At 60.6% G+C, this 57671-nt stretch carries 53 protein-coding genes and 1 pseudogene (1 of these 54 only partly in view); 25 read left to right on the top strand and 29 right to left on the bottom strand.

The features are described from left to right. On the top strand, positions 1 to 381 hold the final stretch of the coding sequence (locus WA367_RS17170) for a glutathione S-transferase family protein (RefSeq protein WP_336057997.1). The gene continues 417 nt to the left of window position 1, outside the view; 381 of the gene's 798 nt are visible here — the last part of the coding sequence; its start codon lies off the left edge, out of view; it ends in the stop codon at positions 379 to 381. Positions 382 to 393: 12 nt separating this feature from the next. Here WA367_RS17170 and WA367_RS17165 read toward each other — a convergent pair whose 3' ends face one another. From WA367_RS17165 to WA367_RS17150, 4 genes are all read right to left on the bottom strand, one after another. Beyond that, a complete protein-coding gene (locus WA367_RS17165) occupies positions 394 to 1380 on the bottom strand; it encodes a zinc-binding alcohol dehydrogenase family protein (protein WP_442935603.1) in 987 nt (328 codons plus the stop codon). 20 nt (positions 1381 to 1400) lie between these two features. Continuing rightward, positions 1401 to 2177: an ATP-binding cassette domain-containing protein gene (locus WA367_RS17160; protein WP_336057995.1), complete on the bottom strand. Its 777-nt coding sequence runs from the start codon at positions 2175 to 2177 to the stop codon at positions 1401 to 1403. Positions 2178 to 2248: 71 nt separating this feature from the next. Next, on the bottom strand, positions 2249 to 3187 hold the full coding sequence (locus tag WA367_RS17155) for an ABC transporter substrate-binding protein (RefSeq protein ID WP_336057994.1): 939 nt from the start codon (positions 3185 to 3187) through the stop codon (positions 2249 to 2251). A 48-nt stretch (positions 3188 to 3235) separates the two neighbouring features. Then, entirely contained in the window at positions 3236 to 4264 is a 1029-nt protein-coding gene (locus WA367_RS17150; protein ID WP_336057993.1) for an ABC transporter permease, read from the bottom strand. Between the two features lie 139 nt (positions 4265 to 4403). On the opposite strand from WA367_RS17150, the gene WA367_RS17145 reads away from it, so the two are divergent. Beyond that, positions 4404 to 5306, top strand: coding sequence for a GntR family transcriptional regulator (locus tag WA367_RS17145; RefSeq protein WP_336057992.1), 903 nt, complete (start codon positions 4404 to 4406; stop codon positions 5304 to 5306). Here WA367_RS17145 and WA367_RS17140 read toward each other — a convergent pair. The 11 genes from WA367_RS17140 to WA367_RS17090 all read right to left on the bottom strand — a co-directional run bounded on the left by WA367_RS17140 (position 5303) and on the right by WA367_RS17090 (position 19187). After that, the gene (locus WA367_RS17140) at positions 5303 to 6274 is read right to left on the bottom strand and encodes an aldo/keto reductase (RefSeq protein WP_336057991.1); all 972 of its coding nucleotides are present in this window, start codon (positions 6272 to 6274) and stop codon (positions 5303 to 5305) included. The two genes, WA367_RS17145 and WA367_RS17140, sit on opposite strands and share 4 nt — an antisense overlap. Beyond that, the gene (locus WA367_RS17135) at positions 6271 to 7377 is read right to left on the bottom strand and encodes a mannitol dehydrogenase family protein (RefSeq protein WP_336057990.1); all 1107 of its coding nucleotides are present in this window, start codon (positions 7375 to 7377) and stop codon (positions 6271 to 6273) included. Before WA367_RS17135 ends, WA367_RS17140 begins: the two co-directional genes overlap by 4 nt. An 89-nt stretch (positions 7378 to 7466) precedes the next feature. Beyond that, a complete protein-coding gene (locus WA367_RS17130; RefSeq protein ID WP_336057989.1) occupies positions 7467 to 9074 on the bottom strand; it encodes an FGGY-family carbohydrate kinase in 1608 nt (535 codons plus the stop codon). A gap of 29 nt (positions 9075 to 9103) precedes the next feature. After that, a complete protein-coding gene (locus tag WA367_RS17125) occupies positions 9104 to 11485 on the bottom strand; it encodes an aldehyde dehydrogenase family protein (RefSeq protein WP_336057988.1) in 2382 nt (793 codons plus the stop codon). Positions 11486 to 11495: 10 nt separating this feature from the next. After that, entirely contained in the window at positions 11496 to 12455 is a 960-nt protein-coding gene (deoC, locus tag WA367_RS17120) for a deoxyribose-phosphate aldolase (protein WP_336057987.1), read from the bottom strand. Positions 12456 to 12465: 10 nt separating this feature from the next. After that, complete coding sequence (rbsK, locus tag WA367_RS17115) at positions 12466 to 13419, bottom strand: ribokinase (protein ID WP_336057986.1); 954 nt, start codon at positions 13417 to 13419, stop codon at positions 12466 to 12468. Between the two features lie 3 nt (positions 13420 to 13422). Next, on the bottom strand, positions 13423 to 14529 hold the full coding sequence (locus WA367_RS17110) for an aldose 1-epimerase family protein (RefSeq protein WP_336057985.1): 1107 nt from the start codon (positions 14527 to 14529) through the stop codon (positions 13423 to 13425). Beyond that, positions 14526 to 15536, bottom strand: a complete 1011-nt coding sequence (locus WA367_RS17105; RefSeq protein WP_336057984.1) for an ABC transporter permease — start codon at positions 15534 to 15536, stop codon at positions 14526 to 14528. Before WA367_RS17105 ends, WA367_RS17110 begins: the two co-directional genes overlap by 4 nt. A gap of 14 nt (positions 15537 to 15550) precedes the next feature. Continuing rightward, positions 15551 to 16528 (bottom strand): ABC transporter permease, encoded by a 978-nt coding sequence (locus WA367_RS17100; RefSeq protein ID WP_336057983.1) that lies wholly within the window; start codon positions 16526 to 16528, stop codon positions 15551 to 15553. A gap of 9 nt (positions 16529 to 16537) precedes the next feature. Next, on the bottom strand, positions 16538 to 18034 hold the full coding sequence (locus WA367_RS17095; protein ID WP_336057982.1) for a sugar ABC transporter ATP-binding protein: 1497 nt from the start codon (positions 18032 to 18034) through the stop codon (positions 16538 to 16540). Between the two features lie 106 nt (positions 18035 to 18140). Next, entirely contained in the window at positions 18141 to 19187 is a 1047-nt protein-coding gene (locus tag WA367_RS17090) for an autoinducer 2 ABC transporter substrate-binding protein (RefSeq protein ID WP_336057981.1), read from the bottom strand. Positions 19188 to 19412: 225 nt separating this feature from the next. Between WA367_RS17090 and WA367_RS17085 the strand changes: the two genes are divergently transcribed. The 3 genes from WA367_RS17085 (at position 19413) to WA367_RS17075 (ending at position 22218) form a co-directional block, all read left to right on the top strand. After that, positions 19413 to 20150: a DeoR/GlpR family DNA-binding transcription regulator gene (locus WA367_RS17085; RefSeq protein ID WP_336057980.1), complete on the top strand. Its 738-nt coding sequence runs from the start codon at positions 19413 to 19415 to the stop codon at positions 20148 to 20150. A gap of 73 nt (positions 20151 to 20223) precedes the next feature. Continuing rightward, the gene (locus tag WA367_RS17080) at positions 20224 to 21012 is read left to right on the top strand and encodes a heparan-alpha-glucosaminide N-acetyltransferase (protein ID WP_336057979.1); all 789 of its coding nucleotides are present in this window, start codon (positions 20224 to 20226) and stop codon (positions 21010 to 21012) included. Between the two features lie 69 nt (positions 21013 to 21081). Beyond that, a complete protein-coding gene (locus WA367_RS17075; RefSeq protein ID WP_336057978.1) occupies positions 21082 to 22218 on the top strand; it encodes a mechanosensitive ion channel family protein in 1137 nt (378 codons plus the stop codon). A gap of 6 nt (positions 22219 to 22224) precedes the next feature. Here WA367_RS17075 and WA367_RS17070 read toward each other — a convergent pair whose 3' ends face one another. The 4 genes from WA367_RS17070 to WA367_RS17055 all read right to left on the bottom strand — a co-directional run bounded on the left by WA367_RS17070 (position 22225) and on the right by WA367_RS17055 (position 25762). Then, the gene (locus WA367_RS17070) at positions 22225 to 23061 is read right to left on the bottom strand and encodes a lytic transglycosylase domain-containing protein (RefSeq protein WP_336057977.1); all 837 of its coding nucleotides are present in this window, start codon (positions 23059 to 23061) and stop codon (positions 22225 to 22227) included. Positions 23062 to 23165: 104 nt separating this feature from the next. Then, complete coding sequence (locus WA367_RS17065) at positions 23166 to 24368, bottom strand: phospholipase D-like domain-containing protein (RefSeq protein ID WP_336057976.1); 1203 nt, start codon at positions 24366 to 24368, stop codon at positions 23166 to 23168. A gap of 47 nt (positions 24369 to 24415) precedes the next feature. After that, entirely contained in the window at positions 24416 to 25009 is a 594-nt protein-coding gene (locus WA367_RS17060) for a class I SAM-dependent methyltransferase (protein WP_336057975.1), read from the bottom strand. Positions 25010 to 25018: 9 nt separating this feature from the next. Further along, positions 25019 to 25762, bottom strand: coding sequence for an SDR family NAD(P)-dependent oxidoreductase (locus WA367_RS17055; protein ID WP_336057974.1), 744 nt, complete (start codon positions 25760 to 25762; stop codon positions 25019 to 25021). A 75-nt stretch (positions 25763 to 25837) separates the two neighbouring features. Here WA367_RS17055 and WA367_RS17050 point away from each other — a divergent pair, with 75 nt between their 5' ends. Continuing rightward, positions 25838 to 26467 carry a TetR/AcrR family transcriptional regulator gene (locus WA367_RS17050; protein ID WP_336057973.1) on the top strand — a complete coding sequence of 210 codons (630 nt, stop codon included), beginning with the start codon at positions 25838 to 25840 and terminating at the stop codon, positions 26465 to 26467. 23 nt (positions 26468 to 26490) lie between these two features. On the opposite strand, the gene kduD is transcribed toward WA367_RS17050, so the two are convergent. The 5 genes from kduD to WA367_RS17025 form a co-directional block, all read right to left on the bottom strand. After that, positions 26491 to 27237 (bottom strand): 2-dehydro-3-deoxy-D-gluconate 5-dehydrogenase KduD, encoded by a 747-nt coding sequence (gene kduD, locus WA367_RS17045; protein WP_336058167.1) that lies wholly within the window; start codon positions 27235 to 27237, stop codon positions 26491 to 26493. Positions 27238 to 27332: 95 nt separating this feature from the next. Further along, the gene (locus WA367_RS17040; protein WP_336057972.1) at positions 27333 to 28331 is read right to left on the bottom strand and encodes a glycosyltransferase; all 999 of its coding nucleotides are present in this window, start codon (positions 28329 to 28331) and stop codon (positions 27333 to 27335) included. After that, entirely contained in the window at positions 28328 to 28885 is a 558-nt protein-coding gene (locus WA367_RS17035) for an SAM-dependent methyltransferase (protein ID WP_336057971.1), read from the bottom strand. The genes WA367_RS17040 and WA367_RS17035 overlap by 4 nt, the downstream gene beginning before the upstream one ends. Beyond that, positions 28882 to 29592 carry a PIG-L deacetylase family protein gene (locus WA367_RS17030; RefSeq protein ID WP_336057970.1) on the bottom strand — a complete coding sequence of 237 codons (711 nt, stop codon included), beginning with the start codon at positions 29590 to 29592 and terminating at the stop codon, positions 28882 to 28884. Before WA367_RS17030 ends, WA367_RS17035 begins: the two co-directional genes overlap by 4 nt. After that, the gene (locus WA367_RS17025; RefSeq protein ID WP_336057969.1) at positions 29585 to 30619 is read right to left on the bottom strand and encodes a hypothetical protein; all 1035 of its coding nucleotides are present in this window, start codon (positions 30617 to 30619) and stop codon (positions 29585 to 29587) included. The genes WA367_RS17030 and WA367_RS17025 overlap by 8 nt, the downstream gene beginning before the upstream one ends. 255 nt (positions 30620 to 30874) lie before the next feature. Between WA367_RS17025 and WA367_RS17020 the strand changes: the two genes are divergently transcribed. After that, positions 30875 to 31876: an NAD(P)H-dependent flavin oxidoreductase gene (locus tag WA367_RS17020; protein WP_336057968.1), complete on the top strand. Its 1002-nt coding sequence runs from the start codon at positions 30875 to 30877 to the stop codon at positions 31874 to 31876. 289 nt (positions 31877 to 32165) lie between these two features. Here WA367_RS17020 and WA367_RS17015 read toward each other — a convergent pair whose 3' ends face one another. Both WA367_RS17015 and WA367_RS17010 read right to left on the bottom strand, forming a co-directional pair. Beyond that, positions 32166 to 34247: a 3-hydroxyacyl-CoA dehydrogenase NAD-binding domain-containing protein gene (locus WA367_RS17015; protein ID WP_336058166.1), complete on the bottom strand. Its 2082-nt coding sequence runs from the start codon at positions 34245 to 34247 to the stop codon at positions 32166 to 32168. Between the two features lie 73 nt (positions 34248 to 34320). After that, a complete protein-coding gene (locus tag WA367_RS17010; protein ID WP_336057967.1) occupies positions 34321 to 35379 on the bottom strand; it encodes a LacI family DNA-binding transcriptional regulator in 1059 nt (352 codons plus the stop codon). Positions 35380 to 35574: 195 nt separating this feature from the next. Here WA367_RS17010 and WA367_RS17005 point away from each other — a divergent pair, with 195 nt between their 5' ends. The 12 genes from WA367_RS17005 (at position 35575) to WA367_RS16950 (ending at position 48591) form a co-directional block, all read left to right on the top strand. Then, positions 35575 to 37116 carry a sugar ABC transporter ATP-binding protein gene (locus WA367_RS17005; protein ID WP_336057966.1) on the top strand — a complete coding sequence of 514 codons (1542 nt, stop codon included), beginning with the start codon at positions 35575 to 35577 and terminating at the stop codon, positions 37114 to 37116. Then, the gene (locus WA367_RS17000; RefSeq protein ID WP_336057965.1) at positions 37097 to 38122 is read left to right on the top strand and encodes an ABC transporter permease; all 1026 of its coding nucleotides are present in this window, start codon (positions 37097 to 37099) and stop codon (positions 38120 to 38122) included. The genes WA367_RS17005 and WA367_RS17000 overlap by 20 nt, the downstream gene beginning before the upstream one ends. Positions 38123 to 38184: 62 nt before the next feature. After that, complete coding sequence (locus WA367_RS16995) at positions 38185 to 39132, top strand: substrate-binding domain-containing protein (protein ID WP_336057964.1); 948 nt, start codon at positions 38185 to 38187, stop codon at positions 39130 to 39132. 175 nt (positions 39133 to 39307) lie between these two features. After that, on the top strand, positions 39308 to 40405 hold the full coding sequence (gene nspC / locus WA367_RS16990) for a carboxynorspermidine decarboxylase (RefSeq protein WP_336057963.1): 1098 nt from the start codon (positions 39308 to 39310) through the stop codon (positions 40403 to 40405). Between the two features lie 43 nt (positions 40406 to 40448). Then, positions 40449 to 41687 carry a saccharopine dehydrogenase family protein gene (locus WA367_RS16985; protein ID WP_336057962.1) on the top strand — a complete coding sequence of 413 codons (1239 nt, stop codon included), beginning with the start codon at positions 40449 to 40451 and terminating at the stop codon, positions 41685 to 41687. 133 nt (positions 41688 to 41820) lie between these two features. Then, a complete protein-coding gene (locus tag WA367_RS16980) occupies positions 41821 to 42723 on the top strand; it encodes a LysR family transcriptional regulator (RefSeq protein ID WP_336057961.1) in 903 nt (300 codons plus the stop codon). Positions 42724 to 42816: 93 nt separating this feature from the next. Further along, positions 42817 to 43665 (top strand): putative hydro-lyase, encoded by an 849-nt coding sequence (locus tag WA367_RS16975; RefSeq protein WP_442935602.1) that lies wholly within the window; start codon positions 42817 to 42819, stop codon positions 43663 to 43665. A gap of 23 nt (positions 43666 to 43688) precedes the next feature. Further along, a complete protein-coding gene (locus WA367_RS16970; RefSeq protein WP_336057960.1) occupies positions 43689 to 44732 on the top strand; it encodes a TRAP transporter substrate-binding protein in 1044 nt (347 codons plus the stop codon). Between the two features lie 32 nt (positions 44733 to 44764). Continuing rightward, positions 44765 to 45307 (top strand): TRAP transporter small permease subunit, encoded by a 543-nt coding sequence (locus tag WA367_RS16965; protein WP_336057959.1) that lies wholly within the window; start codon positions 44765 to 44767, stop codon positions 45305 to 45307. Positions 45308 to 45311: 4 nt separating this feature from the next. Continuing rightward, a complete protein-coding gene (locus WA367_RS16960; RefSeq protein WP_336057958.1) occupies positions 45312 to 46592 on the top strand; it encodes a TRAP transporter large permease in 1281 nt (426 codons plus the stop codon). 23 nt (positions 46593 to 46615) lie between these two features. Then, positions 46616 to 47287, top strand: coding sequence for a DUF2848 domain-containing protein (locus WA367_RS16955; RefSeq protein WP_336057957.1), 672 nt, complete (start codon positions 46616 to 46618; stop codon positions 47285 to 47287). A 35-nt stretch (positions 47288 to 47322) separates the two neighbouring features. Next, positions 47323 to 48591: an amidase family protein gene (locus tag WA367_RS16950; protein WP_336057956.1), complete on the top strand. Its 1269-nt coding sequence runs from the start codon at positions 47323 to 47325 to the stop codon at positions 48589 to 48591. Between the two features lie 3 nt (positions 48592 to 48594). Here WA367_RS16950 and WA367_RS16945 read toward each other — a convergent pair whose 3' ends face one another. Next, positions 48595 to 48843: a hypothetical protein gene (locus WA367_RS16945; RefSeq protein ID WP_336057955.1), complete on the bottom strand. Its 249-nt coding sequence runs from the start codon at positions 48841 to 48843 to the stop codon at positions 48595 to 48597. A gap of 114 nt (positions 48844 to 48957) precedes the next feature. Beyond that, positions 48958 to 49167: a cold-shock protein gene (locus WA367_RS16940; protein WP_336057954.1), complete on the bottom strand. Its 210-nt coding sequence runs from the start codon at positions 49165 to 49167 to the stop codon at positions 48958 to 48960. Between the two features lie 272 nt (positions 49168 to 49439). Between WA367_RS16940 and WA367_RS16935 the strand changes: the two genes are divergently transcribed. Beyond that, positions 49440 to 50756: an NAD(P)H-dependent oxidoreductase gene (locus tag WA367_RS16935; protein WP_336057953.1), complete on the top strand. Its 1317-nt coding sequence runs from the start codon at positions 49440 to 49442 to the stop codon at positions 50754 to 50756. A gap of 7 nt (positions 50757 to 50763) precedes the next feature. On the opposite strand, the gene WA367_RS16930 is transcribed toward WA367_RS16935, so the two are convergent. Beyond that, entirely contained in the window at positions 50764 to 51789 is a 1026-nt protein-coding gene (locus WA367_RS16930) for a LacI family DNA-binding transcriptional regulator (protein WP_336057952.1), read from the bottom strand. A 96-nt stretch (positions 51790 to 51885) separates the two neighbouring features. Here WA367_RS16930 and WA367_RS16925 point away from each other — a divergent pair, with 96 nt between their 5' ends. The 5 genes and pseudogenes from WA367_RS16925 to WA367_RS16905 all read left to right on the top strand — a co-directional run. Beyond that, a complete protein-coding gene (locus WA367_RS16925; RefSeq protein WP_336057951.1) occupies positions 51886 to 52488 on the top strand; it encodes a gluconokinase in 603 nt (200 codons plus the stop codon). Between the two features lie 12 nt (positions 52489 to 52500). Further along, positions 52501 to 53523, top strand: a complete 1023-nt coding sequence (locus WA367_RS16920; RefSeq protein WP_336057950.1) for a TRAP transporter substrate-binding protein — start codon at positions 52501 to 52503, stop codon at positions 53521 to 53523. Between the two features lie 78 nt (positions 53524 to 53601). After that, entirely contained in the window at positions 53602 to 54168 is a 567-nt protein-coding gene (locus WA367_RS16915; protein WP_336057949.1) for a TRAP transporter small permease subunit, read from the top strand. Between the two features lie 15 nt (positions 54169 to 54183). Beyond that, positions 54184 to 55491, top strand: coding sequence for a TRAP transporter large permease (locus WA367_RS16910; RefSeq protein WP_336057948.1), 1308 nt, complete (start codon positions 54184 to 54186; stop codon positions 55489 to 55491). Between the two features lie 784 nt (positions 55492 to 56275). Next, positions 56276 to 57671: pseudogene (locus WA367_RS16905) on the top strand (hypothetical protein); the annotation flags it as partial.

Genomic DNA, 57671 nt, shown 5'->3' with positions numbered 1-57671 from the left:
GATTTCCTGCGCTTCCACAACCCGCATGGCGTTTTTCTCTTCGAGGATTTCGGTCTTGCCGAAACCGTCTTCACGCCGATCTTCATGCGCTTCTGGTTCCTGGAGTATTACGAGGCTTTCGAGCTGCCGCGGCGTGCAGAATTCGACCGCGTGAGCGTCTGGCGCGAGGCCTGTCTCAACCATCCGGCAGCACAACAGGTCGGCCGTGAGGAGATCGTGAAGCTCTACTATGATTATGCGCTCGGTGCGGGAAATGGTGCGCTTCCGGAGGGCCGCAGCCGCTCAAGCTTTGCCTTTGAGCCGCATTGGCGCGAACGGCCGTGGCCGCCGAAGGAGAAGTACGGCAAACCGGCATCAGACGAGGCGCTTGGCCTCGTCTGACATTTCTTGCCGCTACGGCGTGACCAGAACCTTCACAAGATTTTCGCGGTCTTCAACGAGACCGGGAAAATGCTTGGGAAGGTCCGGCAGTGCGATCGTCCGGGAGGCGATGGCATCGGTGGGAATATGGCCGTCGCGAATGGCCTTCATGACGCGTTCGAAATCATCTTTCAGCGCATTGCGCGAACCGATTATGCGTGCTTCACGCTTGTGAAACTCGCTATCGGTGAAGGAAATGTCGTCCTTCACCACGCTCACCAGCACCGTCGAGCCTCCATGCGCGACGAGCGGGAAACCGGCTTCGATCGCCTTGGCATTGCCGGTGGCATCGAACACCACGTCGAAGCCTTCCGCCAGATCGCCCTGCAGGATGTCCTCGCCGGGCTTGTGATGCTTGTCGAAACCGAACAGGGAGCCTGCGAGTTCAAGCCGCGCATCGCTCAGATCCATCAGATGCACCTCGGCGCCTGCGATCCGTGCGAACAGCGCAGTCCCGATGCCGATCGGCCCGGCACCCGTGACGAGCACCACATCGCCCGGTCCCGTGCCGGAGCGTTGAACCGCATGAGCGCCGATGGCCAGAAACTCCACCATGGCAGCCTGCTCGGGCGTCAGGCCCTCGGCGGGATAGAGATTTTCCGCCGGCACGGCGATACGCTGACACATGCCGCCGTCGCGGTGAACGCCGAGCACCTCGATCCGCGTGCAGCAATTGGGCTTGCCGCGGCGGCAGGCGCGGCAGGTGCCACAGGATATATAGGGATTGATGACGACAAGCTGACCCTTGTTCGGACCTGACGCGACATGGCCCGAAAGCTCATGACCGATCAGCCGAGGATATTGCAGAAAGGGGTGCTTGCCTTCGAAGATGTGGTAGTCCGTGCCGCAAATACCGGCAGCCGCGATGTCGACGAGCACCCAGCCCTCGGGCGCCTGGCCGGGAAGGTCTCGCTCATGAATGGACATCCGGCCCGGCTCGTCACACACCACGCATTGCATCATTGCAGCACTTTCTCCCCTCATTGGGCGGTTTCCAGATTGCGCGCGCTCCAGTCTTCGGGAAGCTCGCCCTTGATGATGAGGCTCAGGACATCGTCCTTCGTAACCTCATCGATCGCGTGAGCGCCGACAACGCGGCCCTTGTTCATCACGACCACGCGGTCGCACAGATCAAACACGTCATGCATGTCGTGGCTGACGAGGAAGATGCCGATGCCTTCGGCCTTCAGCTTGTTGATGAGGTCGGCCACCATTGCGGTCTCGGACGGTCCGAGTGCTGCCGTCGGCTCATCCATGATGAGGATCTTCGTGTCGAAATAGATGGCACGCGCAATGGCGATCACCTGGCGCTGTCCCCCCGACAGGCTCGAGACCGGATCATGGAGGTTCTTGAAATTGGGATTGAGCCGCGCCAGCACCTCGCGCGCGGCTTCCAGCATGCGCTGGTCGTCCAGATTGCCGAACCGGGTTTTCAGCTCGCGGCCCAGAAACAGGTTGGACGGCGCGTCCAGATGGTCGGCAAGGGCAAGCGTCTGGTAGATCGTCTCGATTCCGACAGCACGCGCATCATTGGGATCGTTGAACTGCACCGGCTCGCCATTGACGCGGATTTCCCCGCCATTGGGGATCATCGCGCCAGACAGGATGCGCATGAGGCAGGACTTGCCCGCGCCGTTGTGGCCAAGCAGCCCCACGACCTCTCCGGGTTTCAGATCGATGGACACATGATCGACGGCGCGCAGGCCGCCGAAATGTTTTTCGATGTCGATCATCTCGACGAGTGGTGGCTGCGTCATGGCTTGCCGTACTTTCAGATGATGGGGCGTCAGATGGGCGGGACCGGCTGCACACCGGCCCCGCTTCACGATCAGTAGAGAACGTTCTTGGCTTCGTCGCTCTCGATATTCTCGGCGTCGACCATGACAACACCGGTATTGATGAAGTCCTCGACCGTCTCGCCATTCATGATGTCGATCACGGCCTTCACGCCCTTCTCGCCCATGGCAAAGGAGCCCTGAACGGCGATGGCCTCAAGAACACCGTCCTTGACGAACTGCTGAAGGTCGCCATTGCCGTCAAAGCCGAGCGCGACCAGCTCACCGGCCTTGCCGGCCTGCACGATGGCGCGGCCCATGCCGACTGCGGTGGGCTCGTTCGCGCCGAAAATGCCGACCAGATCCGGATTGGCCGAAAGCACGTCCGTCGTCTGGTTCAGCGCATTGGCCATCTGGCTCTGAGAGTAATAGGGCCCGACAATTTCAAGCTTGGAATTGGCCTTCAGATAGTCGGTAAAGCAACCGACGCGGCCGATCTCCGAGCCGACACCGGCTACATAGGACATGACAGCAACCTTACCCTCGGTTCCCGCTTCCTCGATCATGCGCTTGGCAACTTCCTCGCCGGCTGCGCAATTGTCGGTGGACAGGAATGACTGGTAGGTGCCCTTGGCGCTGTCGGCCAGACCGCTGTCCACGATGACGACGGGAATACCGCTTTCGTAGGCACGCTTGACGGCGGGCACGAGAGCCTCCGGGTCGGAAGGTGCAAGAACGATGCCCGACACGCCGCGATTAATGGCGTTCTCGACGAGGTTTACCTGGTCGGCAATGGCGCTTTCGGCAGCCGGACCGTCAAAGGTCATGGTGTGTTCCGACTGCGCCTCGATGGCAGCCGTCGCGCCCTTGTTCACGTTCTGCCAGAAATTGGAGCTCGTGGTTTTCACAATGACCGCAATCTCTCCCGACTGCGCGGCGGCAGCCGAAAATGCGAGTATGGATGCGGCAAGGCAGTATTTCAGCGTCTTCATGGTTTCTCCTCCCAAATGATAGACATGAGTGATGGATGCGCAGGCGCCTCAGGGGCGATTGCGCATCTGGTCGATCCAGACCGCGCCGATGACGACGAAGCCGATCACGATCTGCTGGATGAAGGCGGAGACACCCGCCATGTTGAGGCCGTTGCGCAGGATGCCGATGATGAAGGCACCGATCATGGTGCCCGAAATCGCACCCACGCCCCCCGAAAGCGAAGCGCCGCCGATCACGGCTGCGGCTATGGCGTCAAGCTCGTACATCACGCCTTCGCTGGGCTGCGCAGTCACAAGCCGCGACATCAGAACATTGCCAGCAAGCCCGGCAAGCGCGCCCGACATCGTATAGGCGTAAAGCTTCGTGCGATCGACGCGCACGCCCGAAAGCCGCGCGGCTTCCTCGTTGGAGCCGGTCGCATAAATGTGCCTGCCGATCGCGCGGCGGCGCAAAATGTACGCCGCCCCGATGGCGACCACGAGAAGCAGGATCGCCGGATAGGGGATGCCCGGAAAGACCACGCGCGGGAAGCCGTTCGGCTGCATCTCCACCACGCGAAAGAGCGCGCCATTGCCGAGGCGGCCAAAGGCTTCGCCAAGCTGGGAGATGGGTGCGGCACCGGTCAATTGCAGCGCAAGACCGCGCGCGATCAGCATCATGCCAAGCGTTGCGACAAAGGGCGGAATGCGAAACTTGGTGATGACAACGCCATTGAACGCGCCGCAGGCAGCACCGGCCAAAACGCCCACGCTCATGGCCGGAATAACCGGGATGCCCGCCTTGACCGCAAAGGCCGACATCACGCCCGAAAGCGCCAGCACCGAGCCGACCGACAGATCAATGCCGCCGGTGATGATGACCATGGTCATGCCGATGCCCAGAAGCCCGATCACCGAGGTCTGGAGCAGTATGGTGAGGCCGTTATTGACGGAAAGAAACGCATTGCTTGCGAGCGAAAAGCCCAGCACGAGAAGCAACAATGTCAGAATGGCCGAAAGGCGGTGCAGCGACGAGACGGCAGAAAAGGCACCACCAGTCACCCAGCTGGGTGCCGGCTCGGATACTCCGGACGACATGGCTCCTCCCAAAGGTCTTCCGTCCAATAATTATTAAAAACCGTATCGTGACAGATGACGTATCGTCAAATGTTTTTTATGATTTCAAACCTGCCGCGGTAAGTACACTCGCGAGTCGGTTGGTCAGGAAGGTCGGGAAATGGCGCGCAGCGACAAGCGATACAGGGAAGCCTACAACCATCTGCTCGACTTCTGCGCGGGCCTCAATGTCGGCGACGCGATCCCTTCCGAAAAGGTGCTCTGCGAGGAAATGGCAGTCAGCCGAACCGTGGTCCGGCGCTGCCTCGGCGGATTCGAGGAAAACGGCCTCATCTCCTGGGAGGGACGCGACAAGCGCTTGTTGCGCCTGCCGCAGAAAAGCGACCGGTTGGACGAGCTCGATGGCGGCCTCTCCTCCGACGATCTGGAGCAACGCTTCTTCGACTGGATCCTGCGCTTCGACGTGGCTGCCGACACGCCGCTCTCCGTGGCCGAACTGTCGCGCACCTTCAATGTGCCTCAACACGAGCTGAAGGAATTTCTGGCCGGCCTCAGCCGCTTCGGGCTTGTCACCCGACGCCGTCAGGGCGGCTGGATGCTGCGCGGTTTCACCAAGGATTTCGCCGTCGAGCTTTCCGATTTCCGTTCGGTTCTGGAGCTGAACGCCATCGCCCATCTGGTGGAAGCGCCGGTCGATCACCCTATCTGGGGCCAGCTAAAGCAACTTCGCGCGCAGCATGATGATCTCGCGCGCCGCATCGATCGCGATTTCCACGAATTCTCGAAGCTGGATGAAGCCTTTCATCGCGCCATCAATTCGGTTGTCGCCAACCGCTTCACCCGCGAGTTCCAGAAGGTCATCTCGCTGATATTCCACTACCACTATCTGTGGAACAAGGCCGAAGAGAAGCAACGCAATGCGGCGGCAATCGAGGAGCATCTGGCAATCATTGACGCGCTGGAGGCGCGCGACGAAGGCGCCGCATTGAAGGCCGCGCGCGCGCATTTGCGCACCTCCAAAACGACGCTTCTATCCTCGCTGCGCTATCACGAACTTGGCTAGTTCCTGAAACCGAGCGCCTTCTTCGCATCCTGCGGAACGCTCTCTCCGAGCGCGTTCAGATTGCGCGTCAGCGAGGAAGGTTTGGCCGTTCCAAGGAGCACGGCTGCGGTCGCCGGATGCTCTCGCGCGAAATGCAGGGCGGCTGTCGGCAGCCCAACGCCATGTGACTCGGCAATAGCCTTCAACTCGCCGACGCGTTCGAGCACATCCTGCGGTGCAGGGCCATAATCATATGTGGCCCCTTCCACCGGTCCTGTTGCCAGAATGCCGGAATTGAAGACACCGCCAAGGACAAGGCTCGTGCCTTCCTCAAGGCAGCGCGGTACAAGTGCCTCCTCGCCTGAGCGGTCGAGAAGCGTCAGGCGCCCTGCGAGCAGGATCACGTCGATCGGTCCGTGGTCCATGACATCAAGGCAGACCTGGCACTCGTTCACGCCCAAGCCGAAGGCGCCGATCCGCCCCCTTTCCTTCAGCCTCACCAGCCGCTCATAGCCGGAGCCGAAAAAGGCTTCCATATGGTCTGCATTGGCCGTGCCGTGTGTATATTCACCGATATCATGCACGAAGATGATATCCGCTCGGCTAACGCCCAATCGCTCGAAGCTCTGCTCAAGGCTCTCCTCGATGCCGTCGCCGGAATAGTCGTAGCGAACATCGTTCTGTGCAGGGTTCTGATAACTGTCGGCCTCCGCGATGGGAGCTTTCGCCGGGCTCAAAACCCGCCCCACCTTGGTTGAGAGCTGAAAACCCTCCCGTCCTGCCAGAAAGCGCCCGAGCCGCATTTCCGAAAGCCCACGACCGTAGTGGGGTGCGGTGTCGAAATAGCGAATGCCCGCATCCCATGCCGTGCGCAACACGGCCTGTGCATCCTCGTCTGACACTTCCCGATAGAGATTGCCGATGCTGGCGCAGCCAAAGGCGATCTCGGTCACCTCGACATCACTTCTGCCGATCTTGCGCATCTTCATACGCCCACTCTCCCTGTAACCTTTTCCAACTCCGGCTTGGCCGACACATCCCCTTTGGCGCGCGCCCAGTCGAGAAATGCGGTGATCCGCCGTTCAAGCTTCTCGGCATGGTTTTGCGCAATGTCTTGCAGGCGGTGATCGAGGAAGGGATTGGCGAAACGCTCCAGCGTCGCGGCAATGTAATCCTCAACGCCGTCGCCCTCCCCGGCCGCCTTGAAGGCGGGCAGCACTTCATCGGAATAGACCGCGCGCAGCAGTGCGGAAAAATCCGCGTCCTCCATCACGTCGCGAACAAAGACCGCGCCCTTGCGATCATTCGCAAGCCAGCGCGAGACCATCCAGGTGTGGCCGAGATTGAGGATGAAAAGCTTGCGCCGTTCGATGACGCCGAGATCCTTCACCCGCTGCACATCCGCATGCTGGCATGGCATGACGAGCCCGGGACAATCCTCGATGGCCCAGAGCGCATAGGGTTCGGCGACCGCACCTGCCGGTTCCAGCGGTTCGGAGACGATCCGGTCGACAAGTGAGTTGACCCAGCGCACTTGCGTCGAAAGCCATTCGCGAAATTCCGGCTCCATCTTCGAAGCAATTTCAAGCACGAGGCCGCGCAGCACCGTGCCGTTGTCCTGCACGAGTTCGGTCGGCATGATTTGGATCGGGCGCGCATTGGCCTTGAAACGCGCGTGAAGCAGATGTGTCAGCTTTGCCGGATATGACATAGCGTGGTCGAACCCGGTCGCGATATCGGCAGCCTGTGGCTTGAAACCGGCATCGGCCGTGTTGGAGAGGATGATCTCCGCCTCCTCGACAATGAGGTCACGCACGGCGTCGAAATCGGCAGCAAGAGACATGGCGCGTGCGACACTAGTCACCTGCCGCGTCTCGTCCAGCCGCGCACCATCACGCAGGCCCCGCACCTGGATATCGAAACCAGCGGAAAGAGCTGCAAGACGTCTGGCCCGTGAGGCATCGCCGCTGGTCTGGACGATCGTGATCGGGCCAATGGCCGCGCCACTTTCCAACGCTTCGGAAACGAACAGGTCCACATGCGCCTGCAGAAACCGGCTCGTGCCGAACTGCACGATGGGTGTTTTCACCATCAAACTCCTCCCTCAGTTCTGTACATTATTATTATGTACAAAACCGAGCTGCAAGGGCTGCCGACCGGGTGAACAGTTCCGCTCAAGCGTCAGGCCGCGTTGTCGCGCAGCCTGCGATCCATTTCCTGAAGTGAAACGAATGCCGCGTAACGGCGATCATGGAGCGCGCTTTGCGCCTCGTTCGGTTTGGCGGCTTCGGCGACGCGCGAAAGCGCCTTCATCGCCGTTGCAAGATCAGGCTGCGTGCCTGCTGCTACCGCCGCAGTCATGGCCGAGCCGAGCAGAACGGGTTCGGGTGAACTGCAGGTGGCGATGGAAAGGCCGGTGGCATCCGCCAGCACCTGCCGCACAAGCCGGCTCTTTCCTGCTCCGCCGGAAACGACGACCTGTGTGAGGTCAACCCCCTTCGCACGAAGCGTCTCGACGATCTGCCGCAGGCCGTAGCCGATGGAGGCGACACCGGCGAGGTAAAGCCGCACAAGACTCTTCTCGTCCTGCGCCATGTCGAGGCCGGCAATAATCGCGCGGGCATCCGGATCGGCGAAGGGCGCGCGATTGCCGAGAAATTCGGCAACCACATGCAGTCCGCCGACAATCTCGCCAAAGCTTTCCGACTGCAGGAGCGCGCCCGCGCGTTCATCGAGCCAGGCGGTCAGGCTCTTGCCTTCTGCCTTCGCCTTTGCTTCGGCCTCACCCGCCAGCCCATGCTGGCGCACGAGGTGGTCGATGGCTGCACCGGCGGCAGACTGTCCGCCTTCGCTGAGCCACAGGCCAGGAATGAGCGCTGAATGATACGGCCCCCAGACACCGGGCACGAAAGCGGGCTCCTCACCCACATTCAGCGTGCAGGCCGAGGTTCCGAAAACGTAAGCCAGCCGCTGGTCGAGCGAACCTTCCAGCCCCTGCGCGCCTAGCGTTCCAAGCGCTCCGGCATGGGCATCGATCAGCCCCATGGCGACAGCCGTGCCGGGCTTCAGCCCAAGCTCTTCTGCAGCCATTTCGCCCAAACCTCCGGGAATGGCCGTGCCGGGCGGGCAGATCTCCTGGCCGATGCGGGCGAAATCTTCGTCGGCAAGCTGGCCCAGTCCGATCTGGCGGAAATAGTCCGGGTCCCACCTGTCCTCATGGGCAAGATAGGTCCATTTGCACGTTACGGTGCAGGTGGAGCGCCACAGGCTTCCCGTCGCCCGCCATGTCAGAAAATCGGTGAGGTCCAGAAAATGCCCGGCCCGGGCGAAGGTGTCGGGCAGTTCCTCGGCAAGCCAGAGTAGTTTCGGCGTCTGCATTTCGGGCGAAATGCGCCCGCCGACATAGTCGAGAACGCTCGCCTTGGTATCATTGATGCGTCTGGCCTGTGGCGTGGCGCGGTGGTCCATCCAGACAATGATGTTGCGCTGGTTCTCGCCTTGCGCATTGACGGCGAGCGGCTTGCCCTCGCCATCAAGCACGACCAGCGAACAGGTGGCATCGAAGCCTAACCCGGCAATGTCATCCGCCCGGACACCGGCCTCGCTCACCGCTTGTCGGATGCAGGAGGTGACGGCCGCCCATATATCGTCGCTCGATTGCTCCACATGCAACGCCTTTTCGCGCCACATGCGGATGGGGTGAGAGACAGCGCCCAGAAGCTGTCCCTCGCGATCGAACACACCTGCACGCGCACTGCCCGTGCCGACATCAACGCCGATATAATACAAGCCGTCACCCCATATTGCCGTTCAGCCGATCAGGCGCCGTAGGGCACCCAGATCGTCTTGACCTGCGTTGCGCGATCCATGAAGTCGCGGCCACGCGCTGCCGCATCGTCGCTCCAGTCGATGAGGCGTCCGCCATTGGTCCAGACCTGCTTGAGATTGCCTGCCGACATGGTCTCGACTGCTGCCGCACCTTCTGCGGTGCCGTAGTACCAGATGCCGTCAACGGCGGCATGTTCGCCAAGCGTCTTGGCCAGCACGTCGCGCTCGCCGGTGACCAAATTGACCACACCTCCCGGCAGATCGGAGGTGTCGAAGACCTGGAAGAGCGGCTGGGCGATCAGCGCATGCGCGCCTGAAGGCACGGCCACGACGCGGTTGCCGGTGGCGATCAGCGGCAGGATCATGGACATCAGCCCCAGAAGCGGTGCTTCATCGGGTGCAAGCAGGCCCATCACGCCGACAGGCTCCTTCAGCGAAAGCGTCAGATGGCGCGGCTTGGTGGCGTGGATCGCGCCATCATCCTTGTCGGCAAGACCGGCATAATAGAAGCAGCGCTCGATGGTCTGGCGCACTTCGCGTTCCGCCTGGCTCTTGGAGACACCTGTCAACGTCTGGAGCTGTGCGGAAAGCTCGTCGGCACGCGCGGAGATGTTTTCCGCGATGAAATAGATCACCTGCGCGCGGCCATGCGGGTTGGCGGCCCAGCTTGAAGCCTTGAGTGCGGCTTCGACCGCATTGCGCACATCCTTGCGGTTGGAAAGCGGTGCAAGACCGAGAACGTCACCCTTGGGACCGCGCACGATATAGCTTGCGCCGCCATCGGGCCGCGCCTGCTTGCCGCCGACATAGTTCTTCATGGTGCGATCGACGAGATCGGCGGAAGAACCATCCGTGGCAGTGGCAGCCGTGAAATCCGTTTCGGAGGGCTTCACCGGCTTGCCCGGCTTCGCGGCCTTGCGCTTCAGGTAACCGCCCATGCCTTCGCGCGCGCCTTCACGGCCATAGCCGCTTTCCTTCATGCCGCCAAAGGGGGCATTGGCGTCGAACATGTTGGTGGCGTTGACCCAGACAACACCGGCCTTCACACGCGCGGCGAGCTCGGTCGCGGCATTGATGTTTTCCGACCAGATCGAAGCGGAAAGGCCGTAGGCCGTGTTGTTGGCTAGCTCGACTGCCTCGTCCACGGTGCGGAAGGTGGTCGTGACCGCGATGGGGCCGAAGATTTCCACCTGCGACACGGTCGCTGCCGGATCGGCCTCGGCGAAGAAGCCCGGCGCGATATAGTGGCCCTTTTCCGGCAACTGGCAGGCGGCCTGCTCAAGCTGATAGCCTTCCGCACTCGCGCCCTGCAGCAGTCCCTCGATGCGCGCTTTCTGACCGGCAGATACGATCGCACCCATATCCGTGGTCTTGTCGAGCGGGTCGCCGACGCGGATATGGCTCATGCGCTCGCGCAGCTTCGCAAGGAAGCGGTCCGCAATTCCTTCCTGCACGAGAAGACGCGAACCGGCGCAGCAGACTTCGCCCTGGTTGAACCAGACGCCATCGACAACGCCTTCAACGGCGGCATCGAGATCGGCATCGGCACAGATGATGAAGGGCGACTTGCCGCCAAGCTCAAGCGAAAGCTTCTTGCCCGATCCTGCCGTGGCACGACGGATCTCGCGACCGACAGCCGTGGAGCCGGTGAAGGCAATCTTCGCAATATCCGGATGGCGCACGATCAGCGAGCCGGTTTCCGCACCACCATGAACGATATTCACCACGCCCTTCGGCAGACCGATCTCGACCAGAAGCTCGGCAAAGGCGATGGCCGTCAGGGGTGTCAGGTCGGCAGGTTTGAGAACAACCGTATTACCGGCTGCAAGGGCCGGCGCGATCTTCCATGCGAGCATCAGAAGCGGGAAATTCCACGGAATGATCTGCCCGCAAACGCCAAGCGCCTCGTGATCGGCAAATTCGGTCTCGGAAGCCGCTGCCCAGCCCGCATGGTGGTAGAAATGGCGAATGACCAGGGGGATGTCCGCTGTGCGGCTTTCACGGATCGCCTTGCCATTGTCGAGGCTTTCCAGAACCGAGAAGAAGCGCTCACGCTTCTGCAGCTGGCGGGCGATGGCGTAGAGATAGCGGCTGCGCTCGAAGCCGGAAAGCTTCGACCAGGCGGGAAACGCCTTCGCGGCGGCGGCAACGGCTGCATTCACCTCGTCCTCGCCTGCGGCGGGAATATGGGCGAGCACTTCGCCATTGGCAGGATTTTCGACTGCGATATCGGCCTTCTTCGCATCGGTGAAGCTGCCATTGATGAAATGGCCGAAGCTGCGTCCGCGCGCTTCCAGCCAAGCGACCACATCTGTCGTGGCCTCCGGTGCCGGACCGTAATCCATGGTTTGCATGATGTCCTTGATGTTCATCTGACGGGCCTCAGCTTAAGGCGTGGTGCGCGGCGCTGGCATAGCGGCCGGTGACATGATGTTCGAGCTGACGCTCGATATCGGCGAGAAGCGACGATGCGCCAATGCGGAAAAGATCAGGCTCCATCCAAGGACCACCCAGCTCTTCCTTCATGAGCGCGAGCCAGTTCATCGCATCCTTGGCGGTCTTCAGACCGCCTGCAGGCTTGAAGCCGACCTTGTGGCCGGTGAGATCGCGATAGTCGCGAAGCGCACGCAGCATGGTCAGCGAAACGGGAAGCGTCGCATTTTCTGGCTCCTTGCCGGTCGATGTCTTGATGAAGTCGGACCCCGCCTGCATCGCTACCATCGAAGCGCGATAGACATTGGTGAGCGTGCCAAGCTCGCCCGTGGCAAGGATCGCCTTCATATGCGCCTCGCCGCAGGCCTCACGCATGGCGCGGATCTCGTCATAGAGCTTCTGCCATTCACCGAGCAGCGCATATTCGCGGGTGATCACGATGTCGATTTCGGCTGCACCCTCTTCTACCGCGTAGCGGATTTCGGCCAGACGCTGCGGCAGCGGCGTCAGACCTGCGGGAAAGCCGGTCGCGACGGAAGCGACGGGAATGCCAGTGCCCTGCAAGGCCTTCACCGCATGGGGAACCATGGTGGGATAGACACAGACGGCACCGGTCTTCAGCCCGATATCGCCCACGCCCATGCGGTCCAGAATGTCCTGACGAACCGGATTGCGGGCCTTGTTGCACAGCCGGCGCACGCGACCGGGTGTATCGTCACCGGCAAGCGTGGTCAGGTCGATGCACTGGATCGCGCGAAGCAGCCAGGCCGCCTGATAGTCCTTCTTCACCGTGCGGGCGGCGGCGATGGTCGCAGCGCGGCGCTCGGAAGCGGAACGGTTGACCTGCACATCCTCGAACCAGCCGCGTTCAAGCGCGGTACCGGGATTGCGTTCATGAGTTTCAGTCATAGGGTGTCCCTTATGATGCAGAGGGGGCCAGCCCCTCGCAGAATGACACGAATTCTTCAGCCGAGGCATAGGATTTCTGGGTTCCGCGCTTGCCCACGGACTGCGCAGCGTAGCGAGCGGCCTGTTTGAGCGCTTCTTCCGTGTTGCCACTGGCTGCGAAGAAATGGGCAAAGGAGCCGATAAAGGCGTCGCCCGCACCGGTCGTGTCGACCGGCGTCACGCGCACGGGCTCGATTGGCGTAACCTGATCGGCAGTGATAAGGCGCGCGCCGCGGCCGCCAAGCGTCACGATGACCGTGCCGATGCCCTGCGCAATCAGGCTGCGCGCAGCAGCGTTGATTTCGTCTTCGCTATCGGTCGGCATGCCCGACAGAAGCGCAAGTTCGCTTTCATTGGGCACGAGGAAGCTCAGGCTGCGCAGATCGCCGACATTGAGTTCGGGCGTGGCAGGCGCGGGATTGAGAATGGTCGGAACACCCCATTCCGCCGCGCGCCTGACCGTATGGCGCACCGTCTCCAGCGGCACTTCAAGCTGCATGAGAATGAGATCGGCCTGGCGCAATGTCTCTTCGGCCGCATCCACATCAGCCGGCAAAAGGTCGGCATTCGCACCCTTCACGATGAGGATGGAGTTTTCGCCGGACTCTTCAACGAAGATGGGTGCCACGCCTGAGGACTTGCCTTCGACCTTGGCGACATGGGTCGTGTCGATGCCGAACTGCTGGAAATTGGCAATCGTGTTGTCGCCGAACAGGTCGCTGCCAACCTTTGTCACCATGGAGACCTGCGAGCCGAGCTTGGCCGCGGCAACCGCCTGGTTCGCACCCTTGCCGCCGCAACCGATCTCGAAATCGGGCGCTTCCAGCGTTTCGCCGGGGGCAGGCATGCGGGTGATATAGGTGATCAGGTCGACCATGTTGGAGCCGACAACGGCAATGCGGCCGATGCGCTTTTGATCTTCCATGGTTCAGTCCTTGTTGAAATTCTTGATGGCGGCCACTGCCGTCTTTGCTTCCGCAGCGTCGAGCAGGCCGATCGTGACGGGGAAGAACTGCTTCTCGCCCGGCGCAAGCAGGCGCACATGCCCCTTCGCCTTTTCCGCCGTGTAGCCCTCCGGCTCGCAGGTCGAAGGCAATGCGAAGGCAGCCACCTGCGCATCCCCGTCATTGAGGATCCAGCGCACGCAATGGGGGAAGTCGTCGGGGCTATAGGCGACCGAAAAGGCACCGCCCTCGGGCAGTTCCATCGCTAGACGCGTGCGGCCATTCTCGTCGCGCTTCAGACCGCGGATATAGAAGACCTGTTCGGGGCTGTAGAGATCAGGCTCCGAAAACGTCTGCATCCGCGCCGGATTGGTCTTGAGGTCTTCAAGAAGCGCCAAAAATTCCGGCGATGGCGTCACATGGCCGGGGATCGCCTGACGCACCACCGTCTGCTCCGGCGAATATTCCGCCGGCTGATGGATCGTGGCATCTGCCACGAAATCGAAATTGGCGTGGAGCATATACATAAGCTCCATCTCGTGGGCGGAGAGGTTTTCAACCTCCATCGCCACATCCAGAAGCCCGCTGTCCCGCTTCACCGTAACGCTCGGGCGCGCGACATAATGCGGGCCGAAGCCCATCACATATTCGACATGACCGCCAAGGCGCAGCCAGGCATCCTCGCCCTCGCCACCGATTACCAGATAGGCGCTGTCCATGCGCTGCACCGGCATCTCGCCATGCAGCAGATGCGTGTCTTGTGGTCCCGGCGTGCCATTGCGCAAGACCCCTGCGTGATAGGCAAAGGCGCCATAGGTCTCAAGGATCGAGGCACCGTTGCGCGGATAGGGGAAGACATTGCCCATGCCGAGGCTCCGCCCGTCAAAGACGGCTTCCCAGATCATCTGGCCGAGGAACGGCAGGACGACCACATGGCCACGCTCGTTCTCGATGCGCAGACCCTCGACGGAAGAGGGATAGCGGAAGGCCGAAACGGAAAAGCCGCGCCCTTCGATCAGCTGGCGCTCACCATTGGCCGGAAACAGGTCCTGCGTCAGGTGAAACACGGTTTCATTGGTGGCAGCACTCATTTGCGCGACCTCAGATAATTGATGGCGATGACAAGCACGAGGAACCCGCCCCACACCGCATCGATCAGGAAGTTGGATGCGCGCATCATCTGCATGCCCGATGACAGGAACATGAGAGCGACAAGCGCCAGGAGCACGCCCAGCACCTTGCCCTTGCCGCCTGCCGGATTGGTGCCGCCCAGAACGGCAATCAGCACCGCCTGCAGCAGATAGGATGCACCGAAATCGGCCTTGGCGGAATTGGTGCGACCGGACAGAAGTATCCCTGCAATGGCAGCCATCACACCCGTCAGCGCATAGGAATAGAGGATCATGCGCGAGCTTCTGATGCCGGCGAAGACGGCGGCGCGCGCATTGGTGCCGATCAGCATGAGATTGACGCCGAGATGCGTGCGGCGCAGCAGGATTGCGACAATGATGGCCACGAAGACCAGCACCCAGAAGGGTGTTGCAACGCCGAGCATCTTTCCCGTGCCGAGCCAGTTCCAGGTTTGCGGAAAGCCGACAATGGCCGGGCCGCCCGTCAGGACCAGCGCCAGACCTGCAAAGACCTGACCCGTGCCCAAGGTGGCAAGGATCGGGATGATGCGCAGCCGCGCAATCAGAAGTCCGTTCAAAAGCCCTGCGGCCAGACCAACCGTGAGCGCGATCAAAACGCCCATGATCGTGTGCAGCACGACACCCGCACCACCGGCGGCAATGCCTTCGGCCACGGCCGGATGGCGGAAATAGACACCCGCCGTGATGGCCGCCAGATTGGCGATGCCCACGATCGACAGGTCAATGCCGCCCGTCAGCATCGCCACCATCATCGCGATGGAGAGAATGCCGAGTTCGGGCATCACATAGGTGATGGACTCGAAATTGTAGTAGCGCAGGAACTTGTCGGGGTTCATCGCCGACATCAGCGCGAAGATCACGAGCGTGATGATCGCAAGCTGAATGATCGAGGCGTCTTCGCCCAGAAGACGGCGCAGGAGCGGTTTTTGTTCGGCCTTGGCGGTCATGATGCTCCCTCCCCTCAAGCCAGTTTCTTGCGATCGCGCCAGGCGGTGATCGCCGTTGCGATGATGATGATGGCGCCCACGACCACGCGCTGCCAGGTGGTGTCGACCTTCATCAGGATCAGCGAGTTCTTGACCATGACGAGCGTGAAGACGCCGATCATGGTGCCAAGAACCGAGCCCCGTCCGCCAAAGATCGACGCACCGCCCAGAACCACCGCGGCGATCACGTCGAGTTCAAGCCCGATGAAGTCGCGTGGATTGGCCTGCCAGATCATGGAGGAGTGAAGGAGGCCCGCAAAACCGGCCAGAAGCCCCGCCGTGCAATAGACGAAGAAGATCGTGCGGCGCGTGTTCACGCCCGCCCGGCGTGCCGCTTCCGGGTCGCCGCCATAGGCATAGACGGAGCGGCCGGTCATTGTGTGCTTCAGGATGAAGTGGATGACGAAGGCAATCGCCACATAGACAAGCACCATCGCCGTCAGACCCACATTCGCGCCGTTGGAGGCGGTTGCGGTGGCGATGTTCTGGCTGCCAAATGCGATCAGCCCGTCAGGCATCTTGTTGATGTTGACGATGGAGGTGCCAAGAAGCCCCAGCACCAGACCGCGCACGATGGAGGCGGTGCCCAGGGTCACGATCAGCGGTATCATCTTGAACCGGTCGATAATGAAGGCGTTGAAGGCGCCAAGCGCCACGCCGATCACGCAAGCGGCGATGAAGGGTAGGAGCACGCCGTCATATTCCAGCGCCACCATGGTTCTCACGGTGATGTAGAGGGCGGCTGCCGCGATAGCGGGAAACGACACGTCGATGCCGCCTGAAATCATGATCAGGAGCACGCCAAGCGCCATGATGCCGATCACGACATTGGCCTTGGCAAGGCTGAACAGATTGCCCACGCCCCAGAAGGCGGGATTGACCAGCCCGATCAGCACCATGACCAGGATCAGGACAATGGCGATAATGGCTTCGGTGGATTGTAACCTTTTCATCTGGCTGCCCTATTTCAGCGCCTTCAGGCTGTCATTGATTGCGTCTTCGCTCATTTCGGCTCCTTCAAAGTGAGCCACGAAGCGCCCGTCATGCATGACGTGGATGCGGTTGCAGTTGCCGGTCAGTTCCGGCACGTCGTCGGAAATCATCATCACGGCCAGACCCTGGCTTTGAGCCAGATCGCGGATGATCTTGTGGATCTTTGCCTTGGAGCCGACATCCACACCAACCGTCGGACCATTGAGGATGAGGATTTTCGCGCCGGTCAGAAGCCAGCGGCCCAGCATCACGCGCTGAGCATTGCCGCCGGACAGATTGCCCACCGCCGTGTCGGCCGAGGGGGCTGCGATCTGCATCTTGGCGAACATTTCTTCCGTGCGCGAGCGCATGGCCTTGCGGTCCAGGAACATGCCCTTGCGCAACCGGTCCATGATGGAGACCACCATGTTGCGCTCGATGGACTGTGTCAGGAACAAGCCTTCGCTCAACCGGTCCTCGGGAACATAGGCAATGCCCAGATCAACCGCGTCCTGCACCGAATGGGGAAACACGTCGCGGCCTTCGATGCGGAAGACATCCGCCGTGGCATTCTCCATGCCGAACAATGCGCGGGCGAGTTCGGTGCGGCCCGAACCGATCAGGCCGGAAATGCCTACGATCTCGCCGGGACGCAGCGTCAGGTCCACGCCATCAACCAGGCCGGGAACGCTGAGATTTCTCACCTCGAGTGCCGGTGCGACATCAGCGGAGATGTTGGCGATATAAGGCTCTTCCTCAAGCTCCAGCCCTGTCATCGCATGGGTAATGGCGGCTTCGTCGAAATCCGACATCGGCCCCTCGGCAACCTTCCTGCCATTGCGGAAGACCGTCAGACGCTCGGAAATTTCGAGCATTTCGCGCATCTTGTGCGAAACGAACAGAACCGCGATGCCATGGGACTGCAGGTCGCGCACGATCTTGAAGAGCGCATCCACCTCGTGACCGGTGAGCGCGGTTGTGGGTTCGTCCATTATGATGAGGCGTGCTTCGGCGAGAATGGCACGCGCGATGGCCACCACCTGCTTGCCCGAAGTCGGCAATGTCTCGACATCCGCGTCGATGTCGATCTCGACATCAAGCTTTGCCAGCACTTCGCGCGCCATCTTGCGGGCCCGCGCCCAGTCCATGCGGCTGCGGCCTTCGAGAATATAGGTGTTGAGCGCCAGGTTCTCGGCAACTGTCAGGTTCCCGAAGAGGGAGAAGTCCTGCCAGATGACCTGTATGCCCTTCTGGACGGCCTTGATCGGGTCGAGATGCGACACCGGCTTGCCGTCGATTAGGATCTGGCCTTCTTCCGGCGTATAGACACCGGACATGACCTTGATGATGGTCGATTTTCCCGATCCATTCTCGCCTGCAAGGCAGTGGATCTCGCCGGGGCGGATGCTCATGGAAACATCATCCAGAGCGCGCACGCCACCGAAGCGCTTGCTGATATTTTTCAGCTCGATCAGATTTTCGGACATGGTTTTCCCGGCAGGCTGAAGCTGATGCGCGGGCCGTACGCCGCGCAGGATCGGGCTGACGCCCGCCCCATGCGGGGCAGGCGCCGGCTTTGGCGGAAAAGGACGATCAGAAGTCGTACTTGTCCATGTTTTCAGCGGTCACACCGACCCAGCCTGCACCGTAAAGCAGGTTCGGGCGGCTCTCATCCGGCGTGATGAGGGAGTCGTAGCCTTCGAGACCGAGATTGAGGCCAGCCTTGATCTGGTCGCCCTTGCCTTCGAGTGCGGCAACGGCAAGCATGTTCATGGCGTAACCCGCAACAGCCGGATCCCAGAACTGGATGTACTGGATGTCGCCATTGGCGAGATATTCACCGGCAACCGAAGGCAGACCCGTGCCTGCGAAGAAGACCTTGTCCTTCAGGCCGCTCTCGGCGATCAGGCGACCGGCACCTGCCGAAGTCGGCATGGGCGCACCAAGGATGCCCTTGATGTCCGGATAGGTGGTCATGGCTTCCTTCAGCTTGGTGTAGTCGGTCGCCGCGTCGTCATAGGTTTCAAGACGATCGCCGACCATTTCCATGTTCGGGAAGTTCTCTTTCTGATAGGCGACAGCACCGTCAATCCATTCCATCTGGCTCTTGGAGGTAAGCGAGCCGACGGTGGTGACATATTTGCCTTCGCCACCCATGAACTTGCCAAGCTCCTTCATGAGATTGGCGCCATAGGCGAGATTGTCGAAGGCTTCCAGATCGTAGTCGGTGTTCTGCAGGTTGGAGGCTTCGTGCGAGATCACGACGATGCCGCGGTCGCGTGCCTTCTTCAGAACCGGCTCGACAGCTTCAACGGAGAACGGCACGACGGCAATGGCGTCAACGCCCTGCGCGATCAGGTTCTCGATGATCTGCACCTGAGCGGCCGCATCGGCCTGGCTCGGGCCAACCATCCACACATCGTGGCCGGTGTCTTCCTTGAACTGCTCGACGCCGTCGCGCATGCGGTCGAACCAGGCAATGCCGTCAACCTTCACCACGGTGGCGATGGTGTATTTCTTGTCGTCCTTGGTTGCGATCAGGTCCTTGTTGACATTGGTGGTGTCCACAACCTGCTCGGCCAGTGCAGACGACGCCATGAGGGACAGGGCAACCGAAGCTGCCGTCAGCAAAGTCTTCATAAATAAACTCCTCCTCGCCCGGCGGCCTGCTGGAATGTGATGCAGGCTGGGCACTTGGTGACAAAATCGATTCAATATCACGATGGGATATTGATCGACACGCCTCATTATGATCATTTCCTATCATAACTAGCAACCCCTCCGACCAAGATTTGCACTTGCAAATGATTGGGCCAGAGGTCCAATGAGCAGTGGGACAACCACGCGCATGGAGAGAAGTGGAACGTGGCCAGACCCTCTGGACGGGACATACGCATAAAGGCGCTGAAGAAGCTGTGTGAAGGCGGTGCGATCCTGCACATCACGGAAGCTGCGCAGAAGCTTGAGACTTCGGAGATCACCATTCGCCGTGATCTGGGCGATGGCGACAGCGGCATCCTGTGCCTCGGTGGCTACATCATGCTGGCGGAGGAAAAGGGTGAGCGCTACTCCCTCACCCACGCTCAAGGCACGAATATCGTTGCCAAGCGCCGCATTGCCGCTGAAGCCGCGAAACTGATCGAGCCGGAAGACACGGTCTTCATCGATGCAGGCTCAACGCTCCATCATCTCGCACCGCTCGTGCCACAGAACGCCAACATCACCGTCGTCACGCAGGCGATGAATATCGCCGAATCGATCGTGCGCCTTGATGGCGTGACGCTGATGATGGTCTCAGGCATCTATCATCCCGAAAGCGGCAGCTTCTCGTCGGACACGGCACTGCAGATGCTGCAGGAAGTGAACATCACCAAAGGTTTCTTCTCCGCCGCCGGTATCCATGAGAGCGAAGGTGTCACCTGCTTCCACTTTCACGAGATTGCGGTCAAGAAGGCGGCAATCGCGCGCTCCCAGCGCCGTTTCCTCGTCTCCGACCCGACAAAATGGGGCAAGCTGCGGCCTGCCACCTTTGGCCATCTCAGCGATTTCGAGAGCTGGATCGGGCGCGACGCGGAGCTTCTATCGCAGAACAGCGGATCATAAGTCACTGCTGAACTGGTGCTAACCGAACAATTATGATGAATTGCCATGACACGAGATCACTCAGGACTGTGTCATGGCAACCCTTGCCCCTGCGGCTTCACGAGATGACGACACCCATCCTCAAACCCATGCACGCGCAGGCGCGCCGCGGCTTCAGATCGTAGATCTCGTGCGGGGGCTGGCCATTGCAGGCGTGGTCATCTTCCATCTGGTGTGGGATCTGGAACTGACCGGGCTTGCGCTGCAGGGCGCAAATTCCAGTCCATGGTGGATATTGTTCGGGCGCAGCCTCGCCACCAGCTTCATGTTTCTCGTTGGCGTCAGTCTGGTTCTGGCTCACCCGAACGGTGTGCGCTGGAAGGCTTTCCTGAAACGCATTGCCATGATCGCGGTGGCGGCTCTTGCGATTACCGTCGCGACCTATTTCACCTTTCCCCAAGCCTTCATCTTTTTCGGCATTCTGCATGCGATCGTGTTTGCAAGCCTGCTCGGTGCGCTGCTTCTGCCATTGCCCGCCCTTCTTCTCACGCTCGTCGGTACCGTGATCGTCATCGCGCCGGAGCTTTATGCAGCCGACATGTTCAACAGCCGATGGCTCGCCTGGATCGGCTTTTCCACCATCTCACCGCCAAGCAACGACCTTGTGCCGGTTTTCCCCTGGGTGGGCGTGACGCTGCTTGGCATGGGCGTCACCAAGGCTGCACTCGCCAAGGGTTGGGACCGGACACTGTCGCGCTTTTCGGGCACAAGCCCGCTCTCGCGCGCCTTCACCTTCATGGGCAGGCACAGCCTGGCGATCTATCTCCTTCATCAGCCGGTACTTCTTGGGATGCTCATCCCGCTGGGAAATCTGCTGCGTTAGAAACCGCAACAGCCAAGTGAACGCTCCTCGCGTTTTTGCGTTGGCCCTTCTTATGGATGGAGGGCGCAAATGCGCGAAATCAAAGCTGCAGCCAGTGAACTGGAATGGTTGATCGAGTGGATGCCCGACTGGATGGCAACGCTCGTCCTGTTTGCCCTTGCGATCATCGCCGCACTCATGGTGCACCAGCTTTTCATGCGCGCGGCCGAACGCCTCGTCAGCGCACGCAGCATGTTCTGGCGCTCCATGGTCAAGCGCCTTGGCTGGCCGTTGCGGCTGGCTCTCATACTGGGTTTCCTGGTGCTTGCCACGGAAGCTTCACCGCTGATGTCTTCGGAAGCCCGTATCGTGCAGCACGGCCTGCTTCTGGGTCTGATCGCGCTTGGCGTGATTGCGGCGCGCATCGTGCTTCACATCTGGATCACCATTTATCTGCGCCGCTTCAAGCTGGATGCCGAAGACAATCTTCTGGCCCGCAAGCACGCAACGCAAAGCAAGATATTCGAACGCATCGCCAATCTGCTTCTGATCCTGATCGGCGTGGCCGCCGGTCTCATGACCTTTGAGGGCGCCGCCAAATTCGGGCTCAGCCTGCTCGCCTCCGCCGGTGCCGCCAGTATCATTGTCGGTCTGGCACTGCAGCCACTCTTCAAGAACATATTCGCCGGCGTGCAGATGGCCGTCACCCAGCCGATCCGCATCGACGATGCCGTTCTGATTGAGGGCGAGTGGGGCAAGATCGAGGAGATCACCTCGACCTATGTCGTCGTGCGCATCTGGGACTTGCGGCGACTCATCGTGCCGCTGTCCTATTTCATCGAGCAGCCCTTCCAGAACTGGACGCGCGAGGAAGCAACCCTTATCGGCTCTGTCATCATCTATCTGGATTACCAGGTGCCCATCCAGGCCCTGCGCGAAAAGGCGCAGGAGGTGGTGCGCGCCTCGCCATTGTGGAATGGCGATGTCTTCGTGCTACAGGTCACGGACTTCAAGGAATTTACCATGGAGGTGCGCATTCTCATGTCGGCACGCAATTCCGGTGATGCCTTCGATCTGCGCTGCGATGTGCGCGAGCAGATCGTCACCTTCCTGCAGAAGGAATATCCCGAGGCACTGCCGCGCCTGCGCACGGAATTGCGCGGCGTCGCGCCGAAAGAGGTGCTGCAGGGCATGAGATCGGGTGCCGCTACGGGTGCAGATGCCTAGCCGATACTACCGGTTGCGCACCACAATGCACGCGCCGCCAGCCTGGCGCAGGCGCGAACACATGCGCTCCGCCTCAGCTCGGCTGTCGGCACCGAGGCGCACCGCATAGATGTGCTTGCGCCCGCGGGTAGATTTCACGCGGTCCACATTGGGTGATATGCCGCGAAGGCTGGCTGGAAGATTGCGCCGCGTCTGCTCCCAGAGGCGCAGGGCCACCCCGCGTTGAAAATGACCCGCCACCTGCACGCCCCATGGCTTGCGCGGTGCCTGTACATGCAAGGCGCCGCTGGAGACCGGCATCAACATGCAGGCCTTCCGGAAGGGCAGATTTGCTTTCAACGGCTTGATATCGACCTTGCCTTCAAATTTGCGGAAGCTTTCGGCAGGCTTGCCAAAGATCGAAAAGACATAATCCTCGGTCTCCGCTGGCAGACTGCCGCCCCGCACCTTCCACCGGGCAACCCGGTTCTCGCCGGAATTATAGGCCGCGGCGGCAAGGGCGCTGTTGCCGAACTGGCGCTTCAGATCAGCCAGATAGGAAGCGGAGGCCGGAATTGCCTGTTCTATGTCGAAAGCATCCTTCAGCCCACGCAGCTTCGCGGTGGAGGGAATGAACTGCGCGATGCCCTGCGCGCCCTTGTGGCTGACAGCATCGGGGCGGAACAGGCTCTCCTTCCAGATCAGGCGTGCGAAGAAATGGGGAGAGATGCCATGCTTTTCGGCATGGACTTCCAGAAGCTCGCAGATACGTGGAAGCATGTCCCGCGCATTTGGAGCCGCCTCGGCAGCAGGTGCCGCCAGAAGAAGTATGCCCGCCAGAAGCGTGCTGCGCCATGGGCTCATGCCATGTCCATCCGCCTGAGATTGCCGGTAGCCCAGGCACCGGTGCTGCACCTGAACCGGGTCTTGTTACATCTGGAAGATGGCATGGTGATGGCGTCGGTTTTTCACGTTTCGGGTTTCATGACATGGGCCATCGCCTCGCGTGCCCGACGCCCGATACCGCGCTTCTTCCAGTCATCAAGCGTCGTCAGCACCGACTTCTCGCAATCCTCGTCGAACTGCCCGTCCATCTTCCGGGCAAAGGCCGGATCAAGAACGCAAAGCGCAATCTCGTCATCCTTGCTCGCCGAGCGCTGATTGAAGTTTGCCGAGCCGATGCAGGTAACGACGCCATCCACTGTCACGAGCTTCGTGTGGATCATTGTCGGCTGGTAGCGCCAGATCTTCACGCCCGCCTCAAATAGCGGCTCGAAAGCGTCGGATGCGGCAAGTTCGGAAACCCTCTTGTCGATATGTGGACCGGGCAGGATGATCTGGACATCCACACCGCGCCGGGCAGCGTCGGCGATGACTTCCACATCGCGCTCATGGGGCGCGAAATAGGGCGTTATGATGCGCAGGCTCTTTTGCGCCAGAAGCACAAGGGCTTCATGAAGGATGGCGATATCCGTAAAGCCGACGGAAGCCGTGGATGCCAGCACCTGCACGAGCTTGTCGCCGGCTTGCCTGGACGGCCACACCCGCTCCAACGCGCAGTCCACCCTGTATTCCGCCTCTACCCAATCCTGGTAGAAGGCAGAGCGCAGTGCCGTGACCGCAGGTCCGCGCACGCGGAAATGCGTTTCGCGCCAGTGGTCGGGGTCCTGCGCATTGCCTTCCCATTCCGAAGCAATGCCCACGCCACCGGTAAAGCCGATCTGTCCGTCGCATACGAGGATCTTGCGATGGGTGCGATTGTCGATGTTCCAGACCTTCCACTGTGGAAGCGGCCGGAACCAGCGCACCTGCACACCGGCATTCTCCATCCGCTCCACGAGGTTCTGCGGCATCGGGCGCGCGCCAAAACCGTCGAGAAGCACGCGTACCGTAACACCGGCAAGCGCGCGCTCGGAAAGAACCTCGACGAATTTCTCGGCGATATCGCCCTTCCAGTAGATGAAGGTCAGAAACTCTACCATTTCGGTGGAACGTGAGATCGCGTCGAGCATGGGTGGAAAGATCTCGTCGCCATTGCGATAGACATCGATCTCGTTTCCGGCCGTGAACGGCACACCGAGCGCGGTCTCCAATCCGTGCCGATATCGGTCGAGCGTGTCCGCACTCGTCCCTTCAGCGATCCGGCACTTCTTGACGCTGGATGATCCCATGCAAATGCAATGCATGAAGCGCCAAGCAGTTCCGGCAGCGCACGGCCTTACGGCTCTCCCTGATAGGTCCAGACCACCGCCGGCGGCAGGTTCTGCCAGATCCGGCGCGAGGCATAGGCTCTCATGCCTTTCTGTCTAGAGACCGGTGAAACCGGACCATAGGTGAACTGCACCATCCGCCCCGCTGGTCCGGTGATGCGCAGCGCGGCTCGCGCAAGCTCCTGACGCTTGTGCCTTGGATAGACGAACAAGGGCAGGCTGGAGACGACCGCACCCGCAGCCATGCCGCTTTCCGCCCATTGCGACAGGAGCGCAAAAGCGTCCCCCTCGATAACATTGGCAGCTGGATAACGCTGCCTGAGCAGGCGCGCGAGATCGGGATCGGCTTCGACGAGAATCAGATTACCTTCCCATACGCCGCGCATAAGAAGTGCCTGCGTCACGACGCCGGTGCCGGGCCCAAGCTCGATCACAGTCTCACCCGGCTTGATCGCCGCGCTGAAGGCCATCGCATCGCTGAGCTTCGCTCCGCTTGGTGCGATCGCCCCAGTGCGAAGCGGCGCACGCAGCCAGCTTTTGAGGAAGCGTATCCAGTCACCTCCGCCTTGCTGCCTGCCCAATTGTTCTTCGATATATGCCATGAGAAGCTTCTAGCTCAGAATGCGCCGCACGAGAGCGGGCGAGATACGGTTGATGATCGGGAGAAATCTGGACTTTCCGACCCAGTAACGCGGCCTTTCAGCCTCAAGGGCTGCGAGAAGCCCCAGTGCCGCTTTCTCTGCGGAAATCTTTCCCCGGCCGCGGCCGCGGGTCATGTCGGTCTCCACCAGCGGCATGACAGCTTCGAGGATGCGCAGATGCGGCGCCTCGCTCGCGCATTGTATGGCCAGGGCGGCGCTGAAACTGGAAAGTGCTGCCTTGCTTGCGCAATAGACAGGTGCTGCGGCCTTGGGAGAGAGCACAAGCGCGCTCGTGACATTCAATACGGCGCTTTCAGGCTGTCGTAGAAGCAAGGGCAACAGCCGCGCCGTCAGCATCAAGGGTGCCAGAAGATTGGTCGCAATCTCGTTTTGCAGGCCAGTGATGAGCGCGTCGCGGCCATCATGAATGAAATTCATCTCCTGCTGGAGGGCTGCATTGTTCACAATGATGGAAAGACGTAGATGATCCTGCTCGATCCTTTCGATCAGAGCCGACAGGGCAGCCGGATCAGCCAGATCACAGGGGACCGGTATTGCATTCTCACCGATGAAGCGGGCCTGCCCGCGCAGCCGCTGCTCATCGCGTCCAACCAACAGCACCTTCGCGCCGCGTGCCCCGGCAACACGCGCGAAGCGACTGCCAATGCCGCGCGTGGCACCCGTTACCAATATCGTGTGTCCGAGAAGTTTCACCCTGCAATGCCCTTGCCGTTTCAAGCTTTCAGGAGCATAATCGAGCAATTGCTCGTATTGGGAAACTCGCATTTCATGCCACCAAAAACCGACAGCGTCCGCCCGAGGAAAATGCCGCGTCAGGCACGTGCGGAAGCAACGGTGGATGCCATTCTCGAAGCGGCTGCTCGCATTTTGAGCGCCGAGGGCCTGATGGGATTCAACACCAACAGCGTTGCCCGCGTGGCCGGCGTGAGCGTCGGCTCACTCTACCAGTATTTCCCCTCAAAGGAGGCGATCCTGGCGGAGATGCTGCGGCGCAAGCAGAAGAACGTGTTGAGCGCGCTCGAAGCGGCTTCCACGGATGTCGAGCAGAAGAGTGCCGATCAGGCATTGCGGGATCTGGCCCGTGCCGGATTGCTTCATCAGCCGCGAACATTGTCGCTCGCGCAGGCACTGGATTATGCCTCGGCGGTCTTGCCGCTCCACGAGCAGACCCACGAGATCAACAAGGCCATCGTGGGATGCATCGGGCGATTTCTGACCGCTCTTGACGTGCCGCCCCATGTCCAGATGATCGCCGCACAAGACATCACGGGCATGGCCCGCGGCATCATGCTTCAGGGCTTGCGCGGAGGAACGGCAGGCGACGATGAGGCTCTTGCCGAGCGGGTATTCATGGCGGTCAAAGGCTATCTGAACGAGTTGCAAAAGAAGGCTGGTTAGGGCCGGCCTTACAGTTGCGGCACCTAGCGTGCCAACCAGCCGCCATCGACGTTGAGAATTGCGCCGTGAACATATTTGGCAGCGGGTGATGCCAGATAGACGGCGGTGCCGCCAATGTCGTCCGGATCACCCCAACGTCCTGCGGGAATACGGTCAAGAATGGCTTTAGCGCGGTCCGGATCTTCGCGCAGCGCCTGCGTGTTGTTGGTTGCGATATAACCTGGCGCGATGGCATTCACGTTGATGCCCTTGGCCGCCCATTCATTGGCTAGCAATTTTGTAAGCCCGGCAACCGCATGCTTGGAAGCCGTATAGGCGGGTACGCGTATGCCGCCCTGAAAGGACAGGAGCGAGGCGATATTGACGATCGCGCCCCCTGCCCCGCGCGCGAAAGCCGCCTTGGCGAATTCCTGGCACATGAAGAACAGCGCGCGCTGGTTCACGTCGATCACCGCATCCCAGTCATCCTGCGAATAATCCACCGCATCGGCACGCCGGATGATCCCGGCATTGTTGACGAGGATATCGATCGTTTTCTCGGCTGCAAACAGGTTCTGCGGCGCATCGCGCTCGGAAAGATCAAGATGAAGGGCGCGGGCATCACAACCCCCGGCCTTGATCTCGGCCACCGTCTCGTCGCAAGGCGAACGCCCCGCAGCAATCACGCTTGCACCGGCCTCTGCCATGCACCGCGCAATCGCCCGGCCGATACCAGTATTCGCACCGGTAACGAGCGCAGTCTTGCCTTCGAGCGAAAACATCTTCATCAGCGAACCTTTCCCAGGCCTCCATGGTCATTATCGCCGGTTCTTATGCGACACCGCAAACCGTTCAACAATGGCCAATCACACGATAGCAATCGTGCCTATACGCGTTGTCCCGCGGGCAAGCGGATCTCCTCCAGATAACGCAGCCGTTCCTGCCTGCATGACAGGCCGCGCAGCCTTTCGACATGGGTAGCCAGGATGGGAAGGTTGCGGGCAGCTTCTTCGCGGGACAAGGCTTTTCGGCTCTGCCGCACACGTCCGCTCAGGCACGGCCACATCGCGTCAACCGGAGCCAGAGCGCTGTCGAGCTCACCGTCCGCTCCGGCAATGCGCTGAGCGATCTTGTCAGCCATGCCGCCGGGCGCTCTGCCGTCGGGGCGCAGTGACGCACGAACAATGGCATCCGGCACGCGCACGGGGCGCAGCCCTGCCTGCACCACCCGGTCGATCAGGTCGCGGTCCTCCCGGCTCTCCAGCGCGCGATAGCCGCCAATTGCCCGATAGGTATCCCGCCGGATACCCAGATTCGCACCTCCAGCGGTATTCAGGCCAAGCGCTCCGGACATATCGGTTTCAAGAAGCAGTGAAAACTCCAGCGACAAGCGCATATAGCTGTCTTCCAATTCGCCTCCGGCCCTGACCTTTTCCAGCAAATGCGGCGGCAGGTCGTCGAGGCTGTCGATACGCCCGATCGCGGCCGGATGGCTCTCAAGCTCCCGCGTCATCGTGGCAAGCCAGTCCGGCTCCGCCTGGCAATCGGCGTCGGTGGAAAGAAGGAACCGCGCATCGGGGCTGTGACGCATCGCCAGAAGATGTCCCAGTCGGCGGGCACGTCCAACGCCTCCGCGCGGCAATGTCACCTCACTTAGAACCAGTGCAAGACCGTGCCCAACCGCCCGATCGCCCACGATCTGCGCGGTGGCGTCAACACTGTTGTTCACGCAGACATGAATGACCGCAGTCTCGCCGCCTCTCAGTGCCGCCAGTGCGTCGAGGCAGGCGCCGATCCGATCCGCCTCGTTGCAGGCCGGCACGATGATGGCAGTGGTGGCTCGTGCCACCCTTTCGGGGCCGAAGATCTCGCAGGCCACTTTCATGCATGCGGCTCCGAGACATCGATGCGATATTTGTCCGTCTGCGTGACAAGTTGAAAGTGGCGCCCTGTCGCGGCGATGAACAGTTCAAGGGCTTCCACACCGCCAAGCGCATTTCCGGTGGGGCCAAGCCAGGTTACGCATACGATATCCGCAGATGGGCCACACCGGCCCACCTGGCGCGCAAGGCTCTTCAGCCCGGGCTCGTCGAGGAAATACAAAATCTCGGAAAGCAGGATCAGGTCATGGTCTCCGCCCGGCAGGTCGCCCGGCAGAAACTGACACACGAACTTGCCTTGCGGTACGGCCTTGCGGGCCGCGATGATCGCGCGTTCCACCGCGTCCAGGCCGGTATAGCGCTCGCAAATGGGCGCGATGTGACGCGCCAGTTCTCCGTTGCCGCAACCGATCTCCAGCGCGGATCGATAGGCTTTGCGAGGCAGGGCCGCACGGGTCGCAGCGAATTTCGCCTGCTCATAGGCGCTGGTGCGGAATGCCCAGGGGTCATCTCCCGTGGCATAAATTTCCTGCAGCTTTTGAACGCTGACGGCAGTCATGATGCAGCCTCGAAATAGCTCTCTTGCCCGTCGAGAAACTGCTTCACAAAGCCCTCGGGTAGTACGAAGCCCCCAGGATCGTCCGCAACCACCTGCCCATGCTGGCTGCGGTGAGCGGCAATGGCTGCGGCCTTCGCCGCGCGAGCACTTCCGATATCGAATGCAAATTCGACGCTATAGCTGAGGTTTTCGCGGAAATCGGGGTCGTGCCAGAGGGACCACACCGGGTAATAAAGCAGTCGAAGCCCTGCCTTTTTCGCCGCAATCTCTGCGATCTGTGCCGTGGCCTCGTGGTCGCAATGGGGGTCCGTCGGCGCTGGCGACAGAAGAACCCGTGCGCCCGCCTCCTCTGCGATCCTTGCCACCTCGGCTGCAAGCGCTTCAAAGCGGCCGGCGAGCCCTGACATCCCTCCATCGGGCAAACCCAGGCGTGTCACGCAGGTCGGAGTGCCGCCTAGGGCCTTTACGGCGGCATCAAGTTCTGCGGCGCGCAGTTCTGCCAGCCTTTCACGCGGCCATTCGGCCGAGTGGGGATGGGATGCACCGCCATCCGTCATGCAGATGACGCGGGCGCCGTGACCGGCAAATGCGGCATGCAGCAGGGCTCCGCAGCCAAGCGACTCATCATCCGGGTGGGGGGCAAGCACCACCACGGCTGCGCCTTCCGTGAGGTCATGAATGCTGGCGCGAGGGATGTGATCACGCATCGAGCCAATCCCCCAGGGGACGCTCGCCCATCAGGAGAGCGCGCGCCACCTTCACGCAGAATGCATCACGCGCCGCCTGTCGCATATAGCAGGCCAAATCGCGCGCCATTCGCCCGACCTCATGGTCCTCATCAAACATCGCAAGACCGATCGACCTTTCCACCGCCGCAATGGCAGACTGGCCGATCTCTTCCGTCAGAAGCCGTACCGAGAGCGACCGTATCGCAGCAGCATCGGGTGCGGCACGCCCCTCATCGCCGGAAGCGAATTCACCGGCGCGCACAATCGCACACCACGCAGACGCGACCTGTCCCGCGATGGGGCCCAGGCGAAGGAGATGCGCCTCCGCATCCTGATGCCCGCGCGCTCTGATTACAGCCGACGCACGCTCCAGAAGTCCGACCGTGCCGCCCAAAGTGACAGCTGCAATCCGCCATGTTCCCCCAAGGAAATGCGGTTCCCGCGTATAAATGTCGGCAGCGCCGAGTTTCTCGCCGCGCAATCCGCGACAGTCGAAACTTCCCGAGCGACTGGCGAGCATGCCCACCATGTTCCAGGTTGTGAGATCGTGCCGGCGCGTATCGCCCGCATCGACGATCACGAGCTGCTGAACTTCGCTCGACTTTGCGGAAACGATTGCACGGTCGACAAGACCCAAGCCGGACGCATAGCGCTTCGCGCCGGTCAGCTGATCGCCTTCGAGGGTAACCGGCTCCCTGCCGTCCGCCCCCCACACGCCGAATAGAAGCCCCTCCTCCATCTCCGCGAGGCATTTTTCGCGCAAAAAGGGATTTGCGTAGGTGTTGATGAGAAGGCGGGCATTGACATGCCCTTCATAAAGGCGCGCGAGGGACAAATCGGCTGCCGCCACCTGACGCATGGTGCGCGCGGCAAGTCTCCAGTCATCAACAGCCAGAAGACCTGAATTGCGCAGAAACGCGACGGCCTTGCTAAAGTCCTTCGGAGCGATTTCCAAGAGATAGGCTTGCGCTGTACGGTCCACACCTTGTTCGTTCCATACATCCATCGCGCAATGTCCACCCATCCAACGGTGCAGCTTCAATTTCCTGAACAACTGACGGTGATGAAATGGGTTCCCACGCAAGAGGTGTGCCTTGGCCCAAATCATTGCGGCAGGCCCGCCATGCGCCTAGGGTTCTCCCCTACCGAGTGGGGCCTGGGAAAACCCGCATGTGTCGGCTTTGGCCGGGGCCTTGCAAAACTTCCATTGCAAATGGATGCGGGACCAGTATTTTGACGTGAACGTAAACGGGAGGTACCATTGGCGCTACCAGCAGTCTTCAACAATCTCCGCCTGCCGGTGATTGCTTCACCCATGTTCATCGTCTCCGGTCCCGAACTCGTCATCGCCCAGTGCAAGGCCGGGGTGGTGGGATCGTTCCCGGCACTCAATGCCCGCGAGAAGCCAGGCGATCCGGTTCAGCTGGAAGCCTGGCTGAAGCAGATCACCGAGGAGCTTGATCGTCACAATCAGGCAAACCCCGATCGTCCGGCAGCACCATATGCCGTCAACCAGATCGTCCATCGCTCCAATGCGAGGCTTGAGCGTGACATCGAGATCTGCATGCGCTGGAAGGTGCCGATCTGGATCACCTCGCTCGGTGCGCGTCCGGAACTGAATGATGCGGCCCATGCCGGCGGCGGCATTGCGCTGCATGATGTGATCAGCAACCGTTTCGCGAAGAAGGCGATCGAAAAGGGCGCGGATGGCCTGATTGCCGTAGCAGCCGGTGCGGGCGGCCATGCGGGCGCGATTTCGCCTTTTGCGCTGGTGCAGGAAATCCGCTCCTGGTTCGACGGCCCGCTCGCACTTTCCGGCTCCATCGCTAATGGCAAGGCCATTCTGGCTTCCCAGGCCATGGGCGCCGACCTTGCCTATATCGGCTCGGCCTTCATCGCCACGAAGGAAGCCAATGCGGTCGAACCCTACAAGCAGATGATCGTCGACGGCACGTCCGACGATATCGTCTATTCCAACTACTTCACCGGGGTTCACGGCAACTATCTCAAGCCCTCCATCGCCGCTTCTGGCATGGACCCGGATAATCTGCCTTCGAGCGATCCCTCGACCATGAACTTTTCCGACAAGGGCGAAAAGCCCAAGAGCTGGAAGGAGATCTGGGGATCGGGCCAGGGCATAGGCGCGGTGGACGCGGTGCTGTCGGTTGGCGAATATGTCGCCAAGCTAGAACGCGAATATCGCGAGGCGCAGAGTGAATTGCAGCGCAAGATCATCGCCGACGAACTTGAAGCCGTGAGCTAGAAGTCTGCAGGCGCGGTCGCCAGGATCGCGCCCGAAGTGCCGACGGTAATGACTGGCGGGAGGTGAGTTCCGGCTTCCGGGACGAGGTGGAGCATTGCGGCAGGAGTAGATAGGTCTGCCGGACATCTCCCCCACAAGGGGGGAGATCGGCTGCTCTAAGTGCACTTTCCTATCCTGGTAAGGCGATGAGATTTCAGCGACTGATCTCCCCCCTTGTGGGGGAGATGTCCGGCAGGGCAGAGAGGGGTGTACTTGGCACCAACATCTGCGACACCGGAAGGTGCCCTATTCACCCTTCATACTCACTCAGGCGCTTGCCGGATTGCGCAAGCTCCGTCAGCAGCGGGGCGGGCTTCGTCCGCTCGTTGCCCCCGCCCGCATGATGTTCCAGCCGCGCTACAACATGATCAAGCCCAAGCTGATCGGCATGAAAGGCCGGGCCGCCCTTGGCCCGGGGGAAGCCGTAGCCGTTGACCCAGATGAGGTCGATGTCGCTGCCGCGCAGGGCGACGCCTTCGGTCAGAATATGCGCCGCTTCATTGATGAGCGGAAGGATCAGACGCTCGGTGATTGCCTGCCGCTCGATCGGGCGGCGGGTGATGCCGCGCTCGGCGGCAAGTTCATCGATCAGTGCCTCGGTCTCGGGATCGGGCAGCGGGGTGCGACTGCCGTCTTCATATCGGTAATAGCCCTGCCCCGTCTTCTGGCCGAAGCGCCCGCGCTCGCATAATGCGTCGGCGACCGGGCCCTTGAGGCCCGCCGCCTTGCGTGCGCGCCATCCGATGTCGAGGCCCGAAAGATCACCAACCGCGCAGGGGCCCATGGCAAATCCGAATTCGGTTGCGGCGGCGTCAATCTCCTGCGGGCGCGCACCTTCCAGAAGCAGGTTTTCCACCTCCATGTTGCGCGCGAGCAGCATCCTGTTGCCGACAAAACCGTAAGCGAGGCCAACCGTGACCGACACCTTCCCAAGCTTCCGTCCAATGCCGATTACCGTCGCCAGCACATCCGGAGCGGTCTGCGTCGCACGCACCACCTCCAGAAGCCGCATGACATTGGCTGGGCTGAAGAAATGCATCCCCACCACATCGCGCGGGCGGCTGGTAGCAGTAGCGATCTCGTCGAGATCCAGATAGGAGGTGTTGCTTGCGAGAATGGCACCCTCTTTCGCGTGACGGTCCAGATCTGCAAAAACCTTCTTCTTCAGCGCCATGTCCTCGAACACGGCCTCGATCACCAGATCCGCCTCGGCCACCTGCGTGAAGTCGCCAGTCATGCTGACCAGCGTAAGAGCGCGCTCGGCCATGTCTGGAGTGATGCGGCCACGCTCGGCACTTTTTTGGTAGTTGCTCTCAATCGTTGCCCTGGCCCGCTCGCGGGCCTTGTCATCCGGGTCGATCAGCACAACCGGGAGTCCGGCGGAAGCAAAGGCCATGGCGATGCCGCTGCCCATGGTGCCGGCACCCAGAACAGCGATCTTGCGAATGTCACGCTCACCTGTTTGCCGATCGATCCCCGGCACCTTCTGCGCCTTGCGCTCAGCGAAAAACAGATGCCGCTGCGCCTTGGACTGCTCTCCCTGCTTGAGCTGTGCGAACAGTTCCCGCTCCCGCTTCTGGCCCTGGACAAAATCCATGGTGAGCGTGTTGCGCACCGCTTCGACACAAGCCACGGGGGCATCAAGGCCTTTCGCTCGGGCAAGCATCTTCTGGGCCTTTCCCTCGAAGGAAGAAGGATCGCGACGGCAGGCCTCCAGCTTCTCATCCATTTTCGACAACCGACGAATGGGAGCATTTCGTTCCGCCCGCGCAGCGGCGAACCCGATCGCTTCCGCTATCAGATCATCTTCCACAACTGCATCCAGCAGCCCGGCCCCATGCGCTTCCTTCGCCGCGATCATCCGCCCCGTAACGATCATTTCCAGTGCGGTTTCGGGCCCAACCGCCCTTGGCAGACGCTGGGTGCCTCCCGCGCCCGGCAACAGGCCGAGTTTCACCTCGGGCAGGCCCAGGCGCGCCGAACTGAGGGCAACCCGGTAATGGCAGCCAAGGGCAATCTCCAGGCCGCCGCCAAGTGCCGTGCCATGGATGGCGGCCACGATCGGGAGCTTGAACGATTCCAGTCGATCCACAAGATCTGGCAGATGCGGCTCGCGTGGCGGCGCGTTGAATTCGCGGATATCGGCGCCCGCAATGAAGGTACGTCCCGCGCAGGCAAGTACCACGGCATCCACGTCGTCTCGCGCGGCAATTTCGTCGAGACGCGCCGCGATACCCGCGCGCACCGCATGTGAAAGCGCATTGACTGGTGGATTGTCTACCGTGATCAGCGCCACCCGCCCTCGTGTCTCAAGGCTCACATTGCCGCTCAAACGACCCTCCTCCACTGCCACTGAACATTCTCCGTATATCACCAACCGACCGGTCGGTTAAAGAGAGCTTGGTTCAATGTCTGTCGAAGCTGCGCATGGTGGCTGCGGATCGTTGATGAGGCGGGGCAACGGAGTTACGCACGATCAGCTCCGCACGCAACAGTACCTCCTGCGCGGGCGGATCGCGACCTTCGAGAAGCGCGAGCAAGGTATCCATCGCCCGCTCCCCGATCTTCAGGCGCGGCTGCTTCATCGTGGTGAGCGAGGGGGTTACGAAGCTGGCAAAGGAGATATCGTCAAAGCCCATGACCGAGAAGTCACGGGGCAGATCATAGCGACGGGCGTTCAACGCTATCGTCACGCCAAGGGCCGCGGCATCATTGATGCACATGAAGGCCGTCGGCAGCCTGTCACGCACGAAAAGAAGTTCGGCGGCCGCCCGCCCGCTTTCGGTTGAACCATCACAGTCGATGATCAGCGCCGGATCGACCTCCAGCCCCGCCCCTGCCAATGCCTTGCGGTAGCCTTCCTCGCGCATCTGATTGATGGACCGCGAGGCGGAGCGACCGATGAATGCAATCCGACGGTGGCCTTGTGCAATCAGATGCTCCGTCGCCACCCGCGCGCCTTCCACATTGTCGACGCCAATGAAGGGAATGTCGCTGTCCGGCACGGGCTCGGAAACCGCCACCATGGGCGGCAGCGGTGTTGCCACGTCTCGGCCCGCGATGCCGTAGGGCAGATGCCCTGTGAAGAGAATGAGCCCGTCTGCCTGGTTGGAGGCGATGAAGCGCAGATAGTCGCTTTCCCGCTCCGCATCATTCTGCGTATTGCCGATGAGAATGCCATAGCCGCGTTTGCTGGCTTCCGTCTCCAGTCCCACGAGAATGTTGGAGAAGTTCGGATCACCCACATCGGGTGCGAGGATCAGGATCATGTTGGAGCGGCGCATGCGCAGGCTGCGCGCCATGGCATTGGTCGTATAGCCCGTGCGGGCAACCGCGTCTGCGACGCGCCGACGGGTGGAATCGGCCACCTTGGTTGGCTCGTTGATTGCCCGGCTTACCGTCGCAATGGAAACGCCGGCCATGGCTGCGACATCTTCAATGGTGGCCAGCTTCTTGTGCTTCAACCGTTCTCGTCCTCCACCCTCCCCCGCTACCGGCGGAGAAGCGCCAAGCAGATGCAGCGCTTCTTTCGGCCAGGTAAAGCGAAATCGTTTCTACCTGCCGATAACGCACAATGTAAACCTTTACAGAGGGAATGAAAACCTTTACATCATTGTTCAGGAGCGGGCGGGAAACTGCCCTTGGGAGGAGAGACAGTCATGCAGCCAGCCGACACAATCGGCGGCCCGGTGATCCTGTCTGCTGAACGCATCAGCAAGTCGTTCGGCGAGGTGCCGGTGCTTTTCAGCATCGATTTCGACATTCGCCAGGGCGAGTGCCACGCCATTATCGGCGAAAACGGTGCGGGCAAATCCACACTCATCAAGATCCTGTCCGGGCTGGAACAGCCCACCTCGGGCCATGTCTGCCTGGATGGTCAGCGCGTGGAGCTGCCGCCGCATGGCGAGGCCGAGAAGCTCGGCATCGTCGTCATCCACCAGGAACTCAATCTCGCCGAACACCTGACGGTGGCCGACTCCATCTTTCTGGGCCGCGAGCTGAAGTCGCATGGCTTCCTGAAGCTGAAGGAGATGCGCGAGGTAGCAAAGCATATCCTCGACACGCTTCATGTGGACATCGACCCTGATGCGCGCATCCACTCCCTTTCCGTCGCCGACAAGCAGATGGTGGAGGTCGCCAAGGCGATCAGCCGCGATGCCCGTGTGCTCATTATGGACGAGCCGACTGCCGTCCTTTCCCAGGCCGAGACCGAGAACTTCTTCGAGCAGGTGGACCGGCTGAAGGCCAAGGGCGTTTCCATCATCTTCATCTCGCACAAGCTCGATGAGGTCATGCGCCTTGCCGACCGCGTGACAGTGCTGCGCGACGGCCAGCATATTGCCACCGTCGGCACCGAGGCGCTGACGCCCGATTCCATCGCGCAGATGATGGTCGGACGCGAGCTTTCAAACCTTTATCCCCCCAAGCATGAGCCCGATGTCGATGCCCCCGTCGTGTTGAAGGTCGAGAACCTTTCCGGCGAGAGCATCGACAATGTGTCCTTCACGCTGAAACGCGGGGAAATTGTTGGCTTTGCCGGTCTTATCGGCTCCGGTCGCACGGCAGTTGCCGAGACGATTGTCGGCCTGCAGCACAGGGACAGCGGCGATGTCGAGCTCAACGGTGAGCCGGTGCATTTCACGGAAGTCTCGCAAAGCATTGCCTGCGGCCTGGCCTATATGACCAAGGATCGCAAGGGGCGCGGGCTTCTGCTCAATACGGGACTTCGCCCCAATCTGACGCTTCTGACCCTGAAGAAGCATTTCCGCGGGTTGTTCATCAATGAAGCAAGCGAGGACGAGGCGCTGGCGCGGGCGGTGCGCCGCTTCGACATCCGCGCGCGCGATGCGTCGGTCAAGGTCGGGCAGTTGTCAGGTGGCAACCAGCAGAAGCTGATGCTGGGCAAGATGATGGAGGCCGAGCCTGACATCATCATCATCGACGAGCCGACGCGCGGCATCGATGTCGGCACCAAGCAGCAGATCTATCACATCATCGCGGCACTCGCCGCGGAGGGGAAATCGATCATCGTCATCTCGTCGGAGATGCCCGAGATCATCGGGCTGTCGCACCGCGTCGTCGTCATGCGCGAGGGGCGCGTGGCGGGCGTGATCGAGGGGCAGGAAATAACCGAGGCCGAAATCATGCGCTACGCCGCAGGCCTCAAGCAGGATGGGGACCATGAGCGTATCAGCGCGTGAAGAAACGGCGAAACCGGTGAGGAATTTCGGCATAGACCTGAAGACGGCAGGCCCGCTTGTCGCGCTGATCGTGCTGTGCGTGCTTGGCTATTCGCTGAACCCGGCATTTCTGAGCGAAGGCAATCTGGCGAACCTTCTGACCCGCTCCGCCTTTATCGGCATCATTGCCGTGGGCGCCACATTCGTCATCACCGCTGGCGGCATCGACCTTTCCGTCGGCTCCATGGCGGCCTTCGTGGCAGGCATGATGATCATCATCATGAACAGCGCGATAGACGTGATGGGCGTCAGCGTGTGGACCGTCATTCTCGGTTGCGGCTGTTCGCTGATCCTTGGCATCGGAGCCGGCTTCATCAACGGTTTTCTGACCACCAAGGGCAAGATCGAAGCCTTCATCGTCACGCTTGGCACAATGGGCATCTACCGCTCGCTGGTGACCTATTTTGCCGATGGCGGCACGCTGTCCCTGGCCTCTGCGGCGCGCGACATCTACCGCCCGGTCTATTACGACTCGTTCCTGCGCATACCAATCCCGGTCTGGGTATTCATCGGTGTCGCCATCATCGGCTGGATCCTGATGAACCGCACCGCCTTTGGCCGCTATTGCATGGCCATTGGCTCCAACGAGCATGTGGCGCGCTATTCGGCCATCAAGGTCGACCGCGTGAAGACCTGGACCTATGTGCTGCAGGGGCTTTGCGTCTCGCTTGCCACCATCATCTATGTGCCGCGTCTGGGCTCGGCATCATCCGCCACCGGCGTGCTGTGGGAGCTCGAAGCAATTGCGGCCGTCATCATCGGCGGCACGATGCTGAAAGGCGGTTTCGGCCGCGTCGGCGGCACGGTGATCGGCGCGCTGATCCTGACGGCCATCGGCAATATCCTGAACCTCACCGACATCATCTCGAACTATCTCAACGGTGCCGTTCAGGGGGTCATCATCGTGGTTGCGGTCTATCTGCAACGGGGGAATCTGCGCGCGCCAAAGCGCAAGGCGCAGGAGTAGCCGCGAAAGCGGAGAAACGGTGCCGGAGGAGGCACCAATCATCTCAGGGAGGAGTACCTGCAATGAAATTGAAGACACTTCTGGTGGGCTTGGTGGTTTCGACCGCCATGATCGGGGCGGCAACTGCCCAGGACAAGATCAAGATCGGCGTATCCATTCCCGCCGCCACCCACGGCTTCATGGGCGGGTTGAACTGGCACGCCCAGGAAGCCGAAAAGCGTCTAGAGGCGCAGCACGAGAATATCGACATCATCATCGTGACCGCCAATGGTCCAAGCGATCAGGCAAGCGACCTGGAAGATCTTGTTTCCGTCCACCAGATCGACGCGCTTGTCGTGCTGCCTTTCGAATCCGAGCCGCTGACCGACCCCGTCAAGCAGGTGAAGCAGACCGGAGCCTTCATCACCGTTGTCGACCGTGGCCTTTCCGAGCCCGGCATCGAGGACATCTATGTCGCCGGCAACAATACCGAGATGGGTCGCGTCTCCGCCGAATACATGAAGTCGCGGCTGAAGGAAGGCGACAATATCGTCATCCTGCGCGGCATTCCGACCGTGCTCGACACCGAGCGCTTCGACGCCTTCATGGCCGAGATCGAGGGTTCGGGCATCAATGTTCTGGACAACAAGTTCGCCAACTGGAACCGCGATGATGGTTTCGAGGTCATGCAGGACTTCCTCTCCCGCTTCCCCGATATTGACGGCGTGTGGGCGCAGGATGACGACATCACGCTGGGCGTGGTCGAAGCCATCAAGCAGGCTGGCCGCGAAAAGGAGATGTTCGTGGTCGGCGGTGCGGGCATGAAGGAGATCATCAAGGGCGTGATGGAAGGCGACGAGCTCGTCCCCGTCGACGTGCTCTATCCGCCGGCACAGATCGCCACCGCGATGGATGTGACTGTCGCCAACTACACCTCAAACGCACCGGTTCGCGGGCGCTACATTCTCGGCGCCCCGCTGATCACGCCCGAGAACGCCGAAGAATTTTACTTCCCGGATTCGCCGTTCTGATCTCGCGATCAACTGGCGTGAAGAGAGGGGGTGCCCGCAAGGCGCCCCCTTTTTTGTTGCGATCCAGCTTCGCGACGAGACTTCCACCCGAACAAATCACCCCTCGCCTATTGTTCTTTCAGCCCCATATGCCTATGACCCGCCGCAACGCGACCGCACCTTGTGGAGAAGCCCGATGCTGCGCACGCCCTATTACCTGATCGACCGTGCCAAACTTGCCCGCAATCTCGAGATCATCGACCGCGTGCGCAAGGAATCCGGCGCCAAGGCGCTTCTGGCGCTGAAATGCTTCGCGACCTGGAGCGTGTTCGACCAGATGCGCGAGCATATGGACGGCACGACTTCCTCCTCGCTCTACGAGGTGCATCTGGGCCATGAGAAATTTGGCGGCGAAACGCACGCCTATTCGGTTGCCTATGGCGATGACGAGATCGACGAGGTCGTCTCCTATGCCGACAAGATCATCTTCAATTCCATCAGCCAGCTTGAGCGTTACTCGGATGCGGCGAAGGATATTGTTCGCGGCCTGCGGCTGAACCCGCAGATCTCCTCCTCAAGCTTCGATCTGGCAGACCCCGCTCGTCCCTTCTCGCGGCTGGGCGAATGGGATGTCGCCAGGATCGAGACGGTCATGGACCGTATTTCCGGCTTCATGATCCACAACAACTGCGAGAACGAGGATTTCGACCTCTTCGACAACATGCTCTCCCAGATCGAGGAGCGTTTCGGCACGCTTCTGGAGCGCGTCGAATGGGTCAGCCTTGGCGGCGGCATCCATTTCACCGGCGAGAACTATCCGGTCGACCGCTTCTGCGCACGGTTGAAGGCATTCTCGGAAAAATTTGGCGTGCAGGTCTATCTGGAGCCGGGCGAAGCTGCGATCACCAATTCCACCACTCTGGAGGTGACCGTTCTCGACACGCTCAACAATGGCAAGGATCTTGCCATCGTCGACTCCTCGATCGAGGCCCATATGCTGGACCTCCTGATTTATCGGGAGAAGGCCAAGATTGCACCCAATGAGGGCGAACATCTTGTCACCATCTGCGGCAAATCCTGCCTGGCGGGCGATATTTTCGGGGAGTTCCGCTTCCCCGAACCGGTGAAGGTGGGCGACCGCATCTCCATTCAGGACGCAGCCGGTTACACCATGGTCAAGAAAAACTGGTTTAACGGCGTACGCATGCCTGCAATCGCCATCCGCGAACTGGATGGTACCGTGCGCACCGTGCGCGAATTTGGCTACGAGGATTACAGGGCCAGCCTTTCGTGACAGGCTGGGGCGAAGACAGGGTAACAAGGAGACGATCGCGAAGATGAAAAAGAACGTGTTGATTGTCGGCGCCGGTGGTGTGGCGCAGGTCGTGGCGCACAAATGTGCGCAGCATAATGACGTGCTTGGCGATATTCATATCGCTTCGCGCACCGTCTCCAAATGCGAGAAGATCATCGCCTCGGTCCATGAGAAGAAGGCGATGAAGGTGGAAGGCAAGCTTGAGGCCCATGCGCTCGACGCCATGGATGTCGCCGCCACCAAGGCGCTTATCGAGAAAACCGGCAGCCAGATCGTCATCAATGTCGGATCGGCCTTCGTGAATATGAGCGTGCTCTCGGCCTGTATCGAAACGGGTGCGGCGTATATCGACACCGCCATCCACGAGGACCCGCTCAAGATCTGCGAAACGCCGCCCTGGTACGCCAATTACGAGTGGAAGCGCCGCGAGGAATGCGAGAAGGCAGGGGTCACCGCCGTGCTGGGTGCAGGCTTCGACCCCGGCGTGGTGAATGCCTATGCCGCGCTTGCAGCGGATGAATATTTCGACGAAATCACCGATATCGACATCATCGACGTCAATGCCGGCAACCACGGGCGCTGGTTTGCGACCAATTTCGATCCGGAGATCAATTTCCGCGAATTCACCGGTCAGGTCTATTCCTGGCAGGACAATGAGTGGAAATCGAACAAGATGTTCGAGATCCGCAAGGAGTGGGACCTGCCGACGGTGGGCACCCAGACCACATATATGACCGGCCATGACGAGGTGCATTCCATCTCGCAGAATATGGGCATTCCCAATGTCCGCTTCTGGATGGGCTTTGGCGACCGTTACGTGCAGGTCTTCACGGTCCTGAAGAATCTGGGCCTTCTGTCCGAGCAGCCCGTCAAGACGGCCGAGGGGCTGGAAGTCGTGCCTCTGAAGGTGGTGAAGGCCGTTCTGCCCGATCCATCATCGCTTGCCCCCGATTATACCGGCAAGACCTGCATCGGCGACCTGGTGAAGGGCAAGAAGGACGGCAAGGACCGCGAGGTCTTCATCTACAATGTGGCTGACCACGAGGAAGCCTATGCCGAAGTCGGCAGCCAGGGCATCTCCTACACCGCCGGCGTGCCACCGGTCGCAGCCGCACTTCTCATCGCCAAGGGCGACTGGGACGTGAAGAAGATGGCCAATGTGGAACAGCTCCCACCCCAGCCCTTCCTCGGCCTCCTTAACGAAATGGGCCTGCCAACCCGCCTGCGCGAAGGCGAAGAGGACCGCGCGCTGAACTTCTGATCCCCCGCGGATAGTACGAGAATGCGGAAAGGCGGCGCCCGAGGGTGCCGCCTTTTTTATTTCACCACCACCAGCTTGAACTTCATGCCCGAATGCGTTCACAAGTCTGGTGGCTTGAGGAGATTTGCGCGCGATGTTTGGTTTCAAGGATGTGGAGATCGTGAAGGCGGTGGTGCGGGCGGGTGGCTTTCGTGCGGCAGCGCAGCGTCTCAACCTTGCCCAATCAGCGATCTCCACGCGTATTGCCGCCCTTGAAAAGCGGCTGGGTCTCACGCTCTTTGACCGCGTCGGGCGGCAGGTGCGCCTTTCTTCGGCGGGTCGGCGCTTTCTGGAAGAAGCCGATCGGCTGGTGCAAAGCCGCGACCGCATCGTGCAGGAGCTGACCCAGACAAGCGGTCTGAACGGCACGGTGCGCATCGGTGTCGCCGAGACCATCGTGCACACGATCCTGACGCAGATGCTCAAGCGGTTGCGCCAGGACCATCCTCATGTGCGTTTCGAACTTTCGGTAGACACGTCCGAACAGCTTGCCCGCAAGCTGAGCGATGACGAGCTCGATGTCGCAATCCTGCTGCGCGAGTTGCAGCCGCGTGGCGTGGTTGGCACGGCTCTGCGGCCCGTCGAACTCGGCTGGTACGCTTCCACGGCCATGCCGGATCGCAACCGCGCTTGGACGTTGCAGGAGCTGGCCGAGCATCCCATCGTGACATTTCCGAAGGGCACCCTGCCCTACAAACAGGTGGAGCGCCTGTTCGCCGGTGCTATATCGGAGCCGCCGGTCCTTCACGGTTCCGCTTCACTCTCAACGGTCTTGCATCTGGTCGCCGACCAGTTCGGCATAGGTGTTCTGCCCCGACGCATTGCCACCTCCCATTCCCTTGGTGCCGCGGAGCATATCCGTCGAATTGACGTGGAGCCGGAAGCAGAGCCGCAGGAGCTCAACTTCATTGTCATCTACTTCCCGGAGCGCAATCGCGAAGCCGGGACGATCATCACCGAAGCCGCAACACAAGCCGATCAAATTGATCTTCTGTAAAGATCAATTATTACATCAAATGATCGATTGACATGATCGTGTGAGTTTGGAATCCTTCTGCCGGTCATCTGGAGGAGGCAGCAGGTCATCGTGTTGGCGCAGGACATCCATAGCCCGTCCGGGCAGGAAAAGGTGTTCGATACCGGTCTGGCATTGCGTCAGGCTGTTCGCGAAGGCCGTTTCAGCGGCGACACTGCGGGCAAGGCACCAGGCCTTCTGCAAGGCAATCTGGCGATCCTGCCGAAAGCCCTTGCGCATGACTTCCTGCTCTTTTGCCAGCGCAATCCAAAGCCTTGCCCCATCATTGGCATCGGCGAAGCCGGTGAGGTTGCGCTGCCCGATCTGGGGCAGGATATTGATATCCGCACCGATGTACCCGCCTACCGCATCTTTCGACCGGGCCAGGCGCCCGAACGCGTGGATGATCTGAATTCCGTGTGGCGCGACGATCTGGTGACCTTCGTCCTCGGCTGTTCGTTCTCCTTCGAGGAGGCGCTGGTCGCTGCCGAAATTCCCGTGCCTCACATCGAGGCCGGGCGCAATGTGCCGATGTATGTGACCTCGATCGAGACGCGGCCCGCCGGCGCATTTTCCGGCCCGCTCGTCGTCTCCATGCGCTCCTTCAGCCCGGCCGATGCCATCCAGGCCATATTGCTTTCGTCGCGCCAGCCGCTCGCCCATGGCGCACCGGTGCATATTGGCGATCCCGCACAGATTGGCATCCGCGATATCATGTCGCCTGACTTCGGTGATCAACCCGTGATGAAGGATGGCGACATTCCAGTGTTCTGGGCCTGTGGCGTGACGCCGCAAATGGCGATTCGCAATTGCGGTGCCGATCTCGCCATCACCCACGACCCCGGTCACATGCTGGTGACCGACATACCCGCAGAGACGGCAGAAAGCCGACTTTGGGGCATTGCCCAAAACAACAACAACTGAAGCAAACCACAGAGGAAACGAAGATGAAGATCATTCGCAATGCATTGCTGGCCGGAACGGCTCTCGTCGCAGGCGCCACCATGGCCCAGGCCGAGGAGCTTTCGGTGGTCGGCAGCTGGAGCAGCCTGCCGCTCTACAAGCAGTATGAAGCCCCCTTCTGGACGGAAACCCTGCCGGGTGCTGAAGGCAGTGAATTCGAAGTGTCGATGACGACCTTCGATCAGATGGGCATTGCAGGCGGCGATGTCTACCGCATGCTGGGCGACGGCGTTTTCGATGTCGGCATGACGGTCGCAGACTACACGGTCGGCGACGCGCCGGAACTTGAAGGTCTCGATGTGCCGCTGGTTGCCACCACGGCAGAAGATGCCCGCAAGATGGTCGACGCCGCACGCCCCATGGTCGAGGACATCATGAAGGAGCGCTTCAACGCCAAGCTTCTGGCCATCGCGCCCTACCCGCCGCAGGTCGTCTTCTGCAAGGACGAGGTCTCCTCGCTCGACGATCTGAAGGGAAAGAAGATCCGTGGTTCAGGCCGCATGACCACCAAACTTCTGGAAGCGCTCGGCGCCGAAGGCATCAATGTTGCGTTCTCGGAAGTACCGGGTGCGCTTGAGCGTGGCGTGGTCGACTGCGCCGTCACCGGTGCAGGTTCGGGCTACAGTGCGGGTTGGTGGGAAGTCTCTTCGCATCTCATGACCCTGCCTCTCGGCGGCTGGGACCCGGTCGTGACCGCCATGAACATGGACAAGTGGGAGTCACTTTCCGACGAGCAGAAGGAACTGCTTCAGACCCAGCTTGCGGAGAAGTTCGAAGCTCCTGCATGGGACGCGGCTGCCGGTGCCCTTGAATCCGACATTGCCTGCCTCACCGGCAATGGCGAATGTGCCGCCGGTGAAGCGGCCAGCATGACGCTCGTCGAACCGACCGAGGCTGACACCGAGCAGGCCCGCAAGATCCTTGAAGAGACGGTCCTGCCGGAATGGGCAGAGCGCGCCGGTTCCGATTGGGCCAAGCGTTGGAACGAGAGCGTCGGCAAGACCGTCGGCGTTCAGGTTCCGCTCTGATCTGATGAGGTGGGCGCCGGAGGCCGATAAAAATGTTTGAAAAAATCGTGGACGTTCTCCGGCGCATCAACCGCCTGATCGCTCTCATCGTGGGTGCAGTTCTTGCACTCACGGTGCTTTTCATCCTCGCCGATATCACGCTTCGCCAGTTTGGCCATTCCTTTGGCGGCTCGGATGAAATCTCCGGTTATGTCATGGCATTTGTGGCAAGCTGGGGCCTCTCTTTTGCGCTGCTGGAACTGGCCCATGTGCGCATCGACCTCCTGCGGTTGAAGCTGGCCCAAACCGGCCGCAGCATACTTGATCTCATTGCCATTTCGGCAACGGCTGCCGTGACAACGGTCATTGCGTGGCAGTGCTGGCCGGTGCTGGCCAAGAGCCTTGAGCGCGGCTCTCGCGCCAACACGCCGCTGGAAACACCACTGTGGATTCCTCAGAGCATCTGGTTCAGCGGCTGGGTCTGGTTTGCGACCGCTTCCGTGCTGCTGCTTATCTGCGCCTTCGGCATGCTCGCCCAACGCCAGCAAAGCCAGTTTGAAAACGCCGTCGGTACGGCCACCGAGACGGAGATTTGAACCCATGATCTGGTCCGTATCCATCGGCCTTCTGGGCCTTCTGACACTCTCCATTCCCGTCGGCATCGTCCTTTTCATTCTGGGCTTCGGCATCGACCAGTTTTTCTCGCCCTTTCCGCTCATTCGCGGTCTGGGTCAGGTCGTCTGGTCCTCCTCCAACAGCTCGACGCTGATCGCCATCCCCTTCTTCGTGCTGCTTGGCGAAATCCTTGTGCGCGGCGGCGTGGCGGAGCGCACCTATGCCTCGCTCGACAAATGGTTCTCCTGGCTGCCGGGCGGGCTGGTGCATGCCAATATCGGCACCGCCACCATGTTCTCCGCCACCTCCGGCTCCTCCGTCGCAACCGCTGCAACGGTGGCAACAGTCGCCATGCCGCAGGCTGAAAAGCTTGGCTATGATCCGCGCCTCTTCTCCGGCGCCATTGCAGCGGGCGGCACGCTTGGCATTCTCATTCCGCCTTCTATCAATCTGATCGTCTACGGCTTCCTGACCGAGACCTCGATCCCGCAGCTCTTCCTTGCCGGGCTCATTCCCGGTCTTCTGATGGCAGTTGCCTTCATGGCCATCACCGCGCTGATCTGCTGGTTCAAGCCCTCGCTTGGCGGCTCCAGCCGCAGCTTCACCTGGGGCGAACGCGTCTCTAGCCTGCGCCAACTTGTACCCATCATCCTGCTCTTCGTAGTGGTGATCGGCTCGATCTATGCTGGCTGGGCAACGCCGACCGAGTCTGCTGCAGTCGGCGTGTTCATGGCGCTTCTCATTGCCTTAGCCAATGGGGGCGTGAACATGGAGATGCTGCGCCACTCCGCCCTTGGCACCGTACGCATCACCGCCATGATCATGCTCGTGATCATCGGCGCCTATTTCCTGAACTTTACCATGGCATCCGCGGGTCTTGGCCGCGAACTGACATCGCTTCTGGAAAATTCCGGACTCTCGCCGCTCGGCACACTGTTCCTGGTCATCCTGCTCTACATCATTCTCGGCTTCTTCATCGAGACCCTGTCCCTGATGGTGGCGACCATTCCCATCGTCGTGCCGATCATGGCCGGTCTCGGCTATGACAAAGTGTGGTTCGGCGTCTTGATGATCGTGCTTGTCGAAATGGCGCTCATCACGCCGCCCGTCGGGCTCAACCTCTATGTCGTGCAGGGCTCGCGCAAGAGCGGCACGCTTGGCGAGGTCATGGTCGGGGCCATGCCATATGTGCTGGTGATGCTCGCCATGGTCGGCTTCCTCATTCTCTTCCCCGGCCTGGCACTCTTCCTGCCGGCTGCCCTCTAGTTTCTCATTTTCAGGAGTAACCCATGCGCTTTACCTGCGCCGGAAACACGCTCGACCTGTCCTTTGCCAACTGCGTTGTCGCAGGCTGGACCGGTCGTAACCCGGATGCGATCCAGCATCACATCGACGAGCTTGCAGAGCTCGGTGTCGCGCCGCCTTCCACCGTTCCGCTTTACTACCGCGTCTCTGCCAATCTGCTGACGCAGGATGACAAGCTGCAGTTTGTGGGCGAAGGCACTTCGGGTGAGGTGGAGCCCATGATCGTGATTGCCGACGGCAAACGCTATCTGGGTCTTGGCTCCGATCACACCGACCGCGAACTCGAAGCCCATTCGGTTGCACTCTCCAAACAGGCCTGTGCGAAGCCCTGCGCAAGCGAGCTTTGGGAGCTTGATCCGCTTCTCGACCGTCTGGATTCAATCGAACTGCGCTCCTGGATCAGGGAAAATGGCGACTGGACGCTTTATCAGGAAGGCACACTTGCCGCGATGCGCCCGATGGTCGAACTGATGGAAGGCTGCGCGCTTGAGAAACTTGCGCAGAACGGCGCGGCGGCCATGCTGGGCGGCACGCTCGGCGTGAAGTCCGGCGGCGTGCGCCCTGCTGCCGCCTTCAAGATGGAGATGCGTGACCCCGAGACGGGAAATGTCATCGCCCATGAATACGAGATCGAGACGCTGCCGATCGTCGCCTGACGATCAGTTGCGCCCAGTACAAGGAACCGGACCGGATGGACATGCTGTCGAAAGCGGAAGAAGCGATTGCGAAGGTCGAAGCGCTTGGACCCGAGGCCGGGCGCATCTTCACCGATTTCGACGCAGAACGCATCCGCGCCGATGCCAGGGCACTTGATGAGCGCAAGGCGGCAGGCGAAGACCTGCCGCTTTACGGCAAGCTGGTCTCGATCAAGGATCTCTTCGACGAGAAGGGCAAGGTGACAAGTGCCGGCTCGCGTCTCCTGAAAGATGCCGAACCGGCCACGGCGGATGCACCTGTGGTGGAGCGCCTGCGCGAAGCGGGTGCGCTGCTGTTCGGGCGCACATCCATGAGCGAGTTTGCCTATTCCGGTGTCGGCCTCAATCCGCACTACGGCACGCCAGGCTGCGTCTTCGACAAGACGCGCATCCCCGGCGGCTCGTCATCCGGTGCTGCTTTGACCGTGGCGCACGGCATCTGCGACATGGGCCTTGGCACCGATACCGGCGGCTCCGTGCGTATTCCTTCCGCGGTCAACGGGCTTTACGGCTTCAAGCCGAGCCAGTCCGCCATTTCCCGCGAGGGCGTGCATCCACTGTCTGATCTGTTCGACAGCGTCGGCCCGCTCTGCGCCACGCTTGATGATGCGCTTGCCTTCACCGACATATTGGCAGGCGGGCTTAAAGCCGAAGACGCGCCCGAAAGGCCGCTGCGGCTGGCCTTGCCGACCGGCGCATTCACCGATGGGATCGACGGATTCACGGGCGAACATTTCGCGCGCAGTTGTGACGCATTGCGTGCGGCCGGCCACGAACTGGTCGAGCAGGATTTCGCGTTCCTTCCCGCGTCCTCTGGCATCAGCCGTGTGGTGATCGCCTGGGAAGCTCTGGCCCTTTACGGCGAGCGTCTGGACGAGCTTGAGGAAGTGGGAGACCCGCGCGTGCTCAAGCGCATCCGCTTTGCAGAAACGCTGGGCGTCAAGGAAGTCGAGGCGGCCAAGGCGGAACGCGCTGAAGCCGTGGAGAAGTTTGCGGCAATCATGTCTGATTTCGACGCTCTCGTGGCGCCGACGCTTGCCATCCGGCCGCCCACGATTGCGCAAGCGGAAGAAGATTTCGACCGCGTGAACATGATGATGTTGCGCAACTGCTCCTACATCAACTTGGCCGATGGCTGTGCCATGGCCTTGCCGGTGAAGGGCGATGGGGCTCTGCCAGGCAGCCTGATGGTCGCTGGCCCCTCGGGCAGTGACGCGCGCATATTGGGGCTTAGCCGCACAATTGCAGCGGCAGTGGCTACCTGATCGTCAGGTGGTCTTGGCGCGTGGCTTGGTCGCGCGCTTCTTTTTCGCAGGAGCCGGATTTGCCGCTTCTTCGGCAGCGCGCTTTGCTTCCATGGCAAGGCGCTGGGCCTTCAGCCGTTCGGTCTTGGCGTCACGCGCATTCGCTTCGGCATCGATGAATGCACGTGCCGCGCGATCGGTGATTTCGCTCTTCGTTTCCGCCTTCGACTTGGCAGGTTTGAAGATATTCTCCTTCGTGGCGGTGTCGCTCATGAGCGCCTCCCATTACAAATCCCTGAAAAACGAAAAGGCCGGGAGTTCCCGACCTTTCCTCTCGATCCATCCAACCATGCCAGTACATCCGTGGTCATGACTAGAGGATGATAATTACGCGTCGCTGAGGTTCTCAGCTGCGTTCTTGCCGGAGCGCTTGTCCTGCACGATGTCGAAATTGACCTTCTGGCCTTCGACGAGCGTACGCAGACCGGAGCGCTCAACAGCGGAAATGTGAACGAAAACGTCCTGCGCGCCATCTTCAGGCTGAATGAAACCAAAGCCTTTGGTGGTGTTGAAGAACTTTACGGTACCTGTGGTCATGACAATATCCTTTCAAAGGGTCACGTTATGCGCCCGCCATTAGGAGCTGGGCGCGGGTTAGCTCGACTTTGAAGGGAAGATCGTCTGGCGCCGGAGCGCAGAGAAAGTTCAACAAGCAAGATCGATAGGTGAAACATAGGGTGTAACTGCGGCTTAAACAAGGCGCATTCGTTCATTCCCTTGTCTGCCACGCTTCAGCGTCAACATTGACACCCGCCCCTGGCCCCACTATCGCTCCTGCGCTTGAAGATTTCGATGTTCGGGAGGTGGCCATGGGGCCCAATGTCGCGCTGACGGGGCTGGCCCGTGATCTGGAAGAGCGCGGCAAAAGCGGCAAGCCCATCCGTATCGGCATTGTCGGTTGCGGCCAGATGGGCACCGATCTTCTGACCCAGATCGCATTGATGCCGGGCCTTGAGGTGGCCGCCATCTGTGAACGCACGCCACCCGCTGCAAGCCGTGCCGCGGAAATTGCCTATGGCCGTGACGACAGAATTGCACGTGTGAACACGCGATCCGCAATGCTCGAAGCCATAGAGATGGGAAAGATTGCGGTTTCGGCGGATGCTGATCTCGTCATCTCCAACGATCTCGTGGACATCGTCATCGACGCCACCGGAATTCCAGCCGTCGCCGCCGATATCAGCATCGACGCCATTCGCTACGGCAAGCATCTGGTGATGATGAATGTCGAGGCCGACGTCACGGTGGGTCCGCTTCTCAAGCGCGAGGCGGACCGAAACGGCGTGGTCTATTCGCTGGGTGCCGGTGACGAGCCCTCCTCCTGCATGGAGCTGATCGAGTTCGTCTCCGCCCTTGGCTATCCGATCGTCTCTGCCGGAAAGGGCAAGAACAACCCGCTCAATTTCGACGCCATTCCCGATGATTATGCGGAAGAGGCCGAGCGGCGGAACATGAATGTGCGCATGCTCGTCGAATTCGTCGATGGCTCCAAGACCATGGTCGAAATGGCGGCCATCGCCAATGCAACGGGCCTCGTTCCCGACTGTCCCGGCATGCACGGGCCCGCCGCGGGCATCGATGATCTGGCGAAAACCCTCATTCCGGCCAAGGACGGCGGCGTGCTGTCACGCAAGGGCGTGGTGGACTACTCCATCGGCAAGGGCGTGTCGCCAGGCGTGTTCGTTGTGGTGGAAGCCGACCATCCGCGCATTCGCGAACGCATGACTGATCTCAAGGTGGGTTCGGGCCGCTACTATACCTTCCACCGCCCTTATCATCTCACATCGCTGGAAGTGCCGCTGACCTGCGCTCGTGTGGGTCTCTATGGCAAGGCGGACATGGTGCCGCTGCCGCGTCCGGTGGCGGAAGTCTGTGCCATGGCGAAGAAGGATCTCCAGCCCGGCGATACGCTGGATGCGATCGGCCAATATTCCTACCGTGCCTGGACCATGACGGTGGAAGATGCCCGCGCGGCCAATGCCATGCCCATCGGTCTTTTGCAGGGCGGTACCGTTACGGCGCCCATCAGGAAGGGTACCCTTCTGACCCGGGACAATGCCGCGCCACCGGCGGGCTCCAAGATCGCCGCACTTCGGGCAGAGCAGGATCGTCTGCTCTACGGCTGAGGTCGCATCAGCCGGGCCCCGCGCTGCTTTCCCGCGCCATCAGTTCAAAGCCCAGATCAACCACGCGTTCGTCTGGCCGGTCCCCTTCGATTGACCGGATGAGCATGTGAATGCCTTCCCGGCCCATGGTCTCGCGATGGGTCCGCAGGCTTGTGAGCGAGGGACAGGCCGACGCCATCATCTCAAGATCGTTGAAGCCGCAAATGCCAAGCTTTCCCGGCACATCGATCTTGCGCCGCTGCGCCTCGAAAAGAACGCCGAGCGCGATATCGTCATTGTTGCAGAAAACCGCATCAACATCAGGACGTTTTGCCAGCAACTCGCCCAGAAGCCACCCACCAAGCGTGATGGATGAGGCGCGCGGCGTGGTGACCACGAGGTCCGGGTCGGCCAGTCCATGGCCGCGAAGTGCGTCTTCGTAGCCCTGCAGGCGGCGCTGCGTGCGCGGGTCCATCCGCGCGCCCAGAAATGCGATGCGTCGATAGCCGGCATCAGCCAGATGCGTGACCGCCGCCTTCGCACCTTCACGATGGGAGAAACCAACCATCATGTCGACGGGATCGGGCCCGATCTCCATGATCTGAACGACGGGACAGTCGGCGTTTTCGAGCATGGCGCGGGTGGCCGGTGACTGGTCTGTGCCGGAGACGATGAGACCCGCAGGGCGCTGGCTCAAAAAGATGCGCAGAAGATTTTCCTCTTCCAGCACGGAATAGCGCGTATTGCCAAGCTGCAGGTGGTAGCGCGTGCCATCCAGCGCATCATAGATGCCGCGAAGCACGTCGGAGAACACATTGTTGGTGACCGAAGGGATGAGCACGCCGATGACATTGGTATGGCGGGAGGCCAGTGCGCGCGCGGCCATGTCGGGCACATAGCCAAGCTTGCGCACGGCGGCCTCGATACGCTCCATCGTTGCTTGAGAGACCTGCTCGGGATCACGCAATGCGCGTGAAACGGTGATAGCGCTGACATCCGCCTCACGTGCCACCTCCGCCAGCGTGACACGCCCTGATCTTCTAGCCTTGCGCATCGCTCCTCCTCGCCCACGCTTCTCATAGATGGCAAAATAGTGATTGACAATGTTAGCGCTAACATGATGTATCACCCGCCGGAGGAGAAAGACCCAGTGCCAGATGAAATCCACATGACCGATCGGCTTGAAAACCCGGCGCTCAAGAGCCCGCGCTACATCATTTTCATGGGTGTGTGCGGTGTGGGCAAAAGCACGGTCGCGAGGGCCGTGGCGGAGGCACTTCCGGCGCGCTTTCTCGAAGCCGACAACTATCACCCGAAGGAAAATGTGGACTCCATGGCCGCCGGTCGCCCCTTGAGCGACGAGCAGCGCTGGCCCTGGCTTTCAATCCTTTGTGCAGCAGCGGTCGAGGAGCAGGAACGGGCGCAACAGCCTGTCACGATCGCCTGCTCGGCGCTCAAGCAGCGCTACCGGGATTTCATGCGCGAAAAGCTGGGTGGCGATACGCTCTTCATCCATCTCAATGCGAAAAAACAGGTCATATTCGAGCGGCTGACCAGCAGGCCCGGGCATTTCATGCCGCCTGCGCTGCTCGACAGTCAGCTTGCCGATCTTGAGACACCAACAAGCGAAGAAGACTGCTTTGCGGTCGATGTCTCCCATCCTCGGGCGCATGTGGTCGAATGCGCCCTGGAAATCTGCCGCAAGGCGGAAGCGGCTGCGTGTGGCAACGCGGTCGAGACTGAAAATTCTTAAACGGAGGAAATCATGCTGAAGACATTCGCCAAGCTGTGCGCCGCAACAGGCATCGCAGCCATCATCTCCGGAGCGGCTTTCGCTCAGGAATATACCTTCAAGTTCCAGTCGTCCGATCCGGCCGGCAACCCGAATTTCGAGTTGCAGAAGGGTTGGACGGAACAGGTTGCCGAGGCGACCGACGGCAAGGTCAAGATCGAGCTCCTGCCGGTCGGCTCCATCGTCGAGCACCAGGAAACCCAGGACGCGATTGCCGCCGGCATTCTCGACGGCCACATCACCGACACCTCCTATTTCGCTGGCAAGGATGCCGCCTTCGGCCTTATCGCCAATCCGGTCGGCGCATGGTCCTCGCCGCAGCAGATGTTTGACTTCATCAATGAAGGAGGCGGCAAGGAGTTGATGAACGAGCTTCTCAACCCCTATGGCCTGCAGTTCATCGGCGCCACCACGCCGGGCCTGGAAGCTTTCGTTTCCGCAGTTCCACTGGAAGGCGTTGACGATCTCAAGGGCCTGAAGATGCGCGCACCGGAAGGTCTCGTGCAGCAGGTTTTCGCTGCCGCAGGTGCAGCACCGGTCAACCTGCCGGGCTCGGAAGTCTTCACCTCGCTCGACAAGGGCGTGATCGAGGCTGCCGACTATTCGGTTTTCTCCACCAACCAGGCGCAGGGCCTGCACGATGTTGCTCCGCACCCGGTCTATCCGGGCTTCCATTCCATGCCGCTCGTGGAAGTCTCCATGAACAAGCAGAAGTGGGACGCGCTGCCTGAAGACATTCAGGCAACGCTTGAGCAGACCGTGCGCGACTTCGCCCAGCATCAGGTGAAGACGCTTTCGGAAGCTGACGAAAAGGCTGTGGCGCAGGCCAAGGAGGGCGGCGAGATCACCGTCCATAACTGGTCTGACGAAGAGCGCGCCAAGTTCCGTTCCATCGCCACAGGCGAATGGGAAAAGGTGGCCGAACGCTCGGCAAACGCCAAAAAGGTGTATGAGACCCTCACCACCTACCTGAAGGAAAAAGGCCTCATTCAGTAAGGCTGAGTTCTGCACCGCCGGTCCATCTCGACCGGCGGTGCTCATTATCGACACGTGGTGGACGTGGGGAGAGCAGGCGTGGAACAAAAGGAAGAAGTCCTGGCCGTGGAAGCGGTGACAGGCGAGCAGCGCAAGGCCATTGCAGAAGCCGGCATTCTGGGACGCATCATTGATCGCGTGGGGCTGGCATTCGCCCTTTGCTTCCTCATCTCGATGAGCATCCTGATCCTTGAGATCTTCATGCGCTACGTGCTCAATTCGCCAACACTTTGGGCGCATGAGACGACGATTTTCCTCTGCGCCATCGCCTTCATCTATGGCGGCGTCTATTGCGCGGCCCATGACCGGCATATTCGCGTAGTTCTGATCTACGATATGGTCGGGCCGAAGATGCGCCGCATGCTCGATGTCATCATCTCGCTGGTCTGCTTCTTCTCCGCTACCTTCTTCGCCTATGCCTCCTGGCTGATGGTGGCGCGCTCCGTATGGTCGCCTGACGGTGCCATTCGGCTGGAGCGCACGGGCAGCGCCTGGAACCCGCCCTATCCTGCACTTTTGAAGCTCTTCATGCTGGCCATGCTCCTCGTGCTGGCAGTGCAGTTCATCATTCTCGCCTACAATTACGCGCGCAAGCCGCAGCGCTGAGGGGTCTTGAGCTCAATGTTGGAACTTTCCGCTCTCGGCATCGAATATGGCACGCTTGTCATGTTCGCCATGCTGCTCGGCATGCTTCTCACCGGCATGCCGCTTGCCTTCGTCACCTTGTTCGTCGCGCTGTTCTTCGCGCTGGGCTGGTTCGGCCCGATGGCCGTGCCGCTGATTACGAGCCGTGTCTATTCCTTCGTCTCCTCATTCGTCTTTGTCTCGGTGCCGATGTTCGTTTTGATGGCGGCGATCCTCGACCGGTCGGGCATCGCGCGCGACCTGTTCGACGCCATGCGCCTCATCGGCGGTCGCCTGCGCGGCGGTGTCGCCATCCAGACGATCTTCGTGGCCGTGATCCTTGCCGCAATGAGCGGCATTATCGGCGGCGAGATCGTGCTTCTGGGCCTCATCGCACTGCCGCAGATGTTGCGTCTTGGCTATGACCGCAATCTGGCCATTGGCGTGGTGTGCGCCGGTGGAGCGCTCGGCACCATGGTGCCGCCTTCCATCGTTCTGATCATCTACGGCCTGACCGCCAATGTCTCGATTGGCGATCTCTTCACATCCGCCTTCGTACCCGGCCTGATGCTCGCCGGCTTCTATGTGGCCTATGTGCTGATCCGCTCCTATCTCAACCCCGCCATAGCTCCGATCCCGGAAGAGGATGAAGGCAGCTATCGCGAACGGCTGAAGCTGCTCAAGGGCCTGATCCTGCCGGTGATGGTGGTGATCTTCGTGCTCGGCTCCATCTATGGCGGCATTGCTTCAGTGACAGAGGCTTCCGCCGTCGGCGTGGCGGGCGTGATCCTTTCAACGGCGATCCGCCGCGAACTGAGCATCGAACTCCTCAAGGGTGCCGTGCTCCAAACCCTTGCCACCTGCGGCATGATCGTGTGGATCGGCATCGGCGCAAGTGCACTGGTTGGCGTCTTCAACCTGATGGGCGGCATCAATTTCGTCTCCGCACTCATCACCGGCATTTCCGAGAACCCGACGATCGTTCTTCTGTTCATGATGCTGATCTTGTTCGTGCTCGGCATGTTCCTGGACTGGGTGGGCATTGCGCTTCTAACCATGCCGATTTTCGTGCCGATCATTGTCGAGCTCGGTTACGATCCGGTCTGGTTTGGCGTGTTGTTCTGCATGAACATGCAGGTCTCGTTCCTGTCGCCGCCCTTCGGCCCTGCAGCCTTCTATCTGAAAAGCGTGGCCCCGCCGGAAATATCGCTCGGCGACATCTTCAAGTCGCTCCTGCCATTCATCGCCTTGCAGATACTGGCAGTGGCAATTTTGATTGCCTTCCCCGGAATAACCGGTCGATAGAGAACAAATATTACAGGCGGCGCGGGAAACCCGCGCCGCCTTTCTTTCGGCGACAAGCTGTTTAAGTCCCCTGCGACACTTCGTACTTCGTTTCGTTTACAAGCCGACCTATTGGTTCTACGGCTAAGACTGAACAGAACTCCGGCACCTTCCGACGTTCATTAGAGCGAAACTCAAGAAGCTCCTCAAATCATCATTCAACGCCTGTCTTTCACGTAATTGCTCCAGAAAACACAACTAACGAGCAGGCTGCTCATACCCTCACCAAGACGGCGTGAATACCTTCCCTCCCCTTCGCGAAGGTTCTGGCTTCCGCTACCTCCTTTCGGGAATTCGTTTAGTGGCTGCGCCAGTTGACGCATCTGTCAGCTCCTGCCAAGTAATTGCAGTCTGGAGCATGTTCTCCTCCCTCTAGAAGCTAGTTGCGGCACACCTGCGCCTCGAAGACCCCAATCTTTTTGCCTGCAGCTTCAGGTAATGACAGTACGCGCCGAGACCACATCAAATACGAGCATCTAACGCAGGCCAATCCACTAGGAGTCCGAGCGTTGGCGGATGGCTCACAACCTCCAGCTCGATACACATGGCAAACGGCCGTACAAGCGTACATCTCTGCGTCGCGAGCGTCTCACGATATTACGGCACTAATGCTCGAGAAGCGCTATTGGAGGACAGATTCCCTCCTCCGCTACCATCAGAAGCCTACAAGCGATATCAAGCAGTTACGAGGAACGGAGGTTCCGATGACTGTGATACATCTCGCACAATTGTACGCGGAGATGCCATGGCTTCTGCTTCCTATCTCACCCGCCGTGATGGCCGTTATTACCTCCAGGTTCGACTGGCCCGTACACCTGCCCGACTGCTCGGCAAGCAGCTTTATAGAGTCTCGTTAAGGACCAGCAATTATCGTGAGGCGCGCATCCGTCTTTCCGAGCATCTGGGCTGGATCCACAGAATGAATGACAGTGTCGACTACGTCTCACTCTTCCGGAAGAACCTCCGGGAGCTGGAGGCCTACCTGCAGGACCCGTGGCCATTGTCGCCAGAGCGACTGCAGGCGCGTCAGAACTATGAAGAGCTTCTGAAGAATCTGAACCGCCGGGCGCAGGCTGCCAACTGCGATCCCACCATGATCGAACCCGATTTCGTCGACCTCCTGAACCTCTTCGTTCGACAGAATGTGGATGCGGAAAGCCACCTGCGTCAGCAGGAGAAGGTCGAGGCTTATGAACGCGGCAGGAGGGAGTCATTACACGCTCAAGCTCATGCCTCGGTGCCCGAAAGCTTCCACAGAACCAGATCTGCACCTACTGTCGCTTCTCTCCATTCAGTAGCTATCCACACATGGCCTCAACCAGCGCCTGCGCAAGCGCCAGTCGAACTCGAGAATCCAGAAAGAGCGAACGTTCACGCTCCCGTTGAACCGTCAGTTCATGAACTGGAGCCACTTGTTCCTGAACAAGAAGAGCTTCCTGCTCCTGCTCTCGCCCCCACTCCCGCCTCCTCTTTGGAACCAGACGTAGTTCCGGAGCCAGAGCCAGTAACCTTCTCCAAGGCCTTGGCAGAATATCTCGAACAGGACATTGGGAGGGGCGGCAACGCCGATGCGCGTTCAGTGGTAAAGCTGATCGTGCAGTTCCTTATCGACATCATGGATGATCCGGTCGTCGCGGAGTTTGACGGGGACAGGGCCGCGAAGCTTGATCGCATGCTTCCGGACATTCCTAACAGGAGAAACGTCCCAAAAGATCATGCGGGCTCTCTTGCCGGGAGATACAGGTACGCACAGAGACACGGATGGGGTGACCTCACGCGCCTCACGGAAGCCCGGCTGCGCAACGGCTACCACAACGCTTTGTCGAAGTTTTTCGGCTGGCTGATCGAGCGCGGCTACTACCCGCACCCCAAGCCCGTGTTCAACCATGTCAGCAACGACAACCTTGTCTCGCTGCCAAGAGACTCCTTCGATGACAGCGAAATCGAGAAGATTTTCTCGCAGCCACTCTTCACAGGTTGCCTGAGCGATAAGCGCATCTGGCAGCCTGGCAAATACTTCATCCAATCACACCTCTATTGGGGCTATCTACTGCTTCTTCTAACTGGGCTTCGTCCAGGGGAACTGGGGCAGTTGGAACTGAACGACATCGCGGAGAAGGACGGCATCCACTATCTCTATT

The organism is Nitratireductor sp. CH_MIT9313-5 (genome assembly GCF_037029545.1).
Classification (GTDB): domain Bacteria; phylum Pseudomonadota; class Alphaproteobacteria; order Rhizobiales; family Rhizobiaceae; genus Chelativorans.
This window is presented reverse-complemented; position numbering and strand designations above follow the sequence as displayed.

Excerpts from the sequence above, each read along its gene's own strand:
- WA367_RS17165 (WP_442935603.1), bottom strand. The coding sequence starts at position 1,380 with ATGCAATGCGTGGTGTGTGACGAGCCGGGCCGGATGTCCATTCATGAG.
- WA367_RS17160 (WP_336057995.1), bottom strand. The coding sequence starts at position 2,177 with ATGACGCAGCCACCACTCGTCGAGATGATCGACATCGAAAAACATTTC.
- WA367_RS17155 (WP_336057994.1), bottom strand. The coding sequence starts at position 3,187 with ATGAAGACGCTGAAATACTGCCTTGCCGCATCCATACTCGCATTTTCG.
- WA367_RS17150 (WP_336057993.1), bottom strand. The coding sequence starts at position 4,264 with ATGTCGTCCGGAGTATCCGAGCCGGCACCCAGCTGGGTGACTGGTGGT.
- WA367_RS17145 (WP_336057992.1), top strand. The coding sequence starts at position 4,404 with ATGGCGCGCAGCGACAAGCGATACAGGGAAGCCTACAACCATCTGCTC.
- WA367_RS17140 (WP_336057991.1), bottom strand. The coding sequence starts at position 6,274 with ATGAAGATGCGCAAGATCGGCAGAAGTGATGTCGAGGTGACCGAGATC.
- WA367_RS17135 (WP_336057990.1), bottom strand. The coding sequence starts at position 7,377 with ATGGTGAAAACACCCATCGTGCAGTTCGGCACGAGCCGGTTTCTGCAG.
- WA367_RS17125 (WP_336057988.1), bottom strand. The coding sequence starts at position 11,485 with ATGAACATCAAGGACATCATGCAAACCATGGATTACGGTCCGGCACCG.
- deoC (WP_336057987.1), bottom strand. The coding sequence starts at position 12,455 with ATGACTGAAACTCATGAACGCAATCCCGGTACCGCGCTTGAACGCGGC.
- rbsK (WP_336057986.1), bottom strand. The coding sequence starts at position 13,419 with ATGGAAGATCAAAAGCGCATCGGCCGCATTGCCGTTGTCGGCTCCAAC.
- WA367_RS17110 (WP_336057985.1), bottom strand. The coding sequence starts at position 14,529 with ATGAGTGCTGCCACCAATGAAACCGTGTTTCACCTGACGCAGGACCTG.
- WA367_RS17105 (WP_336057984.1), bottom strand. The coding sequence starts at position 15,536 with ATGACCGCCAAGGCCGAACAAAAACCGCTCCTGCGCCGTCTTCTGGGC.
- WA367_RS17100 (WP_336057983.1), bottom strand. The coding sequence starts at position 16,528 with ATGAAAAGGTTACAATCCACCGAAGCCATTATCGCCATTGTCCTGATC.
- WA367_RS17095 (WP_336057982.1), bottom strand. The coding sequence starts at position 18,034 with ATGTCCGAAAATCTGATCGAGCTGAAAAATATCAGCAAGCGCTTCGGT.
- WA367_RS17090 (WP_336057981.1), bottom strand. The coding sequence starts at position 19,187 with ATGAAGACTTTGCTGACGGCAGCTTCGGTTGCCCTGTCCCTCATGGCG.
- WA367_RS17080 (WP_336057979.1), top strand. The coding sequence starts at position 20,224 with ATGGCAACCCTTGCCCCTGCGGCTTCACGAGATGACGACACCCATCCT.
- WA367_RS17075 (WP_336057978.1), top strand. The coding sequence starts at position 21,082 with ATGCGCGAAATCAAAGCTGCAGCCAGTGAACTGGAATGGTTGATCGAG.
- WA367_RS17070 (WP_336057977.1), bottom strand. The coding sequence starts at position 23,061 with ATGAGCCCATGGCGCAGCACGCTTCTGGCGGGCATACTTCTTCTGGCG.
- WA367_RS17065 (WP_336057976.1), bottom strand. The coding sequence starts at position 24,368 with ATGGGATCATCCAGCGTCAAGAAGTGCCGGATCGCTGAAGGGACGAGT.
- WA367_RS17060 (WP_336057975.1), bottom strand. The coding sequence starts at position 25,009 with ATGGCATATATCGAAGAACAATTGGGCAGGCAGCAAGGCGGAGGTGAC.
- WA367_RS17050 (WP_336057973.1), top strand. The coding sequence starts at position 25,838 with ATGCCACCAAAAACCGACAGCGTCCGCCCGAGGAAAATGCCGCGTCAG.
- WA367_RS17040 (WP_336057972.1), bottom strand. The coding sequence starts at position 28,331 with ATGAAAGTGGCCTGCGAGATCTTCGGCCCCGAAAGGGTGGCACGAGCC.
- WA367_RS17035 (WP_336057971.1), bottom strand. The coding sequence starts at position 28,885 with ATGACTGCCGTCAGCGTTCAAAAGCTGCAGGAAATTTATGCCACGGGA.
- WA367_RS17030 (WP_336057970.1), bottom strand. The coding sequence starts at position 29,592 with ATGCGTGATCACATCCCTCGCGCCAGCATTCATGACCTCACGGAAGGC.
- WA367_RS17025 (WP_336057969.1), bottom strand. The coding sequence starts at position 30,619 with ATGGATGTATGGAACGAACAAGGTGTGGACCGTACAGCGCAAGCCTAT.
- WA367_RS17005 (WP_336057966.1), top strand. The coding sequence starts at position 35,575 with ATGCAGCCAGCCGACACAATCGGCGGCCCGGTGATCCTGTCTGCTGAA.
- WA367_RS17000 (WP_336057965.1), top strand. The coding sequence starts at position 37,097 with ATGAGCGTATCAGCGCGTGAAGAAACGGCGAAACCGGTGAGGAATTTC.
- WA367_RS16995 (WP_336057964.1), top strand. The coding sequence starts at position 38,185 with ATGAAATTGAAGACACTTCTGGTGGGCTTGGTGGTTTCGACCGCCATG.
- nspC (WP_336057963.1), top strand. The coding sequence starts at position 39,308 with ATGCTGCGCACGCCCTATTACCTGATCGACCGTGCCAAACTTGCCCGC.
- WA367_RS16985 (WP_336057962.1), top strand. The coding sequence starts at position 40,449 with ATGAAAAAGAACGTGTTGATTGTCGGCGCCGGTGGTGTGGCGCAGGTC.
- WA367_RS16980 (WP_336057961.1), top strand. The coding sequence starts at position 41,821 with ATGTTTGGTTTCAAGGATGTGGAGATCGTGAAGGCGGTGGTGCGGGCG.
- WA367_RS16970 (WP_336057960.1), top strand. The coding sequence starts at position 43,689 with ATGAAGATCATTCGCAATGCATTGCTGGCCGGAACGGCTCTCGTCGCA.
- WA367_RS16965 (WP_336057959.1), top strand. The coding sequence starts at position 44,765 with ATGTTTGAAAAAATCGTGGACGTTCTCCGGCGCATCAACCGCCTGATC.
- WA367_RS16960 (WP_336057958.1), top strand. The coding sequence starts at position 45,312 with ATGATCTGGTCCGTATCCATCGGCCTTCTGGGCCTTCTGACACTCTCC.
- WA367_RS16955 (WP_336057957.1), top strand. The coding sequence starts at position 46,616 with ATGCGCTTTACCTGCGCCGGAAACACGCTCGACCTGTCCTTTGCCAAC.
- WA367_RS16950 (WP_336057956.1), top strand. The coding sequence starts at position 47,323 with ATGGACATGCTGTCGAAAGCGGAAGAAGCGATTGCGAAGGTCGAAGCG.
- WA367_RS16945 (WP_336057955.1), bottom strand. The coding sequence starts at position 48,843 with ATGAGCGACACCGCCACGAAGGAGAATATCTTCAAACCTGCCAAGTCG.
- WA367_RS16940 (WP_336057954.1), bottom strand. The coding sequence starts at position 49,167 with ATGACCACAGGTACCGTAAAGTTCTTCAACACCACCAAAGGCTTTGGT.
- WA367_RS16935 (WP_336057953.1), top strand. The coding sequence starts at position 49,440 with ATGGGGCCCAATGTCGCGCTGACGGGGCTGGCCCGTGATCTGGAAGAG.
- WA367_RS16930 (WP_336057952.1), bottom strand. The coding sequence starts at position 51,789 with ATGCGCAAGGCTAGAAGATCAGGGCGTGTCACGCTGGCGGAGGTGGCA.
- WA367_RS16920 (WP_336057950.1), top strand. The coding sequence starts at position 52,501 with ATGCTGAAGACATTCGCCAAGCTGTGCGCCGCAACAGGCATCGCAGCC.
- WA367_RS16910 (WP_336057948.1), top strand. The coding sequence starts at position 54,184 with ATGTTGGAACTTTCCGCTCTCGGCATCGAATATGGCACGCTTGTCATG.